This window comes from Sulfurimonas crateris, from assembly GCF_005217605.1.
GTDB classification, from domain to species: domain Bacteria; phylum Campylobacterota; class Campylobacteria; order Campylobacterales; family Sulfurimonadaceae; genus Sulfurimonas; species Sulfurimonas crateris.
Map to the genome: position 1 here is coordinate 230,686 of NZ_SZPX01000003.1, position 40,857 is coordinate 271,542.

Consider the following 40,857-nt stretch of genomic DNA (forward strand, 5'->3'; position numbering starts at 1 on the left):
AATGTCTCCCGCTAAGCAGGTATTTCCGCCAAAGCGGTAGGTGTAAGGTTTCTCTCCTGCTTCACCGCTTCCTCTAACCATTGCACGATACGGCATCGCAAGCGTGTCGGGCATATGAGCTTCTGCCGAAGTGTCCAATATGGCTATATCCATGCCGTTGTGTACAATATCTAGCACTGTGCTCACAAGTACTCCCGTCTGCCATCCGACTGCTTCTCCAGGCTCCAGATAGACATCTACATCATACTTTGCTCTAAACTCTTTTATGATGCGAATCAGCTTATCGACATCATATCCCTCTTTTGTTATATGGTGACCTCCGCCAAAATTGATATATTTCAGCCCTTTAAAGTACTTTGAGAACTTCGCTTCAAAAGCCTGCAGTACATCCTCTAGAGCATCGACATTCTGCTCACACAGAGCGTGAAAATTGAGTCCGTCAATATACTCTAAGACTCTCTCATCAAAATTCTCAAGTGTAGTGCCCAGACGGCTGTAGAGCCCGCATGGGTTGTAGATATCTTTTGGAGAGGAAGATTGCTCCGGATTTATTCTCAAGGAGAGGCTTATCTCTGAGTCTATCTCTTTGACTCTGTCGTAATATTTAAAAAGCTGGTTAGGTGAGTTAAAGACAATATGGTCGGATATGCGTGCAATATCTTCGATATCCTCATCTTTGTATGCAGGCGAATATGTATGCACTTCAAGATTCTCATCATCTTTTGCAAACTCATCTCTAGCCAATAATGCTTCATGCAATCCGCTTGCAGTACACCCTTTTAGATACTCTTTTACCAAAGGAAACGTACTCCACATAGCAAAGCCTTTAAGCGCTAGAATAACCTTTGCTCCGCTCTCTATTTGAACACGGTTTAAAATCTCAAGATTTGCACGAAGTAAAGACTCGTCGCACATGTAATAGGGTGTAGATAACAAGTTAGAGTTTTGCATAATGTTCTCCATGCTTTTTGCTATTTTTTTCTCATTCTATTTATTAGAATTTGGTTGTATTTCTCTTTTACTCTCAGAGCTATATGTTCGAAATCATCGGCATCAAGCCCCATCTCTTCAACTATTTCACAAGCCTCTTTTATTGACTCTTGTGTTAAAACGTTCCTCGGATTTACGGCAGTTCTTATAACATCTAGCGAGTCTATGTATGATTTGACTTTCGGGCTTACGTTTGTCTCAAAATCCAATCCCTTCAGTATCTCTACATATAGAGGCTCAAGCATCCAGTGCTCAAAAAGAAGCGCGCTTAGGTAGTAGGTCGTAGTTCCAAGCAGGCTATACTCATACTCAATGACATTTTTTGAATTTCTATAACCTATTTCAAACTTCTTTGCATAGTGGCTCTTTAGAACCTCATTTGCCAGCACTAGCTTTCCAGTCTCCATTATAAGTGCCAAAGGTGACATAAACTGAGCATGTCTAAGATCTACTCTGGAGTACCACTGCATCATTAAAGTGCTTTGGAGCTGGCATATATCGTTAAATCTCTTGTTATCTACGCCGTAGATCTCGGTATCTGTTTTAAGCTCTTTATCGACTGCGTACTTTAAGACCAGACCGTAGATCTCATCAGTTCCAAAAAGCGTTACTGCCTGAGCAATTGAGGCTATTTTTCTTGAAAAGCCGTATATAGGGGCATTTATCATCTTTAGAATATTTGCAGCGAGTGCCGCATCATCCTCTATAACCTTTACAAGTCTTATAATATCGATATTTTGAGAGCCGCAGCTATATATCTGCTGTATTATAAACGGTGTGTTTGATAGTGGCGGCAGAGACTCTACATCTGAAATTATATGTTTAAAGGTCATTATTTACGCTTCTAGCTCTTTTATCTGCCAAGGCAGACCTTGCGTATTCATCTCTTGCATAAACGGATCAGGGTCCATCTGCTCCATATTAAATACTCCTACTCCGCTCCAGATACCCTTTAGCATAAGTTTTGCGCCTATCATCGCAGGAACGCCGGTAGTGTATGAAACACCTTGAGAGTTTGTCTCTTTGTAGCACTCTTCATGATCTTTTACCTGATAGATATATATCTTTCTCTTCTTGCCGTCTTTAATTCCCTCTGCGACAATACCGATGTTTGTCTTTCCTTTTGTACGAGGTCCCAAAGATGCAGGGTCTGGAAGAAGTGTCTTTAAGAACTCTATAGGGACTATCTTCATCCCCTTGTGCTCAACCGGCTCAATTCCAAGCATCCCGACATTTTCCAAGCACTTCATATGTGTAAGATAGCTCTGCCCGAAGGTCATAAAAAATCTTATACGCTTAAGCCCTTTGATGTGTTTTACAAGTGACTCCATCTCTTCGTGGTAAAGCAGATAGCTATCTTTTGGACCTACTTCTGGATAATCCCAAACCTGCATTATCTCCATCGGCTCAGTCTCTATCCACTTACCGTTTTCCCAATAACGCCCTTTTGAAGAGACTTCTCTTAAGTTGATCTCAGGGTTGAAGTTTGTTGCAAACGGGTATCCGTGATCGCCTGCGTTACAATCCAAAATATCTATGGTGTGTATCTCGTCAAAATAGTGTTTTTGAGCGTATGCACAAAAAACGTTTGTCGCCCCTGGGTCAAAACCGCTACCCAAAAGCCCCATAATGCCTGCTTCTTTAAACTTATCATCTCTTGCCCACTGAAGCTTGTACTCAAACTTAGCCTCATCCGGATGCTCATAGTTCGCAGTATCAAGATATGGTGTCTTTGTAGCTATACAGGCATCCATTATTGTCAAATCTTGATATGGAAGTGCGACGTTTATAAGAATGTCGGGCTTGCACTCGTTTATAAGCTTTATAACTTCATCCGTGCTGTCTGCATCCACAGAAGCCACTTCAATATTTGCATTTGGAAGTTCATCTTTTATATCCTGACATCTTTGCACTGTTCTGCTTGCCAATACAATTTTCCCAAAAACATCTGCATTTTGTACACACTTATGTACAACTACACGGCTAACTCCGCCTGCACCAATTATTAATGTTGTTCTCAAATCTTCATCCTTTTCAATTTTATAACTCTATCTCTTAATTCGTCTGCCTTTATCTCATGCGAGATCGGCTTTCCGAAATAGAGAGTGATCTCCCTCTTTTTCAAAAAGCATCTTTTTGAATCGCCTTTATGCCTTGCAAAGAGACTTCCAAAAACTCCGTCTATATGAAACGGAACGATAACTGCACTGTTTCTCTCTATGTATTCATAGCCTCTATAAAACTTTGCGATCTCGGAGCTTCTGGATATTTCGCCCTCGGGAAATATTGCTATTATTCTACCATTTTTTAATCTCTTTGAGGTTTCAATAAATGAATCTTTTGAAGCTTTTTTTGAAACGGGAATAAGCTCCGCCATCTTAAAAGCCCAGTTAAACAGCTTCCAATTGTAAATATCTTTATCTATTATGTAATTTATTCTTTTCTTAATGGGCAGTTGAAGTATGAACCAGTCTATCCAGCTAACATGGTTGCCCAAAAGCATAACCGCCCTGTTTTTTGGAATATTTTCTAACCCTACATAGTTAAATCTGTATCTTATTTTAAAAATAAGCTCAAAGAGCTTCCAGACAGCCATAATAAAGTAGCTTTTAAAGAGTTCTTTTTTCACGAGTGACTAATCGTCCTTTTGCGCCAGTGTCGTGCTCCAGCCCTCATAATAGCCATGTTCTGTTTTAATAAGCCCATAGAGCTCCTCTACAACTTTTCTAACCTCTTCTTCAGTAACCGGATGCACTTTGAGAAGTGCCACTCCATGTTCAAACTCTTCGCTGCTTACGTCATCTTTAAACTCAAACCCGTGTTCTAGCGCGTTTTTTACAAATCTCTCTTTTTGGGTAGCCGTATCAAATGATACATAGTGTTCTACATCTCTTGATATAGAGAGCTCATCACCCTCTTCTTGAAGCAGAAACATTATCTTTTGGCTCTGAATATTGTGAAACTCCAACTCTGTTGGAAAAAGATTTTTAGCGTAAAAATCCCACTTTGCATCTTTTACCACATTGCTTTCATATTTGTAACCGCTATCTTTTAACATTGCGGCACAAAGCGCTTCTAGATTTTTTGAATCTCTTGCATAAAAGTAGAACTCATGCCAACCCTCATAAACTCTCTCTCCTACATATTTTGCCATCTTTTGATGTTCTAAAGAGATGATTATAGACTCTTTAAGTTCTAAAAACTGCTCAAAATCCAAACTATTCTCTTCTATATTGTTTGGTTTTACAAACAGACTATATAACCAAGGATAACTCTCTTCATAATCCTCTACATCAACCTCTACTTCTATATTAACCGTTGCAGAATCTTCCACTCTGCTAAATATCTCTCTCATCTGCCATCTTCAACTGAATTTTTTATTATTATAACAAACATAGCTGAAAATAATTCTCCAAGTATTTCAATAATGATTATCATTTTAATGTTCATTTAAGAATTTTTAATCTACAATTCTGCATATTGATAAACGATAATGCTTATCAAATTCAACTAATAGGAAAGAAGATGAGAGAGTTTAAAAAGAGATTAGGATTAAGTGTAGCTGCGGCGATTATGCTCGCAAGTAGCTTACAGGCGGATACTGCTTCAGATATTGCAGAGCTTAAAAAAGAGATAGCAGCGCTTAAGGAGCAGACCAAAACCTTGGCAGATGAGACAAGCAACCTGCAGATGGGCTTTAACTACACGACTGTCGATAGTGAAAAGTCGCATAGCGGACTAGCTGCTGCGGCATCGAAGGTCTACTACTCAAAATCGCCTTTAAGCATCGGCGGTTACGGCGAGATGTACTACTCGCACACAAACAAAGAGAGCGGCTCAAACAGCTCTAAAGTTGACGTATACAGATTTGTTCCATATATAGGCTATAAGTTTAGTGACAACATCCTACTAAACGTAGAGCTTGAGTTTGAGCACGGCGGAGTGGCAAATGACGGAGGCGCTGCAGAGGGCGGAGAGGTTATAGTCGAGTTTATCTATCTTGACTTTTTGATAAATGAAAATGCAAACATCAGAGTCGGTAATATGTTGATGCCTTTGGGGCTGATTAATGAGAGACATGAACCGACACTTTTTACTACAGTTCAGCGACCAAACACCGCAAAACAGATTATTCCGACGACTTGGCATGAGAGCGGCGTAATGGTTTACGGAGACGTATTTGAAGGGTTGGAGTATAAAGTCATGGGAGTAACTGCCCTAAATCCGACAATAGACAGCGATACAAGCTGGTTAAGAAGTGCGCGCGGCGGCTCGTTTACCAACAATGATCCGAAACTCGGTTTTGTAGCAAGGCTTGATTATACAGATATAAATGGGCTGCTGGTTGGGGCTTCGGCTTATATGGACTCAAAGATAAATATGTTCGATATTCACGCGGACTATAAAGTAAACGGCTTTAGAGCATATGGCACGTACGCAGAGGCAAAACGCTCAGACGCATTTGAGTTGGCAGGTGCACTATCTCAGGTAAAAGCAAAAGGCGGCTACTTAAATCTTAGCTACGACCTTTTAAACTTTAGTTCATCTAGCGATAAACTGCCGCTATTCGTTCAATATGAGAGCGTCAATCCTGCTGATAAACTGACCGATGGAAGCTCGCTTGATTCTACCGATACGACGACATTCGGTATAAACTACTTCCCTCACGAGCAGGTAGTTTTAAAAGCTGACTATGCCATGCAGAAGCAAGACGGAGTTGATTCTGACACATTCAGCCTCTCAATGGGATTCATCTTTTAACTTATGTTACGCGCTGAAACGAACTTGTCCGTTTCAGTGGCAGCTGCTTATGTCCCTACAACCCCCTAAAGCTACGAAAAACAAGTTTTTCGAGAATTTCAAGATGCTTAACGCTCTTATTGACAAAGTTCATTGACAAAAAAAATTTTATTTTATACAATCCGACAAATTCAGGAGCCCTAACGCTATGAGAAAACTTTTACTTTACCTACTTATCTTTTTGACACTGCCGCTAAGTGCGAAGATGCTTATATCTCCAATCGATGCGATGAAGCAAAACTATGGAGTAAAGAGTGAAATTATCGAAGAGAGCATTATTCTCAGCGGTGCTGAGGCAAAGAAGATTCAAGAGGCATCACAGGTAAAACTGGGCACTAAGATATTTAAGGTTTTTAAAGCCGTGCAAGATGGCAAAACTCAAGGTTACGGAGTTTTGATCAACAGAAAGATCCGCTCAAAAAATGGTGTCGTGCTCTACATGATATCGCCAGAGTCTATTTTAAAAGGCATAGAGGTCATAGCTTTTAACGAGCCTATGGAGTATGTGCCTTCTGGAAAATGGATGAGCCAATTTGAAAACGTAGATACTCAGACGTCGCTTATGCTCTCCAAAGATATTCCCACCATCACAGGGGCAACTCTAAGTGCGAAAAGCTTTGTAGACGGTTCAAGAGTCGCTTTTGCTCTTTACAATGAGCTGTTAAAAGGCAAATAGTGAAATTCACCGTTATAAAAAACCTTCAAAAAGATAGCGCTATGAGCCTTATACTGAGAGGTTTTCTTCTTTTTATACTTCTTTATCTTATCTCTGACATCTTTGTTATGAAGTCAAACTTCGGCATCTCGCCCGAAACTCTGAATGCAACACTTTTTGGAGATGAAGAGGCTTACATAGACCCGATGAACGAAGCATCTTTTTTGGAGTTTTGGCATACGCAGATATTTTTTATAATGATGATCCTGCTCACCCTTAGCTCCATCTTCATCAGAGTTGCAAAAAAAAGCAGAGCCATTCTTACAAACACCCTTATGATAAGTGCCATCCTATCACTCATCTCGCTGCCTTTGGCTTTTTACCTATCAAGCTTTTTTGTAAACATATATCTTGTAACCTATTTTCTCTGGCATCTTGTGGCTCTTTATATGATCGTCTACTCATTTTGGAAACTAAATGCAAGAAGCGTATAAACTATCCATCCTCCACTACTTGGCATTTTCTCTGCTTCTAATAGTTAGTGCGGTTATGCTTTTTGAACACAAGATAGGCTTTAGTTACAGCGCTGTTTTAGAGTACTACATCGGTAATGAAGAGCAGTTTATCTCTGCTCAGAGTGCAGGAGGAGTTTTAAAAATAGTATTGCCGCACATCTTTGTGTTTGGGCTTTTTGCTATGGTGCTTTTGCACTTTTTGGTATTTACGAAGCTAAGAGAGAAAAAAAGTCTGCTTCTTCTCATCTACACTGCATTTGGGGTGGCTATGCTTGAGATATTCTCCCCGTTTTTGATTATAAACGGATTTGAATTCTTTGCATATATAAAACTTTTTTCGTTTTTTGCTCTTTTAGCACTTATCTTATATATCTCATGGCTGCTTTTTGAGAGTATCTCTTATGAGTAGGTTCTTTGTATACTCTGATATATTTTTGCCAATAACAAGCTCGCCATCGCTCTGCATAACGATATAACCTACTCCAAGAGCATCCAAAAACTCATAAGCCTTTTTCATCGGCATTACGCTTGCCGCAGTCGCATAAGCATCCAAGTCACTACTTGAAATCTCGCTAACAAGAGTTATAGAGACAAAGAGGCTCTGCGGCTTTTTGGTTTTTGGGTCGATTAGGTGATTATTCTTGGTTGAGGTGACATATCTGTTATAGTTTCCGCTAGTTGTGATACCAAGGTCATCTTTTGTAGTCTCAAACGATAACAAAACATCATCTTCTTTAAAAGGACTTTGCACCTCTATCCTGCACAAAGAGAGACATCTTATATCTCCGCTTGCCGCTATTACAACGCTCTTTGCATCTTTGCTTCTAAAGAACTCCGCAGCTTTATCCACGCCGAAACCTTTGCCCATACCGCCGAGGTCTACTTTTGCGCTCTCCTCTAAAAAAGCCTCTTTTTCATTAAATCTCAGAGCGCCAAAGGAAACATACGCACCTGCTAACTCAGCCAAAGATGCAACACGCTCATCCTCTCCGAATCTGTAGAGATCTTTTGTGATCGAGCCGATAGTAATGTCGAAATATCCATCTGTTGCGGCATAGTACCTTTTACTCAAAAGAAGTGCCTCATAACTAAAAGTGTCAAGCTCTGCGTGTCTGTTTTTGTTGAGTCGGTATATATTTGCATCTGGATCGTAAGATGAGAGAGACTTCTCAATCTCTTTTATGATATCAAACCCCTCTGTTATAAGGTCGGCATCCCTCTCATCTGCAGTGATAGTGACAAGAGTGGACATAATTACTTGAGTTCTAGAAAGAGTTTTGGCATCTAAAAAAGAGAGAAGAAGTAAAAAAAGTGTGAGTAGTTTCAAGAGAGTTTAGATATTTGCTAAATATCTATAACCTCGTTTATCTCTAACCCAAAGCCGCCAAGTCCTACAAACTCGGTCGCTTTCATGGAGGTTAGCAGGTTCATCTTTGAGATGCCGAACGATTTAAGTATCTGAGCACCTATTCCAAACTCTTTCATGGCAGCGTTGTCATGGTGTGTAGGCTTGTTAATGAAGATCAAAACACCGCTGTTCTGTTTTAGGTACTCGATAGACAAGATAAGATTGCTGTACTTTTTCTGGTTTAAGAGAAGTTCCATATCCGGTATAACGTTATGGACTCTTACGTTTGCCACAGATGCAACATTATGAAACACTATCGCAGTATGTTCTATTTTGTCATGGTCGCTAAATGTGTACTTCTTTACCTTTGTACCGAAAAACTCAATATCTTCTACCTCAAGCTCGTTTACAAGCCTCTCGTTCGCAAGACGATACTCGACAATATCTGAGATAAAAACGGTTTTCAAGTTGTGCTTTTCGCCGAATATATCAAGATCGTCACGGCGTGCCATCGTGCCGTCCTCTTTGATTATCTCACAAATAACCGATGACTCGCTAAGTCCTGCAAGACGGCATAGATCAACAGAACCCTCAGTATGACCTGTTCTCACAAGTGTGCCGCCATCTTTTGCTATAAGAGGAAATATATGACCCGGTTTTACAAGCTCATCAGCGTGGCTGATCGGGTTTGCCAAGATCTTGATGGTATCGTCCCTCTCCTTTGCCGAGATGCCTGTTAGAGCATTTTTTGCATCGACTGAGACCGTAAACGCCGTCTCATAAGAGGATGTGTTTGAGCTTACCATCGGGTTAAGTTCAAGTCTTGTAGCGATATTTTTGCTGATCGCCACACAGATAAGCCCTCTTGCATGCGTTGCCATAAAGTTTACATGAGCCGGCGTAGAAAAAGCGGATGCATAGACCAGATCACCCTCGTTCTCTCTATCTTCATCATCGATCATAATGACCATGTGACCCTTTTTTATCTCGTCAATCGCTTCTAGTACTCTTTGTGTCGGTGTCATATTTACTCTTTGTTTTTAATACCGCAATTGTATAGAAAAGTTGATTAATTTTAGTTCAAACCGTTTTTGTAAATTTGGCTGGGCTTTTCTTGACAATGAAGACGTATTTGCCTATAATTCCACTCCAACAAACATATTGACCTTGTTTGTAAGTGACGCGGAATAGAGCAGTTCGGTAGCTCGTCGGGCTCATAACCCGAAGGTCACAGGTTCAAATCCTGTTTCCGCAACCAATTCTTTCACTTTTTATTGTTGGGGTATAGCCAAGCGGTAAGGCAACTGGTTTTGGTCCAGTCATTCGGGGGTTCGAATCCCTCTACCCCATCCACAAAATCCCTATTTATAGGCATATCGCGGAATAGAGCAGTTCGGTAGCTCGTTGGGCTCATAACCCAAAGGTCACAGGTTCAAATCCTGTTTCCGCAACCAAAAACCCCAATATTTCGGACTTTCTAGCCTCTTTCAAATTCTCTTTAAAAAAGCACTCGGCAAACATTCGGCAGTAACTCGGCATTTTTATTTCTCCATTTTCTTATTTAAAAGTTTACGCTCGGCAACTACTCGGCAATTAATTTGCATGTCTAGATCCCTCAAATTTAAAGAAGTAATTTACAGCTTATATTTCTTGCTTTACTTAGACTTTATCTTATAAAAAGTGAGGTATAACTAATAGATATTTTTTTGATACAATATAGTTTTTTGTCGGAAGATCTTATGCGTAGTCTTTTTTTATCTATTTTAGTGATGATACTTTTTAATGGATATTCTAAAAATCAAGTCTCTGCTTCTAAAGAGATCTCGTTGCCGCACTACAATCCAAGTAAAGCAAATCTATACTTTGTGAATACAGATACAGACTCTCTTGGAGAGTACAAAGTGACTTATCTATGCGACAGTGAAACGATCTCCATAGTTGTTCTATCAAGACAATACTCTTATAATGAAGTAGCTGCAGGTAAATGTTCTATATCCGTAATGCCTTACTCTACACATCCATTTCTCGAAGCAAGAAAAGATCATATTCCTTTGGAGATAAATGTTAAACCTGGAGAAAGCTATATATTTAAAATGGATAAAAATATAGATACAAAAACAGCTTTTAAAGCGATGTTTGCTCTATTTCCCGTACAGACCGTGCTTGATCATCATTTAACTGTTATACTTGAAGATAAATCAATCGGTGCCAAAAATATACAGGAAGTAATAGACTGGAAGCCGTTTTTAGTAGATAGACTATATCCTCCTCGCGCAAACGGCAAGACTATACGAGATTATCTATAAGTTAAACTTTACAGATATTCGCCGCACAAGAACATATACTCTTTTCTCGTTCAAAGTAGAACTTTGGAGCGCATGTGTGCATAAAGTAACAAACTAATATAATAGACTCTATGCCAAATATATTAGCGAGAGCAAGAGATTATAACCTACCTTTAAGATTATCGTAAATTTTATTTTTTTCTCTTTTCCATACGCTCAGCACAAGAACAACTATCTCTTCGTCTTTTATCTCATATGCAAGTCTATACCCAATATTTCTTAGCTTGATTTTATATACGTTTTCATATCCAGAGAGCTTGTCCTTCACTACTCTTGGACTCTCTAGCTGTTCTTGCAGTTTCTTTTTAAATTGTTCTTTTATCGTAGAGTTTAATTTTTTCCATTCTTTTAAGGCTTGAGGCATAAATTCAAGATTATAGCTCATTTACATCTACTCTAATTGGCTTTTCATCACTGTTTTTGGCTTTTTCTACTTCCAATGAAAGGTAGTAGTCATCTATAATATCCATCATCTTCTCATAGACTTTGCTCGGAACTAGATAGGCACTGGGTATGTTATGGTTAAGTATGGCGATGGCTTCATCTCCAGCTTCACTTAAAAGCTGTGTTGGAGATTTTTTTAGCTCTGTTATGCTCGCAGTATAGTTTGATAAAATCGGTTGCATTTTAAATCCTTTATTTAGTACTTAATATTATACTAAATATAGTATTTATTTGTCAAACAAGACATTTTTTAAAGCTCATATATTCAAATACCCTTTTATATCATCAAAATATCTCTCTATATTCTCAAAACTGTGGCTTCCGCCCTCTTCTATCGCAAACTTAGCATTAGGCAGTCTGTTTACGGCCTCTCTGTAATCAAGCAGCTCATCACCTTTTTGAAGCAACACAAAGAAGTTCTCCTGCTTTTTGGGTTCAACTCTATGCTCTTTTAACATCTCTATATGCGATTCTCTCCACTCAAAACTACTCTCATCATAAAAGTTTGGAGCAAAACCAAGCGCCTTTTTTAGTGTCTCATCCGGTTCTACAGACGGGTTGATAAGCACCGTTTTTAAGCCGTACTTCTCTGCCAGATAAATAGCGTAATAACCGCCTAAAGATGAGCCGATAAGATTGACCTTCCCGCCGTAAGACTCTATCATCTCTTCTAGCGTTTTTAGAGCCAGATGCGGAACGCATGAGAGAGAGGGAGCGATAAATGGCTCATCTATGCTCTTGAAATATGTGCGAAAAAGCTCTGCCTTGACACCGCACCCGCTACCGCCAAAACCGTGTATGTATATAGTCATCTGCCTCCTCCCTAGTTTGTGTTTTTAAATTTAAATTTCTTTTTCCAAAGCTTCCCAATGTCCGCCCTTAAGGCTTCCAACTCTTTGAACTCTGTTTTCATCTTTTAGTTTTTTTATAACTTTTTTCACACCGGATTCACTCATATCCAGTTGTTGACATATCTGCATGATGGTTATTTTATTATCTTGCATAATCAAATCCAAGATTTTTTGGTCACTTTTTTGGTCACTTTTTTGGTCACTTTTTTTAGATTCTTTTATATACTCTTTTAGTGATTGCGTTATTATCTCTAACATAAACTCTATAAAAGGTGTAGATTCTCCCGCACTTCCAGCATCTTCTAGCGCTTGATAGTATTCTAGTTGATGATTTCTTACCACACTTTCTATTGGCATATATGTAAAAATATCTTTAAAAGATTTAAGGATTACACTCTGCCAAAGTCGTCCGATGCGTCCATTACCATCGCTAAATGGATGGATGAACTCAAACTCGTAGTGAAATACACAACTTGCAATAAGCGGATGTTCGTCTGTACTTTGAAGCCACTCAAACAGCTCATCCATTAGTTTTGGTACTTGACTAGGCGGTGGTGCAACATGTGTTACGCCATCTTTGCCGCCGATACCTACGTTGCTGTTTCTATATGTCCCTGCATTATTTAAGAGATTTTCCATAAGGTACTTGTGCGCCTTTAATAGGTCTTTTTCATTTTTATAGCTGTATTTTTCTATATTGTCATACGCTTCAATCGCCCCTTTTACCTCTTCTATCTCTCTCATGGTTCCTAGAACTGTTTTGCCCTCTATTATGCTGGTAACTTTTGCTTCATCAAAGGTGTTTCCCTCTATTTGCAGCGTCCCTGTAATTGATCTGATCCTATTTTTTTTACGAAGTCTTAGAGTATTATAATTTTTATCTATATATTTTATATCAGATATAAGCTCAGATATTTCACTTACTTGCTTTATGATTTTTGATGTATTAGTATATGGCGGTTTATAGCTCATCCCAAACTCTCTCTATCTCTGTTTTTACTTTAATTGCACTTATAATGGTTTTAATGATACGATTGTTTTATTTAATTGAACCATAAACGGTGCGTGTAAACGCAATTATGCTATATTTTCGTATATAAATTAAGGTTTGAAGATGAACGGATATATACTGCTCTCGCACGGTAGCAAGGTCAAGGCGTCAAATGACGCTACAAGAGAGGTTTTAGAGAAGTTACGGGTAAATATTGAAAATATAGAACTCGCTTTTTTAGAGTTGGCTGAGCCCGATTTTGAAGATGCGGTAAAGAAGCTAAAAACGGCGGGCGTTAGCAGCGTTACTGTTTTGCCTCTCTTTTTGGCTCCGGGAAAACATGTCAGAGAAGATGTCCCACATCTGGCTTCAACATGCTCAAAAAAATATGACATTAAAATAGAAGTTTTAGATCACATAGGTGCTAATAGCGCTTATGCAAAGATGATAGAGGATATTCTTCTTAGCAGATAGCTTTTGCTATTTTACTATCCAGAGATGGCTATACCAGTACCATCTGCCCTCTTCTGCCGAGGCCGTACAAGTGTATCTGTCTCTTGGAGCCTTTAGCGCTTCATCTGCTTGAACGCTGAACTCTCTATCCGATGCCCACTCAACGGTTATCGCTTTTCCGCTGGAGAGGTAACACCCTACATTTTTTACTGGATATTTGAGCTTTATGGTGAGTTTTGGAGGATTCTGCTCTTTTACCAGAGGCTCTATCGATGAGACGCTATCTATTGGAAGAGGCAGAGTTTTAATCTTTAGAGTAAAACCATCCATATCCGCGTACGCCTCCGACATTGCAAAGCGCGGCAGAGTCCTTGTATCACTATGCATTCCAATTGCACCAGACGTCTGAGTAATTCCGATATATCCCAAGCTTTGAATATACTCCGCACTCTCTTTCGTATACTCTCCAAAAGGGTATGAGAATAGCTTTGGGTTTTCGTTTGTAGTCTCTCCCAGCTCCTCTTGAAGTCTCTTTTGAGCGCCCTCTATCTGCTCTTTTATGCGCTTTTTCCAGCTATGCTCATCTTCGCCCTCTTGAGGGAGCATATAGTCATGTGTTTTTGAGTGGTTCGCAAACTCCGCTCCAAAGGCTTGCATCTCACGCATCTCATCCCAGCTCATATAATTTTTTGAACCGCTATCTGCCGACGTGCTGTTTACAAAAACCGTAAAAGGGAAGTTGTACTCCTTAAACTTTGTAAACGCATTAGTGTATATGCTTTTATAAGCGTCATCTATAGTTAGTGCAACTACTTTTTTTGGGATCTCTCTGCCCTCTATGATATGACGGACTATCTTTGAGAGGCTCCAGACCTTGTAGTCGTTTTGCGAAAGATACTGCAGATGTTTTTCAAACTGCTCCATTCTGATATTTGTAGATGGGTATCTGCTATCGCCAAAACGGTGGTACATAAATACAACTGCGCCTTCATCGCTATTTTTGGCGCTCAACAACTCTGAAAAAAAGAGTAAAAGTAAAAAACCAAGTAACAATTTTCTCATTTTAACACCCGCTTTTTTTCTTTTACTATAGCAAAATTATGGTTGCCAATCCAAGAAAACTAAAAAAGCCTACAATGTCCGTAACCGTTGTAAGAAGCACGGAAGAGCCTACCGCAGGGTCGATATCTGCCTTTTGAAGAAGCAGAGGGATGAGCGAGCCGAAAAATCCCGCCGTGATTATATTTATAACCATAGAGGCAGCTATTACAACTCCAAGCAGAGGCATTGAGAACCATATCCAAGCGATGATGCCGATAGCGACGGCAAATATTAAGCCGTTCATTAGAGCCAGATAGACCTCTTTTAAAATAGTCTCTTTGGCATCTTCGCTGCTTATGTCTCCAAGCGCCATCTGGCGTACCGTTACGGTCAGTGTCTGCGTTCCCGCGTTTCCGCCCATAGATGCTACTATCGGCATCAGTACCGCAAGTGCGACAAGTGATTGCAGGGTCGCATCAAAAAGACCGATAACGACGGATGCCGCAATAGCCGTTATAAGGTTTATACCAAGCCAGTAAGCACGATACTTACCGATGTGAAAAAGGCTCTCCTCCTGTTCCGCATCCTCATTAACACCCGCAAGGTTATAGAGCTGTCCGGTCGCACGCTCTTCGATGATGTCGTAGATGTCATCCGAGGTTATACGTCCAAGAAGTTTGCCTTTTGCATCTGTGACAGGAATTACACCCATATCGTACTTTGATGCGACCTCTACTACATCGTGAATATCATCCGAAGCCTTGACCGAGATGGTATTTACTCCATCTTTTACAAGCTCTTTGTAATTTACGTTCGGTCCAAGAAGTATTAGATCTTCTAGTGGAATCGAGCCCAAATATTTGCGGTTCCTGGTAACCACATAGACCTGATAGACGCTGTCTAGCTCTTTTTGGGCTTTTAAGCGTTTAAGACGGCGTATGGAGTCTCCGACCTGCTCATCTATAAATGCAGAGAAAAGCTCGGTCTGCATATAAGCACCCGCTTCATACTCATCGTATGCTATAAGAGTCTGCAGATTTTCTCTATCTTTATGCGGAAGGCTCTCTAAAACCTCTTGAGCTATTTTTTCATCGACCTCTTCAATGTTGCGGAGAAGTTCTGCCGCATCATCGGTATCGAGCGTATTTGCCAAAGAGGCAAGTTCGCTTGGCGTGAAGTACTCTACTATCTCCTCATGACAGTGGCGGGGAAGCTCTATCATAACATGGGCTTGAAGTTCTTGCGGCAGTTTAGAGAGTTCATCTAGGTATAGTTTTTCACCTTCATCACGCAACTCAAGCAGATCTTCTGCGATATCGTAAGGGTGCAGACTAGCATCAATACCCTCTAAATATTTTTCTACTTTATCTCTAAGCGCATCAATCAACTCTTGCAGTGACAGTTTCATATTTTCTCCCTATTGTTCTATCTTTAATTGCATCAGATAGGCATCACAGCCGTCTCTGTAAAAAGCTTTTAGTTTTTTGAGCTCGCTAAAGCCCATTTTCTTATATAAAGCTATTGCCGCTTCATTATCCGTTCGCACTTCAAGAAGCACTCTTTTAAAACCTAAAGCCAAGAGCTCTTCTAATGCCAGTCGAAGAAGCTCTTGCGAAATTTTTCTATTGCGGTAGGAGGTGCCCACTCCCAAAGAGTAGAGTTTGGCATCTTTTCGCTTGATAAGCACCAAGATATAGCCCGCCAAAACACCGTCTATCTCCGTAACATAGAGCAGATTGTTTTTTATGTGATATGCAAAAGAACCCCTTGAGAGAGGGAAGTTTTGCGGTAAAAACAGCTCCCCCTCCAGCGCACAAAGCGAAGAGAGGTCTGCGTTTTTGGCTTTTTTGAGTATCATTTTTGGTAGATCGTATACTTTGGCACAAGTTTGAACGGACGGTATGACATCTTAACCTTGCGCAGGTTCTCAAAGCCCATATCATCACCTACATTTATATAGACAATTTCATAGTGCTCTTTTAGCATCTTGGAGAACTCTCTAAAGATAAACTGAGCGCATCCCAATATCTCAAAATCGGTTTTTTCTATAATGACCGTTGCCGTATCTTTGTTGATTCTCTCACCGACGGTAAAGCCCTTCAGCTCTCCGTTTATGTAGATTACCAAACCTATCAAAGAGAGCTCTTCGTAATATTTGAGCATCTGCTTTACCGCATGTCGCTCCTGATGAATACCCTCTAAAAAGTGTTCCGCCTCCTCTTTTGGCATATACTTGACCCTGTCGGATACCCATTTGTTAAATAGATGCATGATCTCATCTTTATGCTTTACGCTGTCTAGCTGTTCAATAACATAATCAGGATAGGACTTCATAAATTTGTTGATCTCGGTTCTTTTCGTGTGGTAACTGTTTCCGCGCAGCTCTATTAGTGCAGCCGCCTCGTAAACATAATCAACCAGTTTTTTCTCTACCAAGTAAGATTCCAGCATCTCAAACATACTTTGCGCCTCATCCGTGTTTTGGACGAACTCTTCGAGCATGGAAGATTGAACATAATCTATGCGGGAGTAGTATGGGGATGAGTTGTTCGTGTTCATGACCTTAAAACAGCTGATAATAGCATCCGTGATATGCTTTTTCTTTCCGATCGGAGGCAGAAGCATGGTCAGCTCGCCGCCCGTCATAACAAAAAGACAGAAACACTTATTTATAACTGCGTAAAATCCGCTGCTGTTAGCCAGCCAGATAAAATTGGCAGCAAAAGTGTAGTCGCTAAGATCAACATCCATCTTTGCCAAATACTCCTCCATAACGGGCTTTGTAGCTATTGTAAATCGTTTTAATTTCTGTTTGTTTACAGTTAAACTTCCCATGCATACTCTCCTTGCTTTTATAAATTATAATGGAATCATACATCTTTTTTCACAATTTGCAACTGCTATTTTTTTACCCCTTTTAAAGAGCATATTTCAGGGTTTTTTATATACTAATTAAGGGTGTTGTAAGGGGAGTATATTTATAATTCCATCCGTTTTAGAAAACTAATCTTTCACTTACTGGGGTATCGCCAAGCGGTAAGGCCGCGGCTTTTGGTGCCGCTATTCGGGGGTTCGAATCCCTCTACCCCATCCACACAAAATCCATACACAAAGATGCTCAATGGAAACCTTAGATTCAACCACTATCATTATAAGAACTCTCGTTTTTGTTGCAATAGCTGTCGTCTTTTATTTCGTACTAAAATCTAAAAAGTAACTATTCTCATACAAAATCACTACATTGTGACAACAAAATGACAATTTGTTGACATTCTTAATACAAAATTAACACTCCTTAGTTAAATTTTTAAAAATATATTTAATTTTAAAAACTAAGGAAAGAATATGAATATAAAATATTCACTAGCAGCTCTGCTGGCAATCTCATCCATTCATGCGCAAGAAGTAAGTCTTGACTCAATAAGCGTAACGGCGACAAAAGTATCAACCGCAACAAAAGATATCTCACAATCAATTGCCGTTGTAGACGAGAAGACGATAGAAGACAACAACATCTTAAACATACAAGAGGCGATAGAGAATATCCCCGGTGTTAATGCAGAGTCCTCTACAAACTCTCCAAGTCCAAGACTTATCATAAGAGGTGCTGGGCTAAAAGCAAGATACGGTGTAAGAGAGATAATGGTAATGAAAGACGGCGTTCCTTTGACAGATCCTGACTCTTTTACAAGATTTGACTTTATAGATATGCAAGATGTTCTAAGTGTAGAGGTGCAAAAAGGGCCCGGTTCTATAAATGCCGTAAATGCTACAGGCGGCGTTATCCAGCTTGTAACAAAGTCTGTTTTTCAAGAAGATAAGAACAGAGTAAAAATAGGCATAGGCGATGACGGGCAGAAAAATATAAATCTTAAAGTAAGAGGCGAACTGAGCGAGAACGATTTTATCTCCGCAACCATAAGCAGAAGAGAGATCGAGAACAGCTGGAGAGACAACAATGAGTTTGACTCTACTCAAGCGACTATAAAATATGGTCATATATTTCAAGACGACTCTATTATAGAGAGTGAGTTTTCCTATACAGAGTCAAATATGAACATTCCCGGATCTATGACGGCTGAAGAGTTTGAGCTCTTTAAGAGCACGGGAACACAGCACGACACAAGCTACCAGTGGCAGCACAGTGCGAGAGATTCCAAAATATTCTCCATAAACACCAAGTATGAAAAAGAGGTTGGAGATATAGTATATAAACCAAGGGTCTACTTTAACGCTTGGGAGCATTTCCATCCGGTCAGCGGAATAATAAACGACAGTGACGACAACAAAGTCTACGGAACCGACTTGGAACTAAACTATAACCACAACCTTTTTGGAGAGAAAGCTGTTTTAGTCGCAGGGGTAACGCTAAAAGCAGATATAACTAAAGATGCTAAAAAATATGAATATGCAGATTATATAACTCTACCCTCTTCTTCATGGCCTTTTACACCTTATATAAGCGAAACGCTATCAAACAACAAAGGCGATCTGGCAAGCACCGAAGATAGTACTACAACGCTCTACGGCGCTTACCTTATGGAGACATTCTCTCCCACAAAAGATATAACGCTGGATATCAGCTCAAGAGTTGACAAACTAAGTTTTGACATAAGCGGAAACCAGATAACGGACTACAGCTACAGTGCAAAAAATTATGTTGCGGGGGTCGGTTTATACAACATTGATAAATCTTACACTCTCTTTTCTGCAAAAGTGGGTGCTATTTATAAAATAACAGACAGTACAAATGCCTACATATCTGTTGCAACGGCAAATCAAGCTCCAACTACAAGCGAGCTCTCGGATAACTCATCTCTGGATAAATCAACTAGCATAAACTATGAGGTAGGATTAAAAATAAGAGCAGAAAATATATCTTATGATTTAGCTCTTTATGAAAATATTGTTGATGATGAGATTATTCAAATTCTAGATGCAAACGGAAACTCCATCTACGACAATGCAGGAAAAACAAAAAAGAGAGGCTTGGAGTTTAATGCTGTTTATGCCATAAATAAGCAAGTCGGATTTGGCGGATCTTACGCATACAGCGATTTTAAATTTGTGACGTTTAACGAGTCTGTAGCAGGCTCTTTGGTATCAAGAGACGGTAATTACCTGCCGTACATACCAAAAAATCAGTACTCTTTGTTTGCGACACTCAACCTATCAAACGGTTTTAAATCGAGAATTACAACAAAAACGTGGGGAAGCTACTACATGGATAATGCAAATACGCAAAAGTATGAGGGGTACAAGTTTGTGACAGACCTGATGCTCGGCTATGAGCATAAAGCGCACAACATCCAGCTTAACATCAGAAACATCACAAATGAATACTATGCAATGGAAGCTCTAAAAGATGTCTACGGCAACGAATCATACAAAGCAGCCGCACCCCGAAGCTATATGCTCACATACAGCTACAAATTTTAGGAGATATTATGGTTGATTATCAAAAAAGAGACAAAAACGACATTTACAATATGCCTGTATTGGGATTTATTTTTAAAAACAAGATCTTCATAAGAGCTCTACAAACGTCTGTTTTAGCGCTCTTTGTCTATGCAATAGTGTTTGGGATCATATATCCCTCAAAAGAGGAGAATATTTTTACGACTGCTCTTTTTTGGTCGCTCTTTTGGCCGCTCTTTATAGTTGTAACGCTCTCTACGTTTGGCAGAATTTTTTGCGGTATCTGCCCGCACGGATTTATAGGAAAGTATATAACCAAATTTGGTCTTAAAAAGAAGATGCCAAAAGCTCTTGCAAACCCGTTTATAGGTATATCTCTGCTTCTTATCGGCTTTTGGGTTGTTTACTATATATATCCGGCTGCATATAAAACTCCTTTGGCAACTGCAATCTTTTTTATAGTGCTTACACTTCTTGCCGTTGTCTTTTTTTATATATATGACGACATGAGCTACTGCAAGTCAATATGCCCAATAGGCACGGTTATGCGCGGATTTTCCAAAATATCATTTACAAAGCTTGGGACTTACAGCGATACATGCAAAAGCTGCACTACATTTGAGTGTGCGGACGCCTGCACATACAATCTCAAACCTTTTACGTTTAATAAAAGAGGAGATATGACAGACTGCACCTTGTGTATGGACTGCTCCAGCGCATGTGAAGCGGTCAGCTTTAAGCTTGTAAAACCATCCGAGTCGCTCTTTAAAAACTTTCAAATCAAAAAAGCGGAGGTTTGGGCGTTTATACTCATAACAGCTGCTATTACCGTTACTATGTCATTTCATCATGCACTTGGACGTGTAGCGATAGCAGATGAGTTTATCTGGTCAAAAACAGGAGTGTTCTTAGAGGAGAAAATAGGCATTATCGGACTTGATTATGTAGGCATAAGCGCCCTTTTTCTAGCACTCTTAATTACCATCTCGCTGGTCTACTTCGGTATGTTTATGGCCTCAAAATTTTTAAAAGAGGAGTTTAGCAAAGTATTTTACACTCTTGGGTACGCCTTTGCGCCTATATTTATTATAGGCGGGCTCTCGCACACATACGAGTTTTTCTTTCTTCATCACTACAGCGATATAGCAAACGGCTTTATACAGGGGTTTGTTATCTCTGCTGACGAGGTAATGCCGCTTGCTGCGAGACAAGACCCTTGGCTCAGAATATTTGGCGTTATGAATTACATAGCAATCATATGGGCATTTGTCATAATGGCAAAAAGGGTTAATTTTTTCACCGCATCAAAAACTGCTAAAGCGTTGGCTTTTGTATTTGCATCAAGCCTGATTATATTTTACCTATGGCTAAATGTTTACAAAGTTTACGCGTTTAAGACTTACGGCGCAAAAAAACACTCTCATGCTTATGTGGTTAAAACTCATAACTAGCGAGAAAAAGAAAAAATCTTTGAAAACTTCTTTGTTTACTTAAATATCTTTATCAAATTATAATAAGTTTATAAATCTACAACAGTAGAAATTTGGTGGTACCTTTAGACAACACAAAGATTTTCCGGGGATTGATTTATCTACAACAGTAGAAATTTGGTGGTACCTTTAGACTAACTAATTCTTTCAGGTCGCTCAACATCTACAACAGTAGAAATTTGGTGGTACCTTTAGACTTACAATTCTGGTTGAATCTTTCCTCGTATCTACAACAGTAGAAATTTGGTGGTACCTTTAGACCTTTGAGTAAATGCGCTCAACACGTTAATCTACAACAGTAGAAATTTGGTGGTACCTTTAGACTGCTAGGCAACTAAGCTAAACTATTCATCTACAACAGTAGAAATTTGGTGGTACCTTTAGACAAGATGTTTAAGCGCCGACCCCTCGAACATCTACAACAGTAGAAATTTGGTGGTACCTTTAGACGTATAGCTCTCGCATTTAGGGCTTTCAATCTACAACAGTAGAAATTTGGTGGTACCTTTAGACCTGATTGTCTCGCCTGAAACCGCGTCATCATCTACAACAGTAGAAATTTGGTGGTACCTTTAGACTTATGGCGGTCTGGGTTTGTGATGTCATCTACAACAGTAGAAATTTGGTGGTACCTTTAGACTGATTGTCTCGCCTGAAACCGCGTCATCATCTACAACAGTAGAAATTTGGTGGTACCTTTAGACACGCTTCATTGCAGTAATAGCCGCTTCATCTACAACAGTAGAAATTTGGTGGTACCTTTAGACTTCTCATTCGCCGTACCTGCGACATTTGTATATCTACAACAGTAGAAATTTGGTGGTACCTTTAGACGATGGCGTGAGAGTGGTTGTATCTCCCTATCTACAACAGTAGAAATTTGGTGGTACCTTTAGACTTAAAGACTTTTGGACAGGGGAATTAAAATCTACAACAGTAGAAATTTGGTGGTACCTTTAGACTTATTGATCATATAAACCCAGCTAACGCATCTACAACAGTAGAAATTTGGTGGTACCTTTAGACCGACAATCAGCTGCCAAAAACAGCACATCTACAACAGTAGAAATTTGGTGGTACCTTTAGACGACGGATATAATAAAATAGGTAACACGGATCTACAACAGTAGAAATTTGGTGGTACCTTTAGACCTAGAACTTAACGAATTGATGCTTAAGTCATCTACAACAGTAGAAATTTGGTGGTACCTTTAGACATTTGACGTGTAATTGCAAACTTATTAGATCTACAACAGTAGAAATTTGGTGGTACCTTTAGACAGATGACACCTGCTTTTTTTATAGAAAATCTACAACAGTAGAAATTTGGTGGTACCTTTAGACATTGAGATCCCAGGCCCCTGAACTTGCGATCTACAACAGTAGAAATTTGGTGGTACCTTTAGACAAATAGTAGCGAAGTACGCACCGAGTGAAATCTACAACAGTAGAAATTTGGTGGTACCTTTAGACGCAAAGATGAAGATTCAGGTGATAACAATCTACAACAGTAGAAATTTGGTGGTACCTTTAGACCTAAAATCCTTTAGCTGTTTTTTTAGGCATCTACAACAGTAGAAATTTGGTGGTACCTTTAGACAGATAAACTGCCATTTTGGTTACCGTAGGTAGCATTTTACCCTATTTTTAGCCACAAAATAGATGAAAAAGTAGCAAAAATCGAATAAAAATCTCATAAAGACTAAGGTTTGCATCTTAGTCGATGATTATGAGATCTTCCTCATCATTTTTTGCATAGCCATATCTCGTTATTTTACACTGTTCACTGAGATTAAAGATAATGACGCTATCAGTTTGACCAAAACGTTTTTCAAATTTATTTTTTATTTCAGAAGAGACAAGTGACAAAATTCTTTTGCTGTTTCGGATTTGAAATATCGAATACTGCAAACGAAAACCATATTTTAAAAGAAATTTTGAAAATCTTGTACGGAGCTTGTCATCACTAATGTCATACGAAACTATTATCATGGTATTTTTCCCAAAAACATAGGGTAAGCTCCAATAGTTTTTTCTTGTATAAATGCGCGATAATACTGCTGTATATATAGAAACATCTCGTTTTTATACTCTAGTATCGCCTCTAAGAGCCATTTGGTATATGGTTTTGCCTTATCTCCAAAGAGGCGGTATTGCCCGTTGATAAAATCAAAATCATCTGGGTTAATTTGCCCCAAGTTGTACGCTTTTCTAATCCTATAGTCAACGATAGGTCGAAACGGTTCTATAATATCAGCGACCAAAGATTTACGCTGATAAAATTCTTTATGATATACGCCCTTATAGGTATCAAATCCATAAAGGTTGAGCATCGCATCCAAAAGATGAAACAGTTGCATATAGCCAATATCCATCAAAAGATTTGTTATATCTTTTTTGGTTCTAGGTGTGCGCCCGTTCCACTCTATGTTGTCAAACATATGTGAAAAATAGAGTCTTGAAGCTACACCCTCAACACCTAAGATCTCTTGAAAATCCAAAGACTCATCCAAAAGCCGTCCTCGATAATCTCGAAGTTTGTCAATCGCTTGTGTCAGCGCAAGCGGCTTATCGCGTCTTTTTTGCAGGTGGATGATCTGTTGATCGATTTTATTTTGCACGATATGAAGTGCAATAGCATTGCTTTTATAAGCATATTGCTTTTGTCTAAGCAGAAAATTTCCTTCAGTTTTATACTGCCATATACCATAAGGGATAAGCCCGTAACTTAGAAGCGTGATGCTAAATCCAAACTTTTTAGAACGTTGCAAAAGTCCAGATGTTATGCTAATGTTTCCAACTATCATCAATGCAAAAAGTCTATAACATGTAGATTGGTGCTTTATTTTGCCATCTTTATCTGTTATGACTACGTTATCATTTTTAAAACTCAACTTTTCGCCGTGGTTTAAAAGCGCGATGATGATCTGCTTTTGTTTAAAATCGTTCAAGCTCATCATGCTGCAACATCACATAAATAACGGTAAATACATCGAAAGCATTTGTTCGGATTTACAGCAAAAGGTGCACTCAGATCAAATGTGCGTATTTGTCGTAAAAGTGCCTCAAAAGCACTCTGACGCACTTTATCTTCGCTAGGAAGTACAATAGGATAGATCTTGTTATCATCCATACTGTAGAGTCTCATAGCATTGACCTTATATCCTGACTCTACCAAACAATGGTACTGTGCATAAAGTTGATAAATATAGCCTTCATAGATCACTTTTATCTTTTTTTTGCGTTCAGTCAAAACGCCCGTTTGGGTATCAAAAGTATCTATCTTTCCACCCAAACCGTAGGTTTTACTGTAGATCTCTATAGTTTGCAATACCTTTTTCGCTGTTGTATATGTCTTGGTATCGACGGCGGTATGTGCAGCTTTACCCTCACTTTGGTCGGTACTGTGGTACAAACTTTCACTGCTTCTGCCATAAAGCTGATGAAAGTAAATGGAGCGAGGACAAAAAATAAAATCGTTTAAAAACGAGATGGGGATATAAGGTTCCATCTCATTTATCCAGTCCTTGAGCGTTGCGGAGCCAGTCACGGTTTGAAATCGCCAAGTTCACTTTTTTGAGATCTTCGGCGTTTTGGATGCGATGCATCAACATTAAACCTTTACGAGCGATATTATACGCACCGTTTGCGTCGGCATCTTTTGGTAAAGATGTATCGGCTTTACGACTGTCGTAAAAATTCCCTGCTTCATCTGCGACGGGTGAGACAAGATAGTCTATATCAGTACCCGTGATTGAGTTACGCATCTGCAAAGTAATTTTTAATAAATAGATAAGTGACTTAAAAAACTCAACTGAATTTTGCTCTAAAATATACTCTTTTACATCATTACCATGCAGCTCACCAAAAAGGTTTTTAAACTCTGTTGTAAGATGAATTGTTTTGCTATCCCATTGATGATTTTTCTCCGCGTTTCTAAAGCTCACAATGCGTTCACCATAAGTACAAAGTGTCCACTCGCTTCGAGTTTCTTTAGCTTTTTCTGTGAAATCATTATAATCAAATACTAACTCGAAGTAATCTTTAGCTTCGTTGTAGCAAATTGATTGAAACTTAGTAAAAAATGCTTTGGATTTTTCTACACTTGCATAACGGGTATCAAAAAGATTAACAAAACCCGTAACAGGATCTATTTTGGATGTATTCCACGCAGGTACATAAAACAAAAAGCCGTTTTGTTTACCCATTTTTTCAAAACTTTGAAACTTGCTAGTGAGTTGCAACGCATTTAAAAGACCTCCAAGTTTATGAGGCTCTTTTTTCTTATCGACAAGATAGTTCAGCTTATCGATAAGTGCTTTTTCAAATTTTTGATAGACTTGCTTTTCAACTTTGAAACGTCCACGTTTAAAGCCAAAGTTGAGATCTTCCATCGCTACAACTGCACCGTGTTCAATGATAAGAGTTGCTATCTTATGGATAACATGGCTTAAATAGCCCTCTTTTAGTTCTTTGATGTTTTCGACAGTTCCCCACTCTTTTCGAGCTTTGTCGCGGTCTTTTTCTTTTGCGTCAAGTTTGGCATGATAATCTATGACGTGGTCTTTCCCGTTGTAGCTATTAATAATTTGATTGAGCGTAAACTGCTCTACGATCTTACCCTCTGCATCAATGAGTGAAAGATAGAGTAAGTGACGCTCACCACGATCTATACCTATAACTTTTATGTTGTCGGGATTAGATCGAATGTATTCAAATGTTTTTGGCGTAATGTTTTCATTACCCTCTGCTTTAAAGTTGAGCGTTATTGGTACATGAAACTGGAACTTATCAAAAGCAAAACGACGATCTTTGATAATTGGATAAGCAAACTTATCTTTAAGCATTTCGTGGTGATGCCCTTTTTGCAGCTTCTCTTGGGAGTACTCGATCGATTTTTTACGGAAAAATATCTCCGCTTGCCCGTTAAGTTTGTAGATCACATCAGCTAGATTCTTTTCGTCAAAAAGTGCACGCCAATAAAGAGTGTGCATATTTGGCGTACCTTTACTATAGGGAGAAAAGTCTTTGTTGTAGATCTGGAAAAAATAGAGTTTACCTTCTGCAACTAATGTATCGATAAAACTTGCTGCAATATTTTTATAACTGATTTTATAACCTTGCTGTTCAACCTCTCTATAAAAACCGCTTAAATCTTCGTAACTCTCAGTCGGTGAAAACTGATAAGCAAAATGTTTCCAATCTTGATGTTTTTCGATTGAAGTTTTAAAAAAGTCTATTAATTCGTGACAAAAATCTAAGTCGAAATTATCCCCTTTTTTATGCTCTCCCGCTTTATATCTCTCAAGTAACTTAGCATTTGGCTTAAAATATTCCTTATTCTTATCAGAAAAAAAGACTTTTGGAAGCATTTTATTCGCACCTGGTAATAGTTTATAGTCAATTTTTTGGTAACCCTCATCTTGTGAACTAGAAATATTGCGAAATACTTTGTTATACTTTTTATTCATAATACCTAGATAATACAAGCCCTCTTTGCGAAATAAAATTGCCGTATTATCAGACTCTTTATTGACATCCCAACCATCAAGTAGTGTCGAGTTTTCAAAATTGAGTTTAAATTTTTCAAGTGAATACGGCTTTTTGGTCATAAAGTTTCTTACTTTGTCGTAAAGCTTGACTACACCGCATAAACTCGTAAAATAAGCATCGAAGTAGGCATAAAAAGCAACATCTTTTTCAAGATCGTTTGGAGCATTAAGCGGTTTTAAAAGACGTTGATACGATAAAAGCGCGTCTAAAAAAGCTTTTAGAAGTTCTTTATTTGAACTGTTTCGCTTCCAATCATTGTAAGTCAATTGAATTTGCTCGATTACCTTTGTAGATTCACTTTGGAAATAGTGCATCATGTTAGCGGAGAGTTGCGCACTATTTAAGGCACCATCTATTTGCTCAATACTAAAATAGCTATTTTTCTTGTTAAAAAACTTCTCTTCATCCGCCACTAAATCTTTTGATTTTTTAGGTTTATTCACTTCCCAAAGTGCTTCTTTTATAATGCGATAATCTTTAAAAATCGCTTGCGAAGCAGCTGTAAGTGCTAGATCGTTTTTGAAATAAACTTTTGAAAAATCATAATCTTGTGTTTGGTGCAAAAGCTCAGGCAGTTTCTCTAAAAGATTGACCTTACCATCGCAGCACTCAAAAGCTAATACTTCACTCTCAAAATATGCTTGCACACCTTGCATAAGTTCCTCATCGCTTTCAAATGATTCAGGAAGCCAAGAGAGTGTTTCACGATCACTAAGTATCTGTTTGTGTAGTGGTTTGAGATTTGGCAGTTCACGTTTTGACAAGCCGTTTGCTTGACGATAGAGATTGATTTTTTCGTTTAAACCCTGAATTTTTAAACTATCTTGTTTGACTCCGCCAATCATTTGGTTGTATAGATCGATATGAGTCTGTGAAAGTAGGTGGTTAAAATAACTAAGCTCAAACATATCTTCAACTATTGCACCACTTAAATATTCAAGCAAGGCATCTTGCGTTTCTTGTGCAAGGTGTGGTGCTTTTTGCTTGATTGTTTCAAAAAGTTTTTTATTTGTTAAAAAAATAGGCAAATTTTCGTGGATAATACGGTAAGCGATAGAAGAGTGTTTCGCTTCATCTGTGTACATATTGGCACGATTTTCATGAAAACCTGTAAAGTAGGTTGTGAAGTTATCAAAGTGGCTTACAAGCTCTTTTTCTGCGTCGCTTAGTTCTTGCCAATTTTTCAAATCAGCTTTAATAAGCTCTTTTTTAAAAAGTGTTTTGTATTGAGGGTGTTGCTTAAAATGTGCAACTATCTCTTTACGCAATACAGCTTGCAATTTTTCAAAAGCTTTTTCATCGCGATTTCTCTCGAAAAAAAGTGCTTCGTACTCTTCAAGATTACTAAGCACAACATTTTGAAGTGCTTCATCAATAAAAGCTTTGTGGTATTTATCGATAATCGTTTTTACTTCTTGATACTCTTGTGAGCGTATTTCATCTTGTGCTATCAAGCCACTTTTCTCTATATGCTTAAGTGTATCACCTACAGGTTTGAGTTCAAAACGCAAGGTTTTTGAAAGTTGGTACTGATTTGTAAAATTTGACAACATTGAGATTCCTTCTCTTTTGATTTTTTAATTTTTACATAGTATGCGGACAGCGTTGTGTCCTTTTTACACGTCAATGTATTTTTGCAACTCCTTTTTAAATGTTTCATGAATTCGTAAAGGTGCAATTACTTTGAGATTTGGCAACCATTTTTTTAGTACATGGATTACTTCATTATCACTCGTAGCATATACACTGATCTCAATATCACCGTTTTCATATTCTTTAAGAAATTTTTGCGTTTTACTCAAAGGGCGCCTAGCAAGATGCTTTGCAATTTTGGTATCTACATGTAAAAGCACTTCAAAACTTTTTTCTTGTGCTTCAAACCAGATATTAAGAGCATTTTCCATTATTTTTAAGGCTTTTGTGTCACATGTAAATGTTTCTTCTTTAAGAACAACATTTTGAATATCTTTAAAATAAAAGGTTTTGTACTTCTCTTGTTCTTTACAAAAAAGGTACCAAAACCCTTCAAAACTTGCGATCCTATAAGGATGTACCTGACGCGTTTTATCTAAATATTCCAAATGTACGACACGCTTTTGCTCTATGGCATCTTGCATGAGTAAAAAAAGTTCACTTTTATCGGTAATATCCTCTATAACTGCATTGAAGAAAAAAGGATGTTTTGCAGAAGGGTTATAAAGCTTTGATAGTTGTTTGGAAATTATTTTAGAAGCACCTTCGCCCATATTTTTTGAAAACTGTTCAAACATTTCAAAAAGTAAAACTTCATCTTCTTTTGAACTTTTCAGCAAATGATAGCCATCAGCATACTTATAACCATATTTTATTTTTTCAATCGGAAAATATGATAGCCGTATAAAATCACGCCGTATAGTTCGTTGTGTAACATTAAAATCAAGTGCTAAATCTTTTGTATTTAGCACTTCACCTTCATAAAGACGTTTTAAAATCTCAAGGAGCCGATAAAGTGCTTTATCATATTCTTTTTTCATATTTTGCTTTATTGATAATTTTTAACTAATCTTGTCTAAAAAGAATATTACTTAAAATGCTGGCTAAAAACTATTCTTTGTAGAGGATAGATTTTAACATATATAAATACAAAACTATTAGATATATTTAGGGATAAGCTCTTTTATCTTCTCATATATTTTTATAAAGTCGGTTGAGTAGACTCGGTTGTTTGCAACGGAAGTTATAAAGTTCGTGTCTCTCTGCCATCTTGGGACGATGTGCATATGGATGTGCTCAGCTATCCCAGCACCAGCTGACTCTCCCAAGTTCATTCCGATATTTACTCCGTGAGCGCAAAATCCCTCTTTTAAAAGTCTCACACTCTTTTGCGCCAGATCGCTCATATGAAGCCAAGTCTCACTAGGTAGCTCTTCAAGTTTGTCGGTATGAAGATGAGGGATTATCATAAAATGTCCGGGAGTGTACGGATAGCGGTTCATCACTATAAAACAGTGTTCGTCCCTGTATAGCACATGAAGTTCCTCATCATCCTTCTCGTGAGAACTTATGTGGCAAAATACACAGCCATCTATCTTTTTGTTCGTAACATACTCATCACGCCACGGCGCGTATAAAATATCTTTCATCTTAACCCTTTTTATAGAAATGCGAACACTAGGTCTGGAAACACCATAACAAGCATAAGTGCGAAAAATTGAAGTACTATAAACGGTATTATTCCCTTATATATCTGCATGGTCTTTATGCTATCACCTGCGGCTCCCTTTAAAAAGAAGAGCGAGAGCCCAAACGGTGGGGTCAAGAACGAGGCTTGCAGATTTAGGGCGATAAGTATCGCAAACCAGACAGGGTCTATCCCAAAAGCGTGCATAACCGGCACCAAGATGGGAACGATGATAAAACTTATCTCTATAAAATCTATAAAAAAGCCGAGTATAAATATGCTTATCATGGCAACTGCTATAAATATCCAAACATCGCCTATATCTTGAGAGAAAAACTCAAGTATAAGATCACTTCCGCCGAGTTCGTTAAAAACAAGCGAAAAAGCAGTTGCTCCGATGAGTATCATAAAGATCATACCGCTTAGCTTTACACTTCCGAGTGTCGCGTATTTGAGCATCTCAAAGTTAAGGGAGCGGTTATATGCAGAGAGCAGAAGCGCGCCGATAACACCAAATGCCGCCGACTCTGTAGGAGATGCTATGCCAGCAAAGATGCTCCCCAAAACAGAGACCATCAGAAGCATAGGAGGAACGATCGCAGAGATTATCTCCATCACACTTACCTCTTTTACGTTTTTTGCAACGGGTGCGGCTTCTGGCTTAAGATAGGAAAATATCAAAATGTAGACAATATAGAGTCCAACCAGAACAAGCCCCGGCAAAACAGCTCCCATAAAAAGTTCGCCGACACTAACGCTCATAACATCACCCAAAATAATAAGGATGATTGATGGCGGTATGATCTGCCCGAGCGTTCCGCTAGAGGCTATTGTTCCCGAAGCAAGACCTTTGTCATAGCCTGCACGCAGCATCAACGGAAGCGCAATAACGCTCATCATAACAACACTTGCAGATACAACTCCCGTCGAAGCTGCAAGAAGCGCGCCCACAAGCACGACACTAACCGCTAAACCGCCGCGAACGGTGCGAAATGCCGAGCTCATAGCGATCAATAACTTCTCCGCCATCAGAGATTTCTCAAGCACCAAGCCCATAGCTATAAAAAGCGGGACAGCCATCAAGGTCGTGTTTGACATTATCCCATAAATGCGAAAAGGCAGAACCGAAAAGACGTCAAAGCCGAGTTCCGGAATCAAAAAAGCAAAAGCTATAGCCACAGTTCCAAAGACAAAAGCGACAGGAATTCCTACCATTAAAAGTGCCAAAACCACTATAAACATCAGCATAGATATCATAACGACCTCCATGCATCAAAATTTGTTTTGGCATCTCTTATGGCTTGCAGAGACAAGAAAGCAAACGAGAGCGGCATAAGAGATTTTACCAAGAACCTATACTCCAATCCGCCCGGATTTGAAGATGCCTCATTTTGAAGATAGCTCATACTCACAAAATCTACCCCTATGTAGATGATGAGAAAAGAAAAGGGAAGTACAAAAAGCAGGGAGGCGATGATGTTTATAAGCGCTTGTGTTTTTTGCGAAAATGAGGCGTAAAATATATCTACCCTCACATGAGCGCTCTCTCTTAGCGCATAGACTATACCAAAGAGGATCACTATATCAAAGAGATGCCACTCAAGCTCCTGAAGTGCGACCGAGCCGCCTGAGAAAAGATAACGTACTGTTGCATCATAGACTACCAGTAAAACAAGCAAAGCAACGACAAAAGCCGTGAAGTAGCCGAGATATTTTATGGTTTTATCTATCATATTTTACTATTCTCTTTATACTTTATTGTACAAATTATGCTACAATGAGTGCACTTAAAATATGGGTTAACATTATGAAAAAAACTATTGCAAATTCGAATAAATACTTTTCTAATGCAAAAAGCAAAGAAAAAATGATTGTTAATTCTGTTTACACTTCTGCTAAGGTTGAAGGTTCTAAAATTACAAAAAAAGAACTCAAAGAGCATTATAAACTTATTCACTTATAACCTCTTCTAGGATTTTCATTTTTAACAATTCTTTCATAGGTTCGTAATCACACTTATATCCGGCATGAATCCTTGATATGTAGTTGTCACCTTTTTTTAGCTTTAAACCTATCATCGGAAAACCATTTTTTGCTAAAATAATATCGCATATAAGCCGACTTATTCTTCCATTTCCCTCACGAAAAGGATGTATAAATAAAAAATCACTTATAAGTTTAGACAAGTCTTGTGTCACAGCATTAACATCTTCATAAGTTCTTTTAGTCACTTCTTTCATGAGTTCATTTAATTCTGGAATAGCCTGCAAAAAGTCTAGTCTCCAAGTCCAAGCTTCAACGTTATCACCTTTACTCATTTCTACACTCCTAAGCTCACCGGCAAATGGATAAATAGAGCTAAAGACTTCTTTATGCCACTTTTTAACCGTGTTAAAGCCAAATGATTTGGATATATCAAAGTTGTCAACCAGATAACTATATAGCTCAAGTAGTTTTAAATCTTCTTCTCTTTGTATTAAATCACCATCTGTTGATTTAAGATAATTTATACAAACACCATTTTTAGCAATTATCTTTTGAATATTCTTTGATTCCCACTCTTTCCATGGGTTGATTATAGTACTTTCATCACTGATACTTTCAACCTCTTTTGAATATTTGTTCAGTATATTTAAAGGCGGTTTTTTTCCTTGAAAGAATCTAAAATCAGTTTCATACCAATAGCTGTACTTCTGATTTTGTTTGCATTTAAAAGCATACAAAAGATATTTAGTTTTTGTCATACTTTTCAACCATAGACATCTCTTTATACGCCATCAATAATGTTTTACTATAAGCTAAATTTTTCTTGTTAAATACTTTGAAGGTAGACATTATATGCTCTAATTCTGGGTAATTAATAGCATGACTAAAATGTCATTCTCTATTTTTACATCAAATAGATTGTTCTCTAAATCATAATTATCTTTTAATTTAATCATTTCAACATATTCCTATATGAAATTGGGTGCATCGTTTGCAAAGAGTATAATGTCCCCTGCTCTTGTCTGATGTGCCAAAAGATCTTGGATCTTAGATTTGTCATGCAGCATTATCTTGTTTTTAACTTTGAGGTTCTTGTTAAAAAGCTCTGCGTTTAAAGAGCCTGTGACAATGGCTATCTCAAAAATTTCGTTTATCGCCTCTATAAACTTTAGGTTTAGCCCATCACTGCTCTCGACAAGACCTGGAGTGACTATTACTTTTCTGCCCTCATGAAGTGAACAGAGTCTTACTGCTTCAAGCATCCCGTCTATATTGCCGTTGTAGCCGTCATCAAGAATGAGTTTTCCGCCCGCTTTTATCATCTGCAGTCTGTGCTCCACAGGCTTTATGCTTCTTACAGCTTCAATTATCTCTTCATCGCTCATATCAAATGTTTTTGCGATATGAACAGCCGCTGCGATATTGATAGTCTGAAATGCGCCCAGAACGTCGGCATGAAGATGAAGAGTCTTATCATTTAAAACAATATCAAACTCTGTTCCCTCAAGAGTCGCGCTCACATTTTGAATCTCATCTCCAAAAAAGGTGACCTTATCATGAGGCTCGTCTGTGACAGAGGTATGTATAAAAGCGCACTCCAGTCTTGGCGATTTCATGATCTCAAGCTTTGTAGCGATGATATTTTGCAGACTCTTAAAGTACTCTATATGAGCAAGTCCTACTTTGCCGACAACTACGACCTGAGGCTCTAAAAAGGTTGTAATATCGTAAATATCGCCCTGCTCTCTGGCACCCGCCTCACAAATATATATCTCGGTATCCTCAGGCAGAGAGTCGTTTATATCTTTAACTATTCCGCCTAGAGTATTTACGCTTCTGGGAGTCGCATAGACTCTATACTTTTTGCTTAGTATCTCATAAACGAAGTTTTTAGTGCTTGTCTTGCCGTAACTTCCTGTAATGGCGATAATCTGCAGCTTTGGCATACTTTGAAGTTTTTTGCGCGCCTCTTTTTTAAACGCCTCAAAAAGAAATCTCTCTATAGCCCAGCTTCCTATGTAAGCTACAAAAAGAGGCATAAATACGCCGTAGACCACACACGCCTCTTTTGCCGTGCAGAGCATATTTTGAAAAAGGGTCAAAGAGAGAAGAAGAATAAGAAATCTCTTTACTCTCCATGTGAGTATCAGCTTCTTATCCAAACGCTTATACCACAAGAACATCGCAGGCAAAATGGCAAAAAAGAAGAAGATTATAAAAAACTTGCCTGTCGTGTAGTAAGCTATAAAAGGAATAAAAAAGTAGAGAATATGCCAGTGCGGCTTATGATGCTTTAGAACTACGCGAGAGAGCCTATAGTCATACCACTGAAGATTTGTTATGAGATACCATCCCAGAACCGTTACAAAAAGAACGTTTGTAACAAATGCCATAAACATTTCATAATCTTGCATTATTTATGCTCCAATGTTTTTAAAAAAGTTTTTTCTATATTTTGTGCCACATCTTTGGCGTGATTTAAAAAGAAGTAGTGATCGCCCTCATAAGTTATAAGCGAAGAGTCTTTTATAAGTTTGTCTATTTTTTTCGCACTGCTAAGAGGTGTTGCCGTGTCGTTTGTTCCCCAGCAAAGAAGCGCTTTTCCTCCAAAAGATGCAAACTCTTTGGAGAAATCCTCATCAACAACATTTTTAAATGTCTGATACATAGGCTCGCTTAGTTTTTTAGCGTCATCCGCTACAAAAAACTCTCTAAACTTTGTAAGCCCAAGCTGTTTTAAGAGCTTAAATAGCGTGATCTTTGTTCTTACTTTCAGTGATTTTGATCTATAAATTCCTGCACTTGCGACGAGAACCAAAACCTGAGGCTCAAGAAGAAGCGCGACTTTACCGCCAAAAGAGTGCCCCAGAATAATATCTTTAGAAGCGTTTAGATGTATCATCAAAAGCTCTACTATCCTTGCATAATCTTTTGTCTCAAGCGCCATATTGCATGTAGAGTTGCCAAATCCTGGCAGGTCAATATAGATGTGGCGAAAACCGTCCATATATGGTGAAAACGCTTTTTTCATCAACTCTTTGTTGCTTCCCCATCCGTGCAGTATTATCAAATCTACTTTTGCCTGCGGGTTTATTATCTCATAACTAATATCTAAAGTGTGCTGCTGGAACTGTATTGACTTTATAGCCATTATTTCCCTTTTGCTTTAGAGATCGAGTGGATATACTCGTAGTTTACTCTTGCTCTTTTTGCGTGCGGAAGAGAGTTTGCCAAAAGCTCCAAAGATTGAGCGAAATCCTCAAAAAGGTAGTTTGCCATAGAGCCTGGAATAGGGTTTATTTCATTTAAGTAGACTTCTCCATCCACGACAAAAAAGTCGCATCTAATAAGAGCACCCTCAAACATCCCTTTATATACTTTCTCAAAATTTGTTCTTAGCTTCGACTCAAGCTCTTTTGAGACATCCGCCTTTAAGACCTGCTCGCTTCTTGAAAAGTCCATATATTTTTTTTCAAAATCTAAAAACTCATTTTTTTGAGGCTCCTCGACTATTGAGAAGTGCATCTTCCCATCTGCGCCAAATCCTGCAAGATTGTACTCTTTGACTCCCTGTAAAAAAGGCTCTACTATTACTCTTGTGTCAAACTCAAATGCGCTGTCAAGTGCATAGTCAAGCTCACTCTCCTCTTTTACGATGCTAACACCTATTGAGCTTCCCAAACGTGAAGGCTTTACTATAATAGGATACGGGATTTTAATGTTGTTGTGCTCTTTAAGGCTCAGCTCTTCATGTTTTAGACTTTTTACGCCTCTGGCATTGCAGAGCCACTTTGTATAGCGCTTATCATAAGAGAAAACACTTGCATCTATGCGCGGTCCGATATATTTTATGGAGTAAAAATCCAAAAGTGCTGCAATAGAGCCATCTTCGCCGTCAGCTCCGTGAATAAGGTTTAAAACAGTTGAGCTATGCTCCGCCTTAGAGAATAGTCCTTTTTGAACAAATGTACCGCTTGATAGCGTTAGCTTCGGCATCTTTTTATACTCGCCTCTTGAGAAGGTTGTAGCCTTCATCTTTGACGCATCTATAAGATAAAAAGAGTGATCCTGATCACAAAAAATAAAAGTCAAGTTAAAACCGGCAAGTTTCTCTTTTAAAGTTATAGCACTCACTATGCTAATCTCATGCTCGAAACTAGCACCCCCGAATAAAATAGTTAATTTCAATCTATATTTCCTTAATAATTAAATTGTTTTTAGAAGCTTCAGAGCCTCTTTTACTAGCGAAGCAGTGTCGCTGCTTAGGTCACACCTGCTCAGTGTGTCTGATATCTTCTCTTTTTTAAATCCTAGTGATTCCAAAGCTTCGCTTGCCTGATTAAAAGAGCTGTTTGTATCTTCGCTCTGTGATGAAGCAAGCTGCGCATCAAAGCCGCTAAGCTCGACTAAAATACGCCCCGCACTTTTTGGCCCTATACCAGGAACCTTTTTGACACCGTTCATATCTTTGTTGTTTATAATAACTCCAAACTGTGCGGGCGTGTATGTCGAACATATTGCCATTGCGACCTTTGGACCTACTCCGTTTATCTTTATAAGTCTCTCAAAAAGCTTCTTCTCGCTTAACTCCATAAAACCGTAAAGAAGCTGAGCATCTTCTCTTATGATATGTGAAGTAAAAAGTTTTACCTCATCGCCTCTTATGGCAGAGAAACTCTGAAGAGATATAAACACCTCGTAAACCACTCCAGAGACCTCTATATGAACAAACGACGGCTCTTTATATATTATATTTCCTATTAACCCTACTATCACTCTTTCACCGCCTGTATCTCAAACACACCCTCATCAGTCTCCACTACCGCAAATATCTTCTCCATAGAGTCCTCCAGAGGCTTATAGCTAAGCTCTATCGGCGGTTCTATAAGTTTAAATATTAACTCGTTATGCCCGACCCATCTGTCTCTGTTTATAATTCTTGCGTCTGTTATATTATCTTGAAAAGATGCTGTCTTCGTGGTCAGAAGAAGGAGTTTGTCATTTTTTACTTTATATTCGTTCGTAATATTATCCAGATGTTCCTGAGCTTTGTGAAACTGCTTGTACTTTGTCAAGAATGCGGCAGGCATCTTTATACCGTTTTGTTTATAGTGCATCAACCTTTTTTTGACATCGTTAAATGAGGCTGTATTGTCTTTGACAAGCTTTTTATACTTTTCTACCTCTTTTTTTACCTCTTCCACGCTTGCTCTAAGCTGGTTTATCTCATCTTGGTTCTCACCAAACCCCTCTTTTTTATCTTTTTGCAGAAGCGGGTCGATAGTAAAGACATTCTCACTTCCTTGAAGCTTTTTGATCTCAATATACCTTGATGCCGTAGCTTTTACGTAAGATGCGCATATACCTATATCTATATCTTTTGCTCTGATATTTCCGCCTACTGCCTGAACTATCTCTACTATTTTACCCTCGACTATGCCATGCTCAAGCCTTGTGATCTTGATATTGTCGCCAATAGCCGTACCTTTATGCACATTTATAGTCAGATCATTTGCTTTAATATATGACGATTTATGAGTCTGCCCCTCTATGGTCGCTCTATTTGCTCTTACTTTTGCATTGGGACCTACGTTTCCTTTTATATCTATCTCGCTGACCTCGACCTCCATACCGTTTCCGATGGCATCTTTTTGTGAGTCGTTCTCTTTTACGCTCAGCGAAACATCGGAATCAAGTCCAGTAGAGATAGAACCCGTTGTCTTAAAGCTTATCTCTCCGACATCCATCTCTGATTTGATCCGGTAGGTATTTCCTTCGATGCTTATATATCCGCTTGCTTTTGCTTTGTAGATTATATTCTCTTTGTTATCTACCATCTCTATGGTGTCATCAACATTAAAGTCGGGTGCATGGTTTACTTCAGGCTCAGGCGGCTCTAAAAACTCTCCGCGGCAGTTTCTGCCCGCTTTGCCTTTTTTTGGTTTTATGTACTCCATTAAAATATCACCGTCTAAGACACTGTGTATAAAGCCTCTTTTTGAGTAGTCCACGCGATCATTGTGGTTTGTCTCAACCTCTTTGTCATAGTGTGTTATAAGCTGATCGTTTATAGTAGGAGTTGGCTCATACGCATCTGCAATGAGTATGGTCTGGTTTTTGTCATACTTGATTATTCCGTCTACCTTGGCAAGTGCGGAGACTCTTGAGACGACATCTTTTACCATCTCATCAAATATGTTAATTAATATGCCGGCTCTTATCTTGCTTTTGTTTATGTAGTTTAGAAACTCATCTTCAAATCTTGGGCTTGTAAGTACCTGTGAACCCGCTTTTATGCTCAAGTATATTTTGCATTTTGTGGCATTTGCTCCCACCGCCGCGTGGAAATCTTTAAATATGCTGTTCTCTTCTTTGGAGTATATCTCTACCTCATAAACCTGTTTTATCTCAAAAAGAGGGTTTAGTATCGCGGTGGCATCATCTAGTTTATGCAGCTCTTCAACACTCGTCTCTTCCCAGTCAGACTCCATCTTCTCTTTGTTTGTTCTTGTATATGTCTCAATATCTAAAATGTCAAAATCCAAGCTGGCAGGACTTACTCCGTTTCTCTTTGCCAGATCTATGATCTCTTTGGCAACATTCCCAGTTTTTACGACGGTGGGACGGATCGTTTTTGGTAACTGTTCTGTCTTAGTGCTTGAACCAAATAGTGCCATACTTTTTATCTACCCATTTTATTTTTTTTTAAAATTAAACTCTCCATTTTAATCAAATATTTGTTAAACTTACGTAAAAGTGATACTCAACTCCAAAAGAAGCCCATGTTTAAAGCAATTTTCACCAATAGTTTTGGGATTTTATTCTCAAGAATTTTAGGATTTTTTAGAGACTTGATGACGGCATCGGCTCTTGGTGCGAACATCTACAGCGACATATTTTTCGTAGCGTTCAAACTCCCTAATCTTTTTCGCCGAATCTTTGCTGAAGGCGCGTTTACACAGGCGTTTATTCCCGCTTATGCACACTCAAACAACAAGTCCATTTTCTCGGCAAACATCTTTTTAATATTTCTCTCCATTATCATTATAATAACGCTTCTTGTAAATATTGCACCCGCCGTTGCCACACAGGCTATAGCCGTTGGCTTTGATGAAAAAACCATTGATATCGCCCAGCCATACGTAGCCATAAACTTCTGGTATCTGCCCCTTATATTTGCCGTAACTTTTCTTAGTGCGATGCTGCAGTACAAACGCCACTTTGCCACGACCGCGTTCTCTACCGCACTTTTAAATATATCGCTTATCTTAGCTCTATATCTCTCCTCAGAAAAAAGCGATGCCGAGATTGTCTACTACCTCAGTTTCGGTGTCGTTATAGGCGGAATACTGCAGCTTGTAACACACATCATAGCCATCCGCCAGCTCGGTCTTTTAAAGCCTCTTTGCAGCGGTTTTAAACATCTTGGAACAAAAGCATCTAGGATAAAAGAGGAGAGCAGAAAGTTTAAAAAGCAGTTCTTTCCTGCCATCTGGGGAAACTCCACTCCGCAAGTAAGCGCTTTTTTAGACACATTTCTGGCATCTTTTTTAGCAACAGGCTCTATCAGCTATCTATACTATGCAAACCGCATATTTCAGCTCCCGCTTGCACTCTTTGCCATTGCAACCTCTATAGCACTTTTTCCAAGCATTGCACGCTACATCAAAAACAATGATGAGGCAAAAGCAAGACTCTTTATGCAGCGTGCGTTCTGGTTTTTGGCGTTTTTGCTGAGTGCGAGCACAATCGGCGGTTATATACTCTCACACGAGATCATCTGGCTGCTCTTTGAGAGAGGCTCATTTAGCGCACTTGACACATCAAAAAGTGCGGCCGTTCTAGAGATGTACATGATAGGACTCCTCCCGCTGGGTCTGCAAAAGCTCTTTTTGCTCTGGCTCTACGCAAATGAGCAACAGATGAGGGCCGCAAAAATAGCCACCTTCTCACTGCTATCCTACATAGTCTTTGCACTCGCACTCATAACCCCAATGGGAGCCGCAGGTCTGGCACTTGCTGGAACGATCGGCGGTTTTGTAGGATTTGCCATGACCATCAAAGCTTTTGGAGTAAAAAACTTTTTTGATATTCTCATAAATAAAAATGCCATCTACCTTATAGCCGGCTCAATACTGCTCACTATAGCTCTTCTACTTTTTAAAGACTTTATAGCTGTTTATATTTAAAATTGTTTGCTCTTAAAAGTCTACATTTTTTAAAAATTATCACATATTTAATATATAAGTTATTTTTGTTTTTTTAAGTTACTGTGTGTATAATGTGCTTGATTGATTAAATAGCAAAAGGAGCTAACATGGAATTAGAAGTTACTTGGAAAAGAGCAACACGAGTGTGGTGGGCATATTTATGGAGAAATTTACTTGCATTAGTTGCCAGCGTAGCAATAGGTGGTGTAATAGGTGGAATACTTGGATTTATTATGGGTTCAGTAGGTATTTCTATTGAAACAATACGGATAGTTACAATGCCGATAGGCTTTATTCTAGGATTGCTTATTTCTATAGTGCCAATCAAAATGATTTTAAATAAAAATTTTGGAGAATTTCGATTAGTATTAGTTGAAAATACTGATACAATAGAGATATCCAATAAATTGCAACAATAAAAAATATGTTGTATTAAAAGTTTGTGGATAAAGAAAAATATTTTTGTACCTAACATTAGGCAATAAAACCATCCTATAAAGAATAGCTTAAACCAATAGCTATTTTTTATAGACATAGATAATGTGTTTCATTATTTGAGTATTTAAAAAGTATAAATGCTCAGATGATCAAATACAAAGATATAACC

At 38.5% G+C, this 40,857-nt stretch carries 40 protein-coding genes, 4 tRNA genes and 1 CRISPR repeat array (1 of these 45 only partly in view); of the genes, 15 read left to right on the forward strand and 29 right to left on the reverse strand.

The window, feature by feature from the left end:
• The 5 genes in view from nspC to FCU45_RS05205 are tightly spaced (at most 20 nt apart) and all read right to left on the reverse strand, a layout consistent with a single transcriptional unit that may run on beyond the window.
• On the reverse strand, window positions 1–951 hold the 5' portion of the coding sequence (nspC, locus tag FCU45_RS05185; RefSeq protein ID WP_137012982.1) for a carboxynorspermidine decarboxylase. The gene continues 198 nt to the left of window position 1, outside the view; only the first 951 of its 1,149 coding nucleotides appear in the window; the start codon lies at window positions 949–951; the stop codon falls past the left edge of the window.
• Window positions 952–971: 20 nt separating this feature from the next.
• Window positions 972–1,823 carry an HDOD domain-containing protein gene (locus FCU45_RS05190; RefSeq protein WP_137012984.1) on the reverse strand — a complete coding sequence of 284 codons (852 nt, stop codon included), beginning with the start codon at window positions 1,821–1,823 and terminating at the stop codon, window positions 972–974.
• Between the two features lie 3 nt (window positions 1,824–1,826).
• Entirely contained in the window at window positions 1,827–3,011 is a 1,185-nt protein-coding gene (locus tag FCU45_RS05195) for a saccharopine dehydrogenase family protein (protein WP_137012986.1), read from the reverse strand.
• Window positions 3,008–3,619, reverse strand: coding sequence for a 1-acyl-sn-glycerol-3-phosphate acyltransferase (locus FCU45_RS05200; protein WP_246032247.1), 612 nt, complete (start codon window positions 3,617–3,619; stop codon window positions 3,008–3,010). The genes FCU45_RS05195 and FCU45_RS05200 overlap by 4 nt, the downstream gene beginning before the upstream one ends.
• 6 nt (window positions 3,620–3,625) lie before the next feature.
• Complete coding sequence (locus FCU45_RS05205; protein ID WP_137012988.1) at window positions 3,626–4,345, reverse strand: DUF695 domain-containing protein; 720 nt, start codon at window positions 4,343–4,345, stop codon at window positions 3,626–3,628.
• A 170-nt stretch (window positions 4,346–4,515) separates the two neighbouring features.
• On the opposite strand from FCU45_RS05205, the gene FCU45_RS05210 reads away from it, so the two are divergent.
• The 4 genes from FCU45_RS05210 (at window position 4,516) to FCU45_RS05225 (ending at window position 7,369) form a co-directional block, all read left to right on the forward strand.
• Window positions 4,516–5,751, forward strand: a complete 1,236-nt coding sequence (locus FCU45_RS05210; protein WP_137012990.1) for a porin — start codon at window positions 4,516–4,518, stop codon at window positions 5,749–5,751.
• Window positions 5,752–5,938: 187 nt separating this feature from the next.
• Window positions 5,939–6,466 carry an FMN-binding protein gene (locus FCU45_RS05215; protein WP_137012992.1) on the forward strand — a complete coding sequence of 176 codons (528 nt, stop codon included), beginning with the start codon at window positions 5,939–5,941 and terminating at the stop codon, window positions 6,464–6,466.
• Window positions 6,466–6,939, forward strand: a complete 474-nt coding sequence (locus FCU45_RS05220) for a hypothetical protein (protein ID WP_246032248.1) — start codon at window positions 6,466–6,468, stop codon at window positions 6,937–6,939. Before FCU45_RS05215 ends, FCU45_RS05220 begins: the two co-directional genes overlap by 1 nt.
• Window positions 6,923–7,369 carry a hypothetical protein gene (locus tag FCU45_RS05225; RefSeq protein WP_137012994.1) on the forward strand — a complete coding sequence of 149 codons (447 nt, stop codon included), beginning with the start codon at window positions 6,923–6,925 and terminating at the stop codon, window positions 7,367–7,369. Before FCU45_RS05220 ends, FCU45_RS05225 begins: the two co-directional genes overlap by 17 nt.
• Here the strand turns inward: FCU45_RS05225 and FCU45_RS05230 are convergent.
• The gene (locus tag FCU45_RS05230; protein WP_246032249.1) at window positions 7,334–8,287 is read right to left on the reverse strand and encodes an FAD:protein FMN transferase; all 954 of its coding nucleotides are present in this window, start codon (window positions 8,285–8,287) and stop codon (window positions 7,334–7,336) included. The two genes, FCU45_RS05225 and FCU45_RS05230, sit on opposite strands and share 36 nt — an antisense overlap.
• A 17-nt stretch (window positions 8,288–8,304) precedes the next feature.
• Entirely contained in the window at window positions 8,305–9,333 is a 1,029-nt protein-coding gene (locus FCU45_RS05235) for a bifunctional 3,4-dihydroxy-2-butanone 4-phosphate synthase/GTP cyclohydrolase II (protein ID WP_137012996.1), read from the reverse strand.
• Between the two features lie 156 nt (window positions 9,334–9,489).
• On the opposite strand from FCU45_RS05235, the gene FCU45_RS05240 reads away from it, so the two are divergent.
• The 4 genes from FCU45_RS05240 to FCU45_RS05255 all read left to right on the forward strand — a co-directional run bounded on the left by FCU45_RS05240 (window position 9,490) and on the right by FCU45_RS05255 (window position 10,614).
• Window positions 9,490–9,566: transfer RNA gene (locus FCU45_RS05240), tRNA-Met, on the forward strand.
• A gap of 20 nt (window positions 9,567–9,586) precedes the next feature.
• A tRNA-Gln gene (locus FCU45_RS05245) sits at window positions 9,587–9,661 on the forward strand.
• Window positions 9,662–9,685: 24 nt separating this feature from the next.
• A tRNA-Met gene (locus FCU45_RS05250) sits at window positions 9,686–9,762 on the forward strand.
• Between the two features lie 285 nt (window positions 9,763–10,047).
• Complete coding sequence (locus FCU45_RS05255; RefSeq protein ID WP_137012998.1) at window positions 10,048–10,614, forward strand: hypothetical protein; 567 nt, start codon at window positions 10,048–10,050, stop codon at window positions 10,612–10,614.
• Between the two features lie 139 nt (window positions 10,615–10,753).
• On the opposite strand, the gene FCU45_RS05260 is transcribed toward FCU45_RS05255, so the two are convergent.
• The 4 genes from FCU45_RS05260 to FCU45_RS05275 form a co-directional block, all read right to left on the reverse strand.
• Entirely contained in the window at window positions 10,754–11,038 is a 285-nt protein-coding gene (locus tag FCU45_RS05260; protein WP_137013000.1) for a type II toxin-antitoxin system RelE family toxin, read from the reverse strand.
• Window positions 11,028–11,279 (reverse strand): type II toxin-antitoxin system Phd/YefM family antitoxin, encoded by a 252-nt coding sequence (locus FCU45_RS05265; protein WP_137013002.1) that lies wholly within the window; start codon window positions 11,277–11,279, stop codon window positions 11,028–11,030. The genes FCU45_RS05260 and FCU45_RS05265 overlap by 11 nt, the downstream gene beginning before the upstream one ends.
• Before the next feature lie 75 nt (window positions 11,280–11,354).
• Window positions 11,355–11,909, reverse strand: coding sequence for a YqiA/YcfP family alpha/beta fold hydrolase (locus tag FCU45_RS05270; protein ID WP_137013004.1), 555 nt, complete (start codon window positions 11,907–11,909; stop codon window positions 11,355–11,357).
• Window positions 11,910–11,939: 30 nt separating this feature from the next.
• The gene (locus FCU45_RS05275) at window positions 11,940–12,920 is read right to left on the reverse strand and encodes a Fic family protein (RefSeq protein ID WP_137013006.1); all 981 of its coding nucleotides are present in this window, start codon (window positions 12,918–12,920) and stop codon (window positions 11,940–11,942) included.
• A gap of 142 nt (window positions 12,921–13,062) precedes the next feature.
• Here FCU45_RS05275 and FCU45_RS05280 point away from each other — a divergent pair, with 142 nt between their 5' ends.
• Window positions 13,063–13,413 carry a sirohydrochlorin chelatase gene (locus FCU45_RS05280; RefSeq protein ID WP_137013008.1) on the forward strand — a complete coding sequence of 117 codons (351 nt, stop codon included), beginning with the start codon at window positions 13,063–13,065 and terminating at the stop codon, window positions 13,411–13,413.
• 6 nt (window positions 13,414–13,419) lie between these two features.
• Here the strand turns inward: FCU45_RS05280 and FCU45_RS05285 are convergent, their stop codons facing one another.
• The 4 genes from FCU45_RS05285 to FCU45_RS05300 are packed head-to-tail and all read right to left on the reverse strand — an operon-like array spanning window position 13,420 to window position 17,268.
• The gene (locus FCU45_RS05285; protein WP_137013010.1) at window positions 13,420–14,454 is read right to left on the reverse strand and encodes a polysaccharide deacetylase family protein; all 1,035 of its coding nucleotides are present in this window, start codon (window positions 14,452–14,454) and stop codon (window positions 13,420–13,422) included.
• Between the two features lie 25 nt (window positions 14,455–14,479).
• The gene (gene mgtE / locus FCU45_RS05290; RefSeq protein WP_137013012.1) at window positions 14,480–15,841 is read right to left on the reverse strand and encodes a magnesium transporter; all 1,362 of its coding nucleotides are present in this window, start codon (window positions 15,839–15,841) and stop codon (window positions 14,480–14,482) included.
• A 9-nt stretch (window positions 15,842–15,850) separates the two neighbouring features.
• Window positions 15,851–16,291, reverse strand: coding sequence for a ribosomal protein S18-alanine N-acetyltransferase (gene rimI / locus FCU45_RS05295; RefSeq protein WP_137013014.1), 441 nt, complete (start codon window positions 16,289–16,291; stop codon window positions 15,851–15,853).
• A complete protein-coding gene (locus FCU45_RS05300) occupies window positions 16,288–17,268 on the reverse strand; it encodes a DUF2156 domain-containing protein (protein WP_137013016.1) in 981 nt (326 codons plus the stop codon). Before FCU45_RS05300 ends, rimI begins: the two co-directional genes overlap by 4 nt.
• 184 nt (window positions 17,269–17,452) lie before the next feature.
• Here FCU45_RS05300 and FCU45_RS05305 point away from each other — a divergent pair.
• The 3 genes from FCU45_RS05305 (at window position 17,453) to FCU45_RS05315 (ending at window position 21,302) form a co-directional block, all read left to right on the forward strand.
• Window positions 17,453–17,527 (forward strand) — tRNA-Gln (locus FCU45_RS05305).
• 251 nt (window positions 17,528–17,778) lie between these two features.
• On the forward strand, window positions 17,779–19,872 hold the full coding sequence (locus tag FCU45_RS05310) for a TonB-dependent receptor (protein ID WP_137013018.1): 2,094 nt from the start codon (window positions 17,779–17,781) through the stop codon (window positions 19,870–19,872).
• A gap of 8 nt (window positions 19,873–19,880) precedes the next feature.
• Window positions 19,881–21,302, forward strand: a complete 1,422-nt coding sequence (locus tag FCU45_RS05315; protein WP_137013020.1) for a 4Fe-4S binding protein — start codon at window positions 19,881–19,883, stop codon at window positions 21,300–21,302.
• Between the two features lie 74 nt (window positions 21,303–21,376).
• Window positions 21,377–22,941: direct repeats of the CRISPR family, unit length 36 nt; unit sequence ATCTACAACAGTAGAAATTTGGTGGTACCTTTAGAC.
• Between the two features lie 116 nt (window positions 22,942–23,057).
• On the opposite strand, the gene cas2 is transcribed toward FCU45_RS05315, so the two are convergent.
• From cas2 to FCU45_RS05355, 8 genes are all read right to left on the reverse strand, one after another.
• On the reverse strand, window positions 23,058–23,333 hold the full coding sequence (gene cas2 / locus FCU45_RS11890; protein ID WP_137013022.1) for a CRISPR-associated endonuclease Cas2: 276 nt from the start codon (window positions 23,331–23,333) through the stop codon (window positions 23,058–23,060).
• Window positions 23,330–24,292 (reverse strand): type V CRISPR-associated endonuclease Cas1, encoded by a 963-nt coding sequence (cas1, locus tag FCU45_RS05325; RefSeq protein ID WP_170175829.1) that lies wholly within the window; start codon window positions 24,290–24,292, stop codon window positions 23,330–23,332. The genes cas2 and cas1 overlap by 4 nt, the downstream gene beginning before the upstream one ends.
• Before the next feature lie 5 nt (window positions 24,293–24,297).
• A complete protein-coding gene (gene cas4 / locus FCU45_RS05330; RefSeq protein ID WP_137013026.1) occupies window positions 24,298–24,852 on the reverse strand; it encodes a type V CRISPR-associated protein Cas4 in 555 nt (184 codons plus the stop codon).
• Between the two features lies 1 nt (window position 24,853).
• Complete coding sequence (gene cas12a, locus FCU45_RS05335) at window positions 24,854–28,447, reverse strand: type V CRISPR-associated protein Cas12a/Cpf1 (RefSeq protein WP_137013028.1); 3,594 nt, start codon at window positions 28,445–28,447, stop codon at window positions 24,854–24,856.
• A 63-nt stretch (window positions 28,448–28,510) separates the two neighbouring features.
• Window positions 28,511–29,407, reverse strand: a complete 897-nt coding sequence (locus FCU45_RS05340; protein WP_137013030.1) for a helix-turn-helix transcriptional regulator — start codon at window positions 29,405–29,407, stop codon at window positions 28,511–28,513.
• Window positions 29,408–29,524: 117 nt separating this feature from the next.
• Window positions 29,525–30,016 (reverse strand): HIT family protein, encoded by a 492-nt coding sequence (locus tag FCU45_RS05345; protein WP_137013032.1) that lies wholly within the window; start codon window positions 30,014–30,016, stop codon window positions 29,525–29,527.
• Window positions 30,017–30,027: 11 nt separating this feature from the next.
• Complete coding sequence (locus tag FCU45_RS05350; protein ID WP_137013034.1) at window positions 30,028–31,311, reverse strand: TRAP transporter large permease; 1,284 nt, start codon at window positions 31,309–31,311, stop codon at window positions 30,028–30,030.
• Entirely contained in the window at window positions 31,308–31,787 is a 480-nt protein-coding gene (locus FCU45_RS05355) for a TRAP transporter small permease subunit (protein WP_137013036.1), read from the reverse strand. The genes FCU45_RS05350 and FCU45_RS05355 overlap by 4 nt, the downstream gene beginning before the upstream one ends.
• A gap of 74 nt (window positions 31,788–31,861) precedes the next feature.
• Between FCU45_RS05355 and FCU45_RS11585 the strand changes: the two genes are divergently transcribed.
• On the forward strand, window positions 31,862–32,017 hold the full coding sequence (locus tag FCU45_RS11585) for a hypothetical protein (RefSeq protein ID WP_170175830.1): 156 nt from the start codon (window positions 31,862–31,864) through the stop codon (window positions 32,015–32,017).
• Here the strand turns inward: FCU45_RS11585 and FCU45_RS05360 are convergent.
• The 6 genes from FCU45_RS05360 to FCU45_RS05385 form a co-directional block, all read right to left on the reverse strand.
• Window positions 32,004–32,798 (reverse strand): Fic/DOC family protein, encoded by a 795-nt coding sequence (locus FCU45_RS05360; protein WP_137013038.1) that lies wholly within the window; start codon window positions 32,796–32,798, stop codon window positions 32,004–32,006. The two genes, FCU45_RS11585 and FCU45_RS05360, sit on opposite strands and share 14 nt — an antisense overlap.
• 210 nt (window positions 32,799–33,008) lie before the next feature.
• Complete coding sequence (locus tag FCU45_RS05365) at window positions 33,009–34,454, reverse strand: Mur ligase family protein (RefSeq protein ID WP_137013040.1); 1,446 nt, start codon at window positions 34,452–34,454, stop codon at window positions 33,009–33,011.
• The gene (locus FCU45_RS05370) at window positions 34,454–35,191 is read right to left on the reverse strand and encodes an alpha/beta fold hydrolase (RefSeq protein WP_137013042.1); all 738 of its coding nucleotides are present in this window, start codon (window positions 35,189–35,191) and stop codon (window positions 34,454–34,456) included. Before FCU45_RS05370 ends, FCU45_RS05365 begins: the two co-directional genes overlap by 1 nt.
• Window positions 35,191–36,228 (reverse strand): D-alanine--D-alanine ligase, encoded by a 1,038-nt coding sequence (locus FCU45_RS05375; protein ID WP_137013045.1) that lies wholly within the window; start codon window positions 36,226–36,228, stop codon window positions 35,191–35,193. The genes FCU45_RS05370 and FCU45_RS05375 overlap by 1 nt, the downstream gene beginning before the upstream one ends.
• Before the next feature lie 18 nt (window positions 36,229–36,246).
• Entirely contained in the window at window positions 36,247–36,816 is a 570-nt protein-coding gene (ruvA, locus tag FCU45_RS05380; protein ID WP_137013047.1) for a Holliday junction branch migration protein RuvA, read from the reverse strand.
• On the reverse strand, window positions 36,813–38,717 hold the full coding sequence (locus tag FCU45_RS05385) for a flagellar assembly protein A (protein WP_188109201.1): 1,905 nt from the start codon (window positions 38,715–38,717) through the stop codon (window positions 36,813–36,815). Before FCU45_RS05385 ends, ruvA begins: the two co-directional genes overlap by 4 nt.
• A gap of 105 nt (window positions 38,718–38,822) precedes the next feature.
• On the opposite strand from FCU45_RS05385, the gene murJ reads away from it, so the two are divergent.
• Together murJ and FCU45_RS05395 are read left to right on the forward strand one after the other, a co-directional pair.
• A complete protein-coding gene (gene murJ, locus FCU45_RS05390) occupies window positions 38,823–40,229 on the forward strand; it encodes a murein biosynthesis integral membrane protein MurJ (RefSeq protein WP_137013049.1) in 1,407 nt (468 codons plus the stop codon).
• A gap of 128 nt (window positions 40,230–40,357) precedes the next feature.
• On the forward strand, window positions 40,358–40,669 hold the full coding sequence (locus FCU45_RS05395; RefSeq protein WP_137013052.1) for a hypothetical protein: 312 nt from the start codon (window positions 40,358–40,360) through the stop codon (window positions 40,667–40,669).
• The last annotated feature ends 188 nt before the right edge of the window (window positions 40,670–40,857 follow it).

What these genes read in the sequence shown, in the direction of transcription:
- FCU45_RS05190 (WP_137012984.1), bottom strand. Translation starts at nt 1,823, where the DNA reads ATGACCTTTAAACATATAATTTCAGATGTAGAGTCTCTGCCGCCACTA.
- FCU45_RS05205 (WP_137012988.1), bottom strand. Translation starts at nt 4,345, where the DNA reads ATGAGAGAGATATTTAGCAGAGTGGAAGATTCTGCAACGGTTAATATA.
- FCU45_RS05210 (WP_137012990.1), top strand. Translation starts at nt 4,516, where the DNA reads ATGAGAGAGTTTAAAAAGAGATTAGGATTAAGTGTAGCTGCGGCGATT.
- FCU45_RS05215 (WP_137012992.1), top strand. Translation starts at nt 5,939, where the DNA reads ATGAGAAAACTTTTACTTTACCTACTTATCTTTTTGACACTGCCGCTA.
- FCU45_RS05225 (WP_137012994.1), top strand. Translation starts at nt 6,923, where the DNA reads ATGCAAGAAGCGTATAAACTATCCATCCTCCACTACTTGGCATTTTCT.
- FCU45_RS05235 (WP_137012996.1), bottom strand. Translation starts at nt 9,333, where the DNA reads ATGACACCGACACAAAGAGTACTAGAAGCGATTGACGAGATAAAAAAG.
- FCU45_RS05255 (WP_137012998.1), top strand. Translation starts at nt 10,048, where the DNA reads ATGCGTAGTCTTTTTTTATCTATTTTAGTGATGATACTTTTTAATGGA.
- FCU45_RS05260 (WP_137013000.1), bottom strand. Translation starts at nt 11,038, where the DNA reads ATGAGCTATAATCTTGAATTTATGCCTCAAGCCTTAAAAGAATGGAAA.
- FCU45_RS05265 (WP_137013002.1), bottom strand. Translation starts at nt 11,279, where the DNA reads ATGCAACCGATTTTATCAAACTATACTGCGAGCATAACAGAGCTAAAA.
- FCU45_RS05270 (WP_137013004.1), bottom strand. Translation starts at nt 11,909, where the DNA reads ATGACTATATACATACACGGTTTTGGCGGTAGCGGGTGCGGTGTCAAG.
- FCU45_RS05275 (WP_137013006.1), bottom strand. Translation starts at nt 12,920, where the DNA reads ATGAGCTATAAACCGCCATATACTAATACATCAAAAATCATAAAGCAA.
- FCU45_RS05280 (WP_137013008.1), top strand. Translation starts at nt 13,063, where the DNA reads ATGAACGGATATATACTGCTCTCGCACGGTAGCAAGGTCAAGGCGTCA.
- FCU45_RS05285 (WP_137013010.1), bottom strand. Translation starts at nt 14,454, where the DNA reads ATGAGAAAATTGTTACTTGGTTTTTTACTTTTACTCTTTTTTTCAGAG.
- mgtE (WP_137013012.1), bottom strand. Translation starts at nt 15,841, where the DNA reads ATGAAACTGTCACTGCAAGAGTTGATTGATGCGCTTAGAGATAAAGTA.
- rimI (WP_137013014.1), bottom strand. Translation starts at nt 16,291, where the DNA reads ATGATACTCAAAAAAGCCAAAAACGCAGACCTCTCTTCGCTTTGTGCG.
- FCU45_RS05300 (WP_137013016.1), bottom strand. Translation starts at nt 17,268, where the DNA reads ATGGGAAGTTTAACTGTAAACAAACAGAAATTAAAACGATTTACAATA.
- FCU45_RS05310 (WP_137013018.1), top strand. Translation starts at nt 17,779, where the DNA reads ATGAATATAAAATATTCACTAGCAGCTCTGCTGGCAATCTCATCCATT.
- FCU45_RS05315 (WP_137013020.1), top strand. Translation starts at nt 19,881, where the DNA reads ATGGTTGATTATCAAAAAAGAGACAAAAACGACATTTACAATATGCCT.
- cas2 (WP_137013022.1), bottom strand. Translation starts at nt 23,333, where the DNA reads ATGATAATAGTTTCGTATGACATTAGTGATGACAAGCTCCGTACAAGA.
- cas4 (WP_137013026.1), bottom strand. Translation starts at nt 24,852, where the DNA reads ATGGAACCTTATATCCCCATCTCGTTTTTAAACGATTTTATTTTTTGT.
- cas12a (WP_137013028.1), bottom strand. Translation starts at nt 28,447, where the DNA reads ATGTTGTCAAATTTTACAAATCAGTACCAACTTTCAAAAACCTTGCGT.
- FCU45_RS05340 (WP_137013030.1), bottom strand. Translation starts at nt 29,407, where the DNA reads ATGAAAAAAGAATATGATAAAGCACTTTATCGGCTCCTTGAGATTTTA.
- FCU45_RS05345 (WP_137013032.1), bottom strand. Translation starts at nt 30,016, where the DNA reads ATGAAAGATATTTTATACGCGCCGTGGCGTGATGAGTATGTTACGAAC.
- FCU45_RS05350 (WP_137013034.1), bottom strand. Translation starts at nt 31,311, where the DNA reads ATGATATCTATGCTGATGTTTATAGTGGTTTTGGCACTTTTAATGGTA.
- FCU45_RS05355 (WP_137013036.1), bottom strand. Translation starts at nt 31,787, where the DNA reads ATGATAGATAAAACCATAAAATATCTCGGCTACTTCACGGCTTTTGTC.
- FCU45_RS11585 (WP_170175830.1), top strand. Translation starts at nt 31,862, where the DNA reads ATGAAAAAAACTATTGCAAATTCGAATAAATACTTTTCTAATGCAAAA.
- FCU45_RS05360 (WP_137013038.1), bottom strand. Translation starts at nt 32,798, where the DNA reads ATGACAAAAACTAAATATCTTTTGTATGCTTTTAAATGCAAACAAAAT.
- FCU45_RS05365 (WP_137013040.1), bottom strand. Translation starts at nt 34,454, where the DNA reads ATGCAAGATTATGAAATGTTTATGGCATTTGTTACAAACGTTCTTTTT.
- FCU45_RS05370 (WP_137013042.1), bottom strand. Translation starts at nt 35,191, where the DNA reads ATGGCTATAAAGTCAATACAGTTCCAGCAGCACACTTTAGATATTAGT.
- FCU45_RS05385 (WP_188109201.1), bottom strand. Translation starts at nt 38,717, where the DNA reads ATGGCACTATTTGGTTCAAGCACTAAGACAGAACAGTTACCAAAAACG.
- murJ (WP_137013049.1), top strand. Translation starts at nt 38,823, where the DNA reads ATGTTTAAAGCAATTTTCACCAATAGTTTTGGGATTTTATTCTCAAGA.
- FCU45_RS05395 (WP_137013052.1), top strand. Translation starts at nt 40,358, where the DNA reads ATGGAATTAGAAGTTACTTGGAAAAGAGCAACACGAGTGTGGTGGGCA.